This window comes from Paenibacillus sp. An7, from assembly GCF_009870785.1.
Lineage (GTDB): Bacteria > Bacillota > Bacilli > Paenibacillales > Paenibacillaceae > Paenibacillus.
Map to the genome: position 1 here is coordinate 325,736 of NZ_WTWX01000001.1, position 57,671 is coordinate 383,406.

Annotated in this window: 62 protein-coding genes (2 of these 62 running past the window's edge); 20 read left to right on the forward strand and 42 right to left on the reverse strand. The window is 41.0% G+C overall.

Features of this window, described 5'->3' with window-relative positions:
• Positions 1–666, forward strand: partial view of an electron transfer flavoprotein subunit beta/FixA family protein gene (locus GQY27_RS01380; protein WP_160031721.1) — the 3' portion only. 102 nt of this gene lie to the left of the window's left edge; only the last 666 of its 768 coding nucleotides appear in the window; its start codon lies beyond the left edge, outside the window; it ends in the stop codon at positions 664–666.
• Between the two features lie 126 nt (positions 667–792).
• The gene (locus tag GQY27_RS01385) at positions 793–1,770 is read left to right on the forward strand and encodes an electron transfer flavoprotein subunit alpha/FixB family protein (protein WP_160031722.1); all 978 of its coding nucleotides are present in this window, start codon (positions 793–795) and stop codon (positions 1,768–1,770) included.
• Positions 1,771–1,948: 178 nt separating this feature from the next.
• On the opposite strand, the gene GQY27_RS01390 is transcribed toward GQY27_RS01385, so the two are convergent.
• The 7 genes from GQY27_RS01390 to GQY27_RS01420 form a co-directional block, all read right to left on the reverse strand.
• The gene (locus tag GQY27_RS01390; RefSeq protein ID WP_160031723.1) at positions 1,949–2,578 is read right to left on the reverse strand and encodes an SGNH/GDSL hydrolase family protein; all 630 of its coding nucleotides are present in this window, start codon (positions 2,576–2,578) and stop codon (positions 1,949–1,951) included.
• Positions 2,579–2,757: 179 nt separating this feature from the next.
• Positions 2,758–3,522: an exodeoxyribonuclease III gene (locus tag GQY27_RS01395; RefSeq protein WP_160031724.1), complete on the reverse strand. Its 765-nt coding sequence runs from the start codon at positions 3,520–3,522 to the stop codon at positions 2,758–2,760.
• An 84-nt stretch (positions 3,523–3,606) separates the two neighbouring features.
• Complete coding sequence (locus GQY27_RS01400; RefSeq protein WP_160031725.1) at positions 3,607–4,074, reverse strand: hypothetical protein; 468 nt, start codon at positions 4,072–4,074, stop codon at positions 3,607–3,609.
• Between the two features lie 324 nt (positions 4,075–4,398).
• Positions 4,399–5,121, reverse strand: a complete 723-nt coding sequence (locus tag GQY27_RS01405; protein WP_160031726.1) for a YebC/PmpR family DNA-binding transcriptional regulator — start codon at positions 5,119–5,121, stop codon at positions 4,399–4,401.
• Positions 5,122–5,247: 126 nt separating this feature from the next.
• Complete coding sequence (locus GQY27_RS01410; RefSeq protein ID WP_160031727.1) at positions 5,248–6,618, reverse strand: DUF4179 domain-containing protein; 1,371 nt, start codon at positions 6,616–6,618, stop codon at positions 5,248–5,250.
• The gene (locus GQY27_RS01415; RefSeq protein WP_236570429.1) at positions 6,611–7,192 is read right to left on the reverse strand and encodes a sigma-70 family RNA polymerase sigma factor; all 582 of its coding nucleotides are present in this window, start codon (positions 7,190–7,192) and stop codon (positions 6,611–6,613) included. Before GQY27_RS01415 ends, GQY27_RS01410 begins: the two co-directional genes overlap by 8 nt.
• A 135-nt stretch (positions 7,193–7,327) precedes the next feature.
• Positions 7,328–8,701 carry a DUF4179 domain-containing protein gene (locus GQY27_RS01420; protein ID WP_160031728.1) on the reverse strand — a complete coding sequence of 458 codons (1,374 nt, stop codon included), beginning with the start codon at positions 8,699–8,701 and terminating at the stop codon, positions 7,328–7,330.
• Between the two features lie 101 nt (positions 8,702–8,802).
• On the opposite strand from GQY27_RS01420, the gene GQY27_RS01425 reads away from it, so the two are divergent.
• Positions 8,803–9,612: a DUF4184 family protein gene (locus tag GQY27_RS01425; RefSeq protein WP_160031729.1), complete on the forward strand. Its 810-nt coding sequence runs from the start codon at positions 8,803–8,805 to the stop codon at positions 9,610–9,612.
• Positions 9,613–9,727: 115 nt separating this feature from the next.
• Here the strand turns inward: GQY27_RS01425 and abnB are convergent, their stop codons facing one another.
• Both abnB and GQY27_RS01435 read right to left on the reverse strand, forming a co-directional pair.
• Positions 9,728–12,109 carry an arabinan endo-1,5-alpha-L-arabinosidase AbnB gene (gene abnB / locus GQY27_RS01430; protein ID WP_236570430.1) on the reverse strand — a complete coding sequence of 794 codons (2,382 nt, stop codon included), beginning with the start codon at positions 12,107–12,109 and terminating at the stop codon, positions 9,728–9,730.
• A gap of 315 nt (positions 12,110–12,424) precedes the next feature.
• Positions 12,425–13,669, reverse strand: a complete 1,245-nt coding sequence (locus GQY27_RS01435) for a purple acid phosphatase family protein (protein ID WP_160031730.1) — start codon at positions 13,667–13,669, stop codon at positions 12,425–12,427.
• A gap of 286 nt (positions 13,670–13,955) precedes the next feature.
• Here GQY27_RS01435 and GQY27_RS01440 point away from each other — a divergent pair, with 286 nt between their 5' ends.
• The 4 genes from GQY27_RS01440 (at position 13,956) to GQY27_RS01455 (ending at position 18,001) form a co-directional block, all read left to right on the forward strand.
• A complete protein-coding gene (locus GQY27_RS01440) occupies positions 13,956–14,369 on the forward strand; it encodes a hypothetical protein (protein WP_160031731.1) in 414 nt (137 codons plus the stop codon).
• Between the two features lie 273 nt (positions 14,370–14,642).
• A complete protein-coding gene (locus GQY27_RS01445; protein WP_160032025.1) occupies positions 14,643–15,356 on the forward strand; it encodes a polyphosphate polymerase domain-containing protein in 714 nt (237 codons plus the stop codon).
• A 1-nt stretch (position 15,357) separates the two neighbouring features.
• A complete protein-coding gene (locus tag GQY27_RS01450) occupies positions 15,358–16,086 on the forward strand; it encodes a DUF4956 domain-containing protein (RefSeq protein WP_160031732.1) in 729 nt (242 codons plus the stop codon).
• Between the two features lie 19 nt (positions 16,087–16,105).
• Positions 16,106–18,001 carry a CotH kinase family protein gene (locus GQY27_RS01455; RefSeq protein ID WP_160031733.1) on the forward strand — a complete coding sequence of 632 codons (1,896 nt, stop codon included), beginning with the start codon at positions 16,106–16,108 and terminating at the stop codon, positions 17,999–18,001.
• A gap of 136 nt (positions 18,002–18,137) precedes the next feature.
• Here GQY27_RS01455 and GQY27_RS01460 read toward each other — a convergent pair whose 3' ends face one another.
• A complete protein-coding gene (locus GQY27_RS01460; protein ID WP_160031734.1) occupies positions 18,138–18,926 on the reverse strand; it encodes a sulfite exporter TauE/SafE family protein in 789 nt (262 codons plus the stop codon).
• Positions 18,927–19,372: 446 nt separating this feature from the next.
• Here GQY27_RS01460 and GQY27_RS01465 point away from each other — a divergent pair, with 446 nt between their 5' ends.
• On the forward strand, positions 19,373–20,104 hold the full coding sequence (locus GQY27_RS01465) for a spermidine synthase (RefSeq protein WP_160031735.1): 732 nt from the start codon (positions 19,373–19,375) through the stop codon (positions 20,102–20,104).
• Positions 20,105–20,235: 131 nt separating this feature from the next.
• On the opposite strand, the gene GQY27_RS01470 is transcribed toward GQY27_RS01465, so the two are convergent.
• The 4 genes from GQY27_RS01470 to GQY27_RS01485 all read right to left on the reverse strand — a co-directional run bounded on the left by GQY27_RS01470 (position 20,236) and on the right by GQY27_RS01485 (position 25,187).
• Complete coding sequence (locus GQY27_RS01470; RefSeq protein WP_160031736.1) at positions 20,236–21,408, reverse strand: copper amine oxidase N-terminal domain-containing protein; 1,173 nt, start codon at positions 21,406–21,408, stop codon at positions 20,236–20,238.
• A gap of 244 nt (positions 21,409–21,652) precedes the next feature.
• Positions 21,653–22,117 (reverse strand): GNAT family N-acetyltransferase, encoded by a 465-nt coding sequence (locus tag GQY27_RS01475; RefSeq protein ID WP_160031737.1) that lies wholly within the window; start codon positions 22,115–22,117, stop codon positions 21,653–21,655.
• A gap of 57 nt (positions 22,118–22,174) precedes the next feature.
• Positions 22,175–22,393: a hypothetical protein gene (locus GQY27_RS01480; protein WP_236570431.1), complete on the reverse strand. Its 219-nt coding sequence runs from the start codon at positions 22,391–22,393 to the stop codon at positions 22,175–22,177.
• 133 nt (positions 22,394–22,526) lie between these two features.
• Positions 22,527–25,187, reverse strand: coding sequence for a WG repeat-containing protein (locus GQY27_RS01485; RefSeq protein ID WP_160031738.1), 2,661 nt, complete (start codon positions 25,185–25,187; stop codon positions 22,527–22,529).
• A gap of 135 nt (positions 25,188–25,322) precedes the next feature.
• Between GQY27_RS01485 and GQY27_RS01490 the strand changes: the two genes are divergently transcribed.
• Together GQY27_RS01490 and GQY27_RS01495 are read left to right on the forward strand one after the other, a co-directional pair.
• Positions 25,323–25,694, forward strand: coding sequence for a DUF948 domain-containing protein (locus GQY27_RS01490; protein WP_160031739.1), 372 nt, complete (start codon positions 25,323–25,325; stop codon positions 25,692–25,694).
• A gap of 31 nt (positions 25,695–25,725) precedes the next feature.
• Positions 25,726–25,899 (forward strand): hypothetical protein, encoded by a 174-nt coding sequence (locus GQY27_RS01495; RefSeq protein WP_160031740.1) that lies wholly within the window; start codon positions 25,726–25,728, stop codon positions 25,897–25,899.
• A gap of 70 nt (positions 25,900–25,969) precedes the next feature.
• Here the strand turns inward: GQY27_RS01495 and GQY27_RS01500 are convergent, their stop codons facing one another.
• The 3 genes from GQY27_RS01500 to GQY27_RS01510 form a co-directional block, all read right to left on the reverse strand.
• Positions 25,970–27,520, reverse strand: coding sequence for a BCCT family transporter (locus GQY27_RS01500; RefSeq protein WP_160031741.1), 1,551 nt, complete (start codon positions 27,518–27,520; stop codon positions 25,970–25,972).
• Between the two features lie 87 nt (positions 27,521–27,607).
• Entirely contained in the window at positions 27,608–27,907 is a 300-nt protein-coding gene (locus tag GQY27_RS01505; RefSeq protein WP_160031742.1) for a hypothetical protein, read from the reverse strand.
• A 142-nt stretch (positions 27,908–28,049) separates the two neighbouring features.
• Positions 28,050–28,331 carry a hypothetical protein gene (locus GQY27_RS01510; RefSeq protein WP_160031743.1) on the reverse strand — a complete coding sequence of 94 codons (282 nt, stop codon included), beginning with the start codon at positions 28,329–28,331 and terminating at the stop codon, positions 28,050–28,052.
• Positions 28,332–28,518: 187 nt separating this feature from the next.
• On the opposite strand from GQY27_RS01510, the gene GQY27_RS01515 reads away from it, so the two are divergent.
• Positions 28,519–29,376 (forward strand): SDR family oxidoreductase, encoded by an 858-nt coding sequence (locus GQY27_RS01515; RefSeq protein WP_160031744.1) that lies wholly within the window; start codon positions 28,519–28,521, stop codon positions 29,374–29,376.
• A 129-nt stretch (positions 29,377–29,505) separates the two neighbouring features.
• Here GQY27_RS01515 and ybaK read toward each other — a convergent pair whose 3' ends face one another.
• The 5 genes from ybaK to zwf form a co-directional block, all read right to left on the reverse strand.
• Positions 29,506–29,985, reverse strand: coding sequence for a Cys-tRNA(Pro) deacylase (gene ybaK, locus GQY27_RS01520; protein WP_160031745.1), 480 nt, complete (start codon positions 29,983–29,985; stop codon positions 29,506–29,508).
• Between the two features lie 275 nt (positions 29,986–30,260).
• Entirely contained in the window at positions 30,261–30,629 is a 369-nt protein-coding gene (locus tag GQY27_RS01525; RefSeq protein ID WP_236570432.1) for a hypothetical protein, read from the reverse strand.
• A gap of 107 nt (positions 30,630–30,736) precedes the next feature.
• A complete protein-coding gene (locus GQY27_RS01530) occupies positions 30,737–31,453 on the reverse strand; it encodes a 3-ketoacyl-ACP reductase (protein ID WP_160031746.1) in 717 nt (238 codons plus the stop codon).
• 207 nt (positions 31,454–31,660) lie between these two features.
• Entirely contained in the window at positions 31,661–32,329 is a 669-nt protein-coding gene (gene fsa, locus GQY27_RS01535; RefSeq protein WP_160031747.1) for a fructose-6-phosphate aldolase, read from the reverse strand.
• Between the two features lie 74 nt (positions 32,330–32,403).
• On the reverse strand, positions 32,404–33,939 hold the full coding sequence (gene zwf, locus GQY27_RS01540) for a glucose-6-phosphate dehydrogenase (RefSeq protein WP_160031748.1): 1,536 nt from the start codon (positions 33,937–33,939) through the stop codon (positions 32,404–32,406).
• Between the two features lie 128 nt (positions 33,940–34,067).
• Between zwf and GQY27_RS01545 the strand changes: the two genes are divergently transcribed.
• Positions 34,068–34,952, forward strand: coding sequence for a LysR family transcriptional regulator (locus GQY27_RS01545; protein WP_160031749.1), 885 nt, complete (start codon positions 34,068–34,070; stop codon positions 34,950–34,952).
• A gap of 106 nt (positions 34,953–35,058) precedes the next feature.
• Here GQY27_RS01545 and GQY27_RS01550 read toward each other — a convergent pair whose 3' ends face one another.
• Genes GQY27_RS01550 through GQY27_RS01565 form a run of 4 tightly spaced genes read right to left on the reverse strand, consistent with a single transcriptional unit; the run spans position 35,059 to position 37,304 of the window.
• On the reverse strand, positions 35,059–35,526 hold the full coding sequence (locus tag GQY27_RS01550) for a hypothetical protein (protein ID WP_160031750.1): 468 nt from the start codon (positions 35,524–35,526) through the stop codon (positions 35,059–35,061).
• A gap of 18 nt (positions 35,527–35,544) precedes the next feature.
• Positions 35,545–36,084 carry a TlpA family protein disulfide reductase gene (locus GQY27_RS01555; protein ID WP_160031751.1) on the reverse strand — a complete coding sequence of 180 codons (540 nt, stop codon included), beginning with the start codon at positions 36,082–36,084 and terminating at the stop codon, positions 35,545–35,547.
• 14 nt (positions 36,085–36,098) lie between these two features.
• Positions 36,099–36,632 carry a MauE/DoxX family redox-associated membrane protein gene (locus GQY27_RS01560; RefSeq protein WP_160031752.1) on the reverse strand — a complete coding sequence of 178 codons (534 nt, stop codon included), beginning with the start codon at positions 36,630–36,632 and terminating at the stop codon, positions 36,099–36,101.
• 27 nt (positions 36,633–36,659) lie between these two features.
• Positions 36,660–37,304 carry a hypothetical protein gene (locus GQY27_RS01565; RefSeq protein WP_160031753.1) on the reverse strand — a complete coding sequence of 215 codons (645 nt, stop codon included), beginning with the start codon at positions 37,302–37,304 and terminating at the stop codon, positions 36,660–36,662.
• Positions 37,305–37,620: 316 nt separating this feature from the next.
• Between GQY27_RS01565 and GQY27_RS01570 the strand changes: the two genes are divergently transcribed.
• The 3 genes from GQY27_RS01570 to GQY27_RS01580 all read left to right on the forward strand — a co-directional run bounded on the left by GQY27_RS01570 (position 37,621) and on the right by GQY27_RS01580 (position 39,181).
• Positions 37,621–38,346 (forward strand): AzlC family ABC transporter permease, encoded by a 726-nt coding sequence (locus GQY27_RS01570; protein WP_160031754.1) that lies wholly within the window; start codon positions 37,621–37,623, stop codon positions 38,344–38,346.
• Positions 38,343–38,666, forward strand: a complete 324-nt coding sequence (locus tag GQY27_RS01575) for a branched-chain amino acid transport AzlD family protein (RefSeq protein WP_160031755.1) — start codon at positions 38,343–38,345, stop codon at positions 38,664–38,666. The genes GQY27_RS01570 and GQY27_RS01575 overlap by 4 nt, the downstream gene beginning before the upstream one ends.
• A gap of 113 nt (positions 38,667–38,779) precedes the next feature.
• Positions 38,780–39,181, forward strand: a complete 402-nt coding sequence (locus tag GQY27_RS01580; RefSeq protein WP_160031756.1) for a secondary thiamine-phosphate synthase enzyme YjbQ — start codon at positions 38,780–38,782, stop codon at positions 39,179–39,181.
• Between the two features lie 96 nt (positions 39,182–39,277).
• Here GQY27_RS01580 and GQY27_RS01585 read toward each other — a convergent pair whose 3' ends face one another.
• From GQY27_RS01585 to GQY27_RS01615, 7 genes are all read right to left on the reverse strand, one after another.
• Positions 39,278–39,700, reverse strand: coding sequence for a hypothetical protein (locus tag GQY27_RS01585; RefSeq protein ID WP_160031757.1), 423 nt, complete (start codon positions 39,698–39,700; stop codon positions 39,278–39,280).
• An 81-nt stretch (positions 39,701–39,781) separates the two neighbouring features.
• Positions 39,782–40,981 carry a DUF2812 domain-containing protein gene (locus tag GQY27_RS01590; protein ID WP_160031758.1) on the reverse strand — a complete coding sequence of 400 codons (1,200 nt, stop codon included), beginning with the start codon at positions 40,979–40,981 and terminating at the stop codon, positions 39,782–39,784.
• Positions 40,962–41,270 (reverse strand): PadR family transcriptional regulator, encoded by a 309-nt coding sequence (locus GQY27_RS01595; RefSeq protein WP_160031759.1) that lies wholly within the window; start codon positions 41,268–41,270, stop codon positions 40,962–40,964. The genes GQY27_RS01590 and GQY27_RS01595 overlap by 20 nt, the downstream gene beginning before the upstream one ends.
• A gap of 190 nt (positions 41,271–41,460) precedes the next feature.
• Positions 41,461–41,901, reverse strand: a complete 441-nt coding sequence (locus GQY27_RS01600; protein WP_160031760.1) for a MarR family winged helix-turn-helix transcriptional regulator — start codon at positions 41,899–41,901, stop codon at positions 41,461–41,463.
• Positions 41,902–42,011: 110 nt separating this feature from the next.
• On the reverse strand, positions 42,012–43,043 hold the full coding sequence (locus GQY27_RS01605) for an NADH:flavin oxidoreductase/NADH oxidase (RefSeq protein WP_160031761.1): 1,032 nt from the start codon (positions 43,041–43,043) through the stop codon (positions 42,012–42,014).
• Between the two features lie 422 nt (positions 43,044–43,465).
• On the reverse strand, positions 43,466–44,755 hold the full coding sequence (gene arsB / locus GQY27_RS01610) for an arsenic transporter (RefSeq protein ID WP_160032028.1): 1,290 nt from the start codon (positions 44,753–44,755) through the stop codon (positions 43,466–43,468).
• Between the two features lie 107 nt (positions 44,756–44,862).
• Positions 44,863–45,198, reverse strand: a complete 336-nt coding sequence (locus tag GQY27_RS01615) for an ArsR/SmtB family transcription factor (RefSeq protein ID WP_328802936.1) — start codon at positions 45,196–45,198, stop codon at positions 44,863–44,865.
• 265 nt (positions 45,199–45,463) lie between these two features.
• Between GQY27_RS01615 and rocF the strand changes: the two genes are divergently transcribed.
• The gene (rocF, locus tag GQY27_RS01620) at positions 45,464–46,372 is read left to right on the forward strand and encodes an arginase (RefSeq protein WP_160031763.1); all 909 of its coding nucleotides are present in this window, start codon (positions 45,464–45,466) and stop codon (positions 46,370–46,372) included.
• 54 nt (positions 46,373–46,426) lie between these two features.
• Here rocF and GQY27_RS01625 read toward each other — a convergent pair whose 3' ends face one another.
• The 7 genes from GQY27_RS01625 to GQY27_RS01655 all read right to left on the reverse strand — a co-directional run bounded on the left by GQY27_RS01625 (position 46,427) and on the right by GQY27_RS01655 (position 52,239).
• Positions 46,427–47,296, reverse strand: coding sequence for a membrane protein insertase YidC (locus GQY27_RS01625; protein WP_160031764.1), 870 nt, complete (start codon positions 47,294–47,296; stop codon positions 46,427–46,429).
• Complete coding sequence (locus GQY27_RS01630; RefSeq protein WP_160031765.1) at positions 47,190–47,600, reverse strand: hypothetical protein; 411 nt, start codon at positions 47,598–47,600, stop codon at positions 47,190–47,192. The genes GQY27_RS01625 and GQY27_RS01630 overlap by 107 nt, the downstream gene beginning before the upstream one ends.
• 315 nt (positions 47,601–47,915) lie before the next feature.
• Positions 47,916–48,107, reverse strand: coding sequence for a hypothetical protein (locus GQY27_RS01635; RefSeq protein ID WP_160031766.1), 192 nt, complete (start codon positions 48,105–48,107; stop codon positions 47,916–47,918).
• A 175-nt stretch (positions 48,108–48,282) separates the two neighbouring features.
• A complete protein-coding gene (locus GQY27_RS01640; protein WP_160031767.1) occupies positions 48,283–49,419 on the reverse strand; it encodes a stalk domain-containing protein in 1,137 nt (378 codons plus the stop codon).
• Between the two features lie 180 nt (positions 49,420–49,599).
• A complete protein-coding gene (locus GQY27_RS01645) occupies positions 49,600–50,268 on the reverse strand; it encodes an HD domain-containing protein (RefSeq protein ID WP_160031768.1) in 669 nt (222 codons plus the stop codon).
• A gap of 466 nt (positions 50,269–50,734) precedes the next feature.
• Positions 50,735–51,223: a GyrI-like domain-containing protein gene (locus tag GQY27_RS01650; RefSeq protein WP_160031769.1), complete on the reverse strand. Its 489-nt coding sequence runs from the start codon at positions 51,221–51,223 to the stop codon at positions 50,735–50,737.
• A 176-nt stretch (positions 51,224–51,399) separates the two neighbouring features.
• On the reverse strand, positions 51,400–52,239 hold the full coding sequence (locus tag GQY27_RS01655; protein ID WP_160031770.1) for a helix-turn-helix transcriptional regulator: 840 nt from the start codon (positions 52,237–52,239) through the stop codon (positions 51,400–51,402).
• 125 nt (positions 52,240–52,364) lie between these two features.
• On the opposite strand from GQY27_RS01655, the gene GQY27_RS01660 reads away from it, so the two are divergent.
• From GQY27_RS01660 to GQY27_RS01670, 3 genes are all read left to right on the forward strand, one after another.
• Positions 52,365–53,363, forward strand: a complete 999-nt coding sequence (locus tag GQY27_RS01660) for a Gfo/Idh/MocA family protein (protein ID WP_160031771.1) — start codon at positions 52,365–52,367, stop codon at positions 53,361–53,363.
• A gap of 13 nt (positions 53,364–53,376) precedes the next feature.
• On the forward strand, positions 53,377–54,321 hold the full coding sequence (locus GQY27_RS01665; protein WP_160031772.1) for an aldo/keto reductase: 945 nt from the start codon (positions 53,377–53,379) through the stop codon (positions 54,319–54,321).
• A 124-nt stretch (positions 54,322–54,445) separates the two neighbouring features.
• Positions 54,446–55,024, forward strand: a complete 579-nt coding sequence (locus tag GQY27_RS01670) for a sugar O-acetyltransferase (protein WP_160031773.1) — start codon at positions 54,446–54,448, stop codon at positions 55,022–55,024.
• A gap of 43 nt (positions 55,025–55,067) precedes the next feature.
• On the opposite strand, the gene GQY27_RS01675 is transcribed toward GQY27_RS01670, so the two are convergent.
• Together GQY27_RS01675 and GQY27_RS01680 are read right to left on the reverse strand one after the other, a co-directional pair.
• Entirely contained in the window at positions 55,068–55,589 is a 522-nt protein-coding gene (locus GQY27_RS01675) for a glycosyl-4,4'-diaponeurosporenoate acyltransferase CrtO family protein (RefSeq protein WP_160031774.1), read from the reverse strand.
• 62 nt (positions 55,590–55,651) lie between these two features.
• A complete protein-coding gene (locus GQY27_RS01680) occupies positions 55,652–56,743 on the reverse strand; it encodes a glycosyltransferase family 2 protein (RefSeq protein WP_160031775.1) in 1,092 nt (363 codons plus the stop codon).
• 200 nt (positions 56,744–56,943) lie between these two features.
• On the opposite strand from GQY27_RS01680, the gene GQY27_RS01685 reads away from it, so the two are divergent.
• A protein-coding gene (locus GQY27_RS01685) for a phytoene desaturase family protein (RefSeq protein ID WP_160031776.1) crosses the window boundary here: on the forward strand, positions 56,944–57,671 show its start. It continues 799 nt past the right edge of the window; 728 of the gene's 1,527 nt are visible here — the first part of the coding sequence; it begins with the start codon at positions 56,944–56,946; the stop codon falls past the right edge of the window.

Consider the following 57,671-nt stretch of genomic DNA (forward strand, 5'->3'; position numbering starts at 1 on the left):
CCTTATGATGAATATGCAGTGGAGGAAGCCGTCAAGCTTCGAGATGAATTTGGCGGTAGCGTAACCCTTGTATCCCTTGGTCCCAGTCGAGCCGCAGAAGCGCTGCGTACTGCCCTTGCAATGGGTGCCGATGAGGCAGTCCTCATCTCAGATGACCGAATTCCAGATGATGAGTATGCTGTCTCCAAAGTTCTATACACCTATCTATCCAAAGAAAATCCAGACCTTGTTCTTGGCGGTAATTTCTCAGTCGATCGCGGATCAGGTCAAGTGGCGATCCGGCTTGCGAACATGCTGAGTATCCCCCATGCCGCTTCCATTACTAAACTGACGATAAACGGTACCACCGCGGAAGTACACCGTGATGCCGAAGGAGACCTTGAAATACTTACCCTCCCCTTACCAGCCCTATTCACTGCTCAACAAGGACTAAACGAACCCCGCTATCCTTCCCTGCCCGGCATTATGAAAGCGAAGAAAAAACCATTCAAAACCTATACACTTGAAGATCTCGACCTTACAGAGGATGAAGTAAAGCCAGCGACAAAACAAACCATACTCACGCTCCCTCCAGAACGAAGTGCTGGGCAAATTATAAAAGGTGAGCCTGCCGAAGCAGTATCCGAACTTGTTTCCTTACTGCGAACGAAGTCTAAAGTAATTTAACTCTTGAATGCGTTTTCAATTGTGGTGTTTTTATAACTGTATGGCAAGTAGAATGTCCTACATGCAATTTTTTTATGAACCATGATCCCTGCTGATTTATTCTATATTGTCCGGGAGGTTAAGCTTATGAGCAGAACGATATTCATTTATGCTGAAAGCCGTGAAGGTAAGTTGCGTCAAGTTGCTAAAGAGACGTTAGGTGCAGCTCAGATCATTGCGAAGGAAGGGGATACCATCTGCGCTTTTGTTGCTGGATCTCAGATTACGGAAGCGGTATCTGCGATTCTTCCTTACGGAGCAGATCAAGTTGTTGCCATGGAACATGCAGACCTTGCGCACTATAATCCCGATGCTTACTTTGCTGCAATTAAGGCTGCGCTGGATCAAATGAAACCAGATATCGTTCTTTTTGGTCATACCGCCATTGGAAAGGATCTCGCTCCGCAAGTTGCAGCCTATTTACAAGCAGGTCAGATTTCCGACGTAACCGCGATTGATCATGAAGAAGGGGAACCGATTTTCACGAGGCCTCTTTATGCAGGGAAGGCATTTGAGAAACGTGTATTTGAATCCACTCCTGCTGTCGTTACCATCCGTCCTAACAATATTAAACCTGCGGAATTAAGCGAGACTGCTGCTCCATCAAGTGTGGTAGATCTTGCTTATCCTGCTCCTTCGCTGCGTTCCGTGATTAAAGATGTCGTGAGCAAAGCTACAGGAAAAATAGATCTGACGGAAGCCAAAGTGGTGATCTCTGGGGGCCGCGGTGTCAAGAGTGAAAATGGTTTTAAACCGCTCGAAGAACTTGCCGATTTATTAGGGGGAGCTGTTGGTGCTTCCCGCGGAGCTTGTGATGCAGGATACTGTGATTACTCCCTTCAAATCGGTCAGACCGGTAAAGTCGTTACTCCTGAAATCTATATTGCCTGCGGCATAAGCGGAGCCATCCAGCATTTGGCGGGCATGAGTCAATCCAAAGTCATTATTGCCATTAACAAAGACCCAGAAGCACCGATTTTTAAAGTCGCAGATTATGGTATCGTTGGTGATTTATTTGAAGTGGTACCGCTTCTCACCGAAGAATTCCGTAAAGTGCTTGTATAATTGATTGATGTTGGGATGTTGGAAGTATGAAATCAATTGGATTGTAAAATAAAAAAACTACCTTTTGCTCTTCATCCATATGGGATGCTTGCAGGAGGTAGTTTTCTATAATCGATATTTTCTTTAATTGAGGTTTTCTTTTATCAATAATCCATTTAAGTATTGTTCTTTTCTTATATTAGGATTGAACTGCTTCGAGCCATGCTTTACTAATCAGTGCATGACCTGCCGCTGTAGGGTGTACTCCATCTTCTGCCCAGAAAGCGGGATCGAGTTGTGTACTTTTTGAAGCAAATAAACCATCTAGAGGAATATAATAGGTTTTAAATTCACGAGCTAACTCGCGAATGGCATGGATTTTTGGATCAAGGTCTGCTCTCCATTCTCTCTGCCCTGCCGGAACAGGAAGAACAAATGGTTCAATAAGGACCAGTTTTGCATTGGTTTTTTCCTTGGTTTGAACAATCAGATCGCGATATGTACGATAGAAGTCTTCGGTTGTAGTTAATTCACCTTGATCATAATAACGCCAAGTGTCATTAATGCCGATATAGATCGACACCCAGTCAGGCTGATGAGCGATACAATCCTCTTCCCATCTTCGCTCAAGATCCGTAATTCGGTTTCCGCTAATACCCCGATTTAAAAACTTCATATTTAGCTCAGGGTATTGTTTTCCGATTTCAGCTGCTGTCAGCAGCGCATACCCACTGCCCAGGCTCCACTTATTACTATAATCACGACCACAATCCGTAATACTGTCTCCTATAAAAAGAACGGTCTCTCCCTGTTGAAACGGATGGCTCACGGTATACTTCCCCTCTCCAATTGCCTGATTTATACGTTCATTTTCATTCCTTATGATAACGCTATCAGTTCAAATTGGAAATAGGTTTTCCGCAGAATTTCATAACAAAAATAAATCTTATGATAAAACACATGACATAACTAACCTAACAAAACAAAACAGAACTTTGATTATACAATTTATTTAGTTATATCTAGTTCAAGCACGATTGGACAATGATCACTTCCGAGAACCTCACTATCAATCGATGCGTCTATTAAATGGGGAGCCATTCTCTCCGATGCTAGAAAATAATCAATTCTCCAGCCGATATTCCGCTCTCGAACCTTTGCCATATAAGACCACCAGCTGTATACATCCGTCTGATCAGGATAAAAATAACGGAACGTATCTACAAATCCGGCATCCAGAAGCTTTGTCAGTTTCTCTCGTTCCTCATCTGTAAATCCAGAATTTCCTCGATTGCTCTTTGCATTCTTGATATCTATCTCCTCGTGTGCGACATTCAGGTCTCCACAAATTACCACAGGCTTTTTCTGATCCAGGCCCGTAATATACTCTCGAAATTGTTCTTCCCACTCCAGCCGCAGAGCTAGTCTCGATAGATCTCTCCGAGCATTCGGTGTATACACGTTCACCAGATAGAAAGACTCAAATTCTAAAGTGATCATTCGGCCTTCCACGTCCGGGTCTTCTTCACTCATTCCATACTGGACGGACAATGGTTTCATACGAGTAAATACCGAAGTTCCCGAATATCCTTTTTTCTCGGCGTAACTCCAGTAATCCTGATACTCTTCACCCAGCTCCAGTTCAATCTGTCCTTCTTGCAGTTTCGTCTCTTGAAGACAGAAAATATCCGCATCCATATGATGAAAATAATCCATAAACCCTTTTTTCACACAAGCTCTAAGCCCGTTTACGTTCCAAGATACCAGTTTCATGTCTCTCTCCTTGATGTCTATACTTTCTTATCATTCTAGTAAATAAAAAGACTGCAGGCAAACTAGCAAATAGCCATCTATCTCTTATAAGACAATTAACTTTAATGGGCTGTTCTGCGGTGGTGCAGATTGTTTCCATAGCTTCGTTGTTATAGCAACGATATCTTGACCTTTTTTTAATCCTGCAAATTTCTCTTTTTCATCCTTAAGTATAAGGATCTCTTGTGTATCATAGTCTCTTAACTTTACAGATATTTGGTTTTCATTCTTAATAGGAACAACATCTAGCACCAACGCCCGCATGCCCTCGATATTTTCTTTTTCATATTCTTGGTTTTCTGTCAAAAAGCTTTCTATTACAGTATCCCTTAGCGTTTCAAACTCCTTGTCATTCCATTGATCTTTTGTTTTATTTCCTCTTCCTTCGGAACCCTCTGCATTGTTAATCGGATTCACTATTAACCCTATACTAGCCTCCATATCTTGGGATGAGCATGAAGCTAAGAAAATTACAACCATAGTTAAGATCAGACTTGTAAGAACCTTTCTCATCTTTTTTCACCTCTCGCTAATATAGACGAAAAAAGCCTGAATAAAGGTTGCAGCATTCTATTATCCTTCTCCTTATTCGATTAAACAGAAATCCCTTGTGAATTTCCTTAAACAACACAAAAAACTCACTCTTGTATAGTTACATCCCATACAAAAAGTGAGTTTTAATCAGATACCATTCATAAAAACGTACATCACCATAAATATCACCAGAGCGACCTAATACATACCATCGCTGATTGATAACTAAGGTGAATCACGGATTGATACCCATAGCAGACAAAACGTGAAGAATTTAAAACGCCGAGGTTAAAGGAACTTTTCCTATTCTTCGTCGAACTCCACGTTGTGATACACCTGCTGCACATCTTCCAGATCTTCCAGCACATCGATCAGTTTCTCGAACTGAGCAAGTGCATCGCCTTCTAGAGATACGAAGGTTTGTGGAAGCATTGTAAGCTCGGCTACCGTAAACTCGGAAATGCCTGCATTTTTGAAAGCATCTTGTACAGCGTGAAATTGATCTGGTTCAGCGTACACGATAACAGAATCATCTTCTTCGATAATGTCACGTACATCAAGATCTGCTTCCATCAGCAGTTCAAGCACGTCATCCGCTGTTTTTCCTTCTACACCGATAACGGCTGTTGAATCAAACATGTAGTTTACGGAACCACTTACACCGAGGTTTCCTCCGTTTTTACTGAAAGTGGAACGTACTTCAGAAGCAGTACGATTCACGTTGTTCGTGAGGGCATCCACAATAACCATGGAACCGTTAGGTCCAAAACCTTCATAACGAAGTTCGTCAAAGTTTTCTTCGGAACCGCCTTTTGCTTTTTCCAGTGCGCGGTCGATGATCGCTTTTGGTACGTTATAAGTTTTGGCACGCTCAAGGACTACTTTCAGTGCACGGTTCGACTCAGGATCAGGTTCACCCTGGCGGGCAACTACATATATTTCACGTCCAAATTTGGCATAGATTCGGCTAGTACTAGCGTCCTTATTTGCCTTTTTCTCTTTGATGTTATTCCATTTACGACCCATAATATATCGCTCTCTTTCACTTAGAATCAGGCTCAATCCTTTCTATTATAGCTTTTATGGATTGAGTTGAAAAGTTTACACGTCACATTTCTTGTAAGGAATATATGAACGGCATAAGGCCAAATTCTATTTTATTTTTATTTTGAACTCTCCTTTCGCAAATCCTGGGTATTCCTTTACCTTGAAAGACAAAGGCTGTTTATATTCCCTTTTTGGAATAGAGAACGTCATTTCGTGGCTCTCCGTGCTAGAATTCGCCCACATTAATAACTTAGCGTCGTTCATTGGGTATTCTTTACCCGCAGCATCTGTGAATGTGTTATCTTCATTGAAAAATTGTACAAAAGGATTGAAATATGGATATTCCATCTGGTCATAAATTCCTTCTGCACTGATACTTACTTGCATTTGATCTCCTGTTTCCTCTACCTTATCTAAGACGATGTGTGGACTTGGAGAGTGTATGGTCTCTACCGTCTCTGTATTAAATGTAAATACCTGATCTCGTTTACTCATAAAGAATCCTTTTGCTTCTAAAGTCAAAGACTCCGTTTGACAAAAATAAGGACTTTCAAAAAAATAAGTTCGCTCTCCTGTTGATAAGTCGCCCTGTACGGTCTCCATTCTTCTTTTGTAATCGGTATTATCACTTAATCTTACATCAATTAAATCATTGATCTGCATTGTATTATTTGGGTCTGCTGTGACATGTACTTTTGCTTGAAGAGGCGTAATGGTTACTTGATCAATGATCACTTTTTGACCATCTACTTCCATCTGCTTATCGACTGGAATGATCTCTCTCATACCTGCAAAACGTTTTTTATCCACGGTAAATGGAATTTCATAATGATGACCAACCATATTCACTTTCAGAATTAACCGTTCCGGCATCGTCTGACCGTCTAACAATCGAAAATCAAGTTTTTCATAAGTATCAACCGCTTCCTCAATCTCTTTTGGAAGAACACTTAATTGTTGCTCGCTGATCTTTTCTCCTTTTTCATTCGTCAATTCATAAGCGGCATAATCATTCGCTTTCCCTTCCCTCACTTTTGGTCCTTTTAGGGAATAGAGTATGAGAATCCGGTCTTCATCCGCAAGTATACTTCCCACCGTAAACACGGTATCTTCCGATGTATCGGAAATTCCCACTTCTTGTAGAAAATCATGTTCCATTGCTTTTGCAAATAAGCTGTCATACCGAATGAGATCCACGAATTTATTTAAACCCGGCATGTCCCGAACTGTGGAAGCAAAGGCGGGTGACACTCTGATACTCGCAACGAATATCATAAAAACACTCATCATCGCTGCGGCTGCTACAAAAATAGTTCTCCTTTTTCTCACATCCCCCTCCGTTTTCTTTCCTTGTGTCAATCCCTTACGGATTGCAAGATCAAGTTCAAAGTCCGTTACCATCATCATCCGCTGCTCATGCAGTTGTTTACTCATCTCAAAAGTATTCTCCCAATTCTTATTTTGATGATCAGACATATTTCCTCACCTTCCTGTCCTCAGTCCATGGGCTTTCTATATCTTCCTGATCCTCTTCTTCCAACATCTCTATTTTCATTTGTCTCAGTCCCTTATGAAGCCAGGTTCGGATCGTACCTTCCGGCTTGTCCATAAGTTCAGCAATATCTGGAATGGTAAGATCACGGTAATATTTCAGTACGATGACCATCCGATATTTCGGATGCAGCTTTCTAATCCGTTTTTCCATATCTAATTTGTGATCGGAATCCACACTTTGCGGAGCAAGTACTGCATCATATCCCATATGATCCGCAGCCGTAGGTACCTCTCTACGTTTCTTCTTCTGTTCATCCATACATACGCGTATTAAGATTCGAATGACCCATGTTGTAAAATATTCGGGTTTCTTCAGTAATTTCCGTTTTGCCCATACTTTGCTCACCGTTTCTTGGACTGCGTCTAGCGCATCCTGCTGATTGAGCATATAGGAATAGGCAATGCCATATAATTTATGCTTGTCTTCACTCATTCGTTCTAGGAATGCTTCTTCATCTCCTTGTCTTGCTTTTACAGCCAGTTCAATTAAATCCACTCATTCCCTCCTCCTTTCCTTCTGTTCTTATTTCCTCTATTTGTTAATTAGACTGACGTAAAGCCCATTTGGTTTTGATCACGCCAAAAATAAAAGAGCCACCAGAACAAGCTGTGACTCTTTCCTATAAATGATCTATTTTGAATCAAGCAGAATTTTCACTTTTTCTTTCACAAAACCCGGATACTCATGGACTTCAAAAGTCAGCGGCTGCTCGTAATCTTCTTTCGGGATCGTAAAGTATAAGGTTTGTTCTTCCTTTTCACCATCACTATGCGATGATGTTTTCGAAATATCAAGTATCATAAATTCAGTTCCTGATGCATCTGTAAACGCAATATTACTGCTTAACAGCGTAAAAAATCTATATATATTTGGAATAGGTATATCAATGTCTTTGGTCAGAATTGAAATTTCAATCTCTTCATCCTTTACAATGGCTTCCGAGAGGGTTATATGTTCACTTGGAGCGAGCAGGGTTTCTTTTGTATCTGTATTAATAACTAACTTTTTATTGCTATCCGAAATGTATGCCCCCTCTGACACCAAAGACACTGGTGAGGAATCGAAGTAGCTACTGATAAATCGTTCATTTAAACCTTCCGGCCACATGAGATCTCCTGTTCCACCTCGGCTTGGATAGTGTTTCCCCTCTTCGTTCATCAGAGCTAAGGAAATCATTCCATTGATGTTTCTAGTATTCAGCGGATCTGCTGAGATTCTTACGTAAGCTACAAGCGGAGTAATAACCACTTCATGTACCGTTAATTTTTGATTCCCAATAGTAAGAGCTTGTTCAGGTTGGTATGTTTTCTTCATACCAACATAACGACTCTGATCATTTGGAATAGTCACACTAAATTTTTTATCATCGAGTTCAATGTTTAAAATTAATGTATCGGGCGTGGTTGCCCCTTTTGGAAACCATGTGATGTCTAACAAACTGGCATCTACCAGCACTTTTTCAGCTTTTTCTTTATCATAGACCGAAAGTGGAGCTGCATAACTATAGCTACTAAGATGATTTTTCTCCCCATCAAGTACTTCATACCTAAGAGAAGAATCTTTCCTACTTGGTTGATTAAGTGCAGTTATCGTGTACAAAATAACCACTTTTTTCTCATCAGCTATAAGACCATCAATGCTAAGTGAATAATCTCCGTCTGTATCTGTGATATGTACATCTTGCAACAAATCATGTTTCACCGCATTATTCAGTGTATAGTCCTTTCGTATCAGATCCAAATAGCTTAATTTACCTGATAACTTTTCTTGTAAGATCCTATCCTCTTGTGATAATCCATTCCTCTCCAGTACGAGAATGGCCAAAAGAAATACAACGGTGAACCCAGTGATATAAAACAATCGTTTTGACCATCTATTTCGAGGTTTCTTGCTGTTTCTAGGTAATTTCGCGGTATCTGATTCCGGAAGTTGACTTTTAGAAGAGTCATTCGATACTTTTTTCATGATTTGTGCTACATTCTGTTCTTCCACTTCGTCTTTCATATGTACTTCCCGCCATTTCTTTAGTTATTGCTAAACCATACACATAGTTAACGTCTAAAAAACCATAAAGTTAGCTAAATAAAAAAGAAAGAGGAACATCGATGCCACTCACCTTTGCTCATCCAGCCGCTGTACTTCCTTTCGTTCGAAACAAAACTTATCTTCATTTTCCCGCACTTGTTCTTGGGAGTATGGCACCCGACTTCGAGTATTTCCTGCGGGGTAGACCTTCCGGCGAAATTGGTCATACGATCATTGGATTCATAACGCTGAACCTTTTCCTCGTTGTCCTAACTTATCTGGCATATCGGTATATTGTATATCCTCCTATATTCAACAATCTTCCTACTTATGTGCAGGTTATTCTCACTTCTTCGTCTTCTTCTTCATGTTCACCTTCACCCCCGAAGTCAGAACATCCACGGAATCCAAGGGTGATTCGGGTCCTTGTTTTTATATATTCCGCTTGGCTCGGTATGGCAACCCATGTGATCTGGGATTCGTTTACACATCAAGGAGGGTTTATGGTCTTAAGGTGGAGTCTCTTACAAGAAACCTTATCCATTTCTACGTATGACCTTCCCGTTTATAAAATATTGCAGCATGGCAGTACTTTGTTTGGTTTAACCATTATATTTCTCGTTTCTCTAAGCCGTTTAGGGAAGCACCCGAGCGAAGTGCGGATCTCTGCGAATTCATTACATTTCAATTCAAAGAAGTGGAGGTACTGGTTATCTCTCGGGGTTCTGATGATCGTTATATTCGTGCTATGGATACTGATGGATCCGATATCTTTATCCGATTATGGAATCCTTGTCGTGCGAATGATAGACTCCGTCATTCTCGGCTTTCTGCTTTTATCACTTGTTTATCTTTTCTGGGGGCCTTCCCCATTTCAAAAGAGACAATAAAGCGAATCAATTTGGTTCAAACATAATGTAAAATTAAAAAAAGCCGTAAGATAGATGGATCTGTGAGAACCAGTCCATGCATCTTACGGCTTTTTAATGTGCTTTTGAAAATTTATTATTTTGAAATTAGACTCTGAATTTCTTCCTTGCTCAAGGCTTGATTATAGATGCTAACCTCATCTAAACTTCCGTTGAAGTAGGGATCAGCTGCAAATCTGCTTTTACCGAGGTAAGCTTCGTTAGCAAGCAAGTCTTTCGGGTTATACGTCATTTCTTTATTCGTAGCAACCGGCTGTCCATTCACGTACATCGTACCGGTATTCCCCTCAAGCGTTACGGCTACATGCGTCCATTCGTTCTGAGGAAGTTTCGCTTGCGACAGCAAACTTTGATCAACTCCGTTATGAATCGTGAATTGTAGTACACCTGTATGCTGAGATGGAGTCAGGAACATGTGTTTTCCAAGCCCATCTCCGAAATCAAAGATACGCTGCCAGTCTCCTCCACCATTCCATTTCACCCATGCAGTAAATGTGAAATCTTGAGCATCGGTAACGAGTCCTGGTACCTGCACGTAACCATCTTTTCCATTAAACTGTAGGGCAGCACCTTTTTTACCTGAAGTTAGCTGCATTGCGCCCCCTTGAAGCACTCCATTTAGTCCATTTACAGATTGATCGCTTACTTTCGTTCCTTGTACGTCGTCAAAATTATAATTTGCAATGACGGGCCCTGTAAGTTCGGGCAGAACCGTCACGTTGAACGTTTTTGTCCCTGTGACTTTTCCTTTTTCTATCTTTGCGATAAGTTGGACCGCTACTTGCCCCTTACCAGCCGCAGGTCTTTTCACTACCCCTGTATTAGAAATAACTTCTTTATTAGACGAAGTCCAGCTGATTGTGCTGTCTTCACTAGCTTTAATGGGTAACACAAGATCTTGGTATACGGCAGTCGTATCGCCGATCGATAGATCTTTTTTCACAGCAGCTACCACATCTTTATCTTTCCGTTCTTCCGCACGACTACCCCATAAAGCAATACCTTGGTTGGAAAGCGCGGTAAACGTCATAACCGTCTGTTCTTTGGATGAATCCCACTCTCTGGAGAAGACGCCTTTATACTGTGCACCATCCACATCCACAACCGCTTCCCCATTTTTCCCAAGACTCCAAGTACCCTTCACATCACCTGTAATCTTACCTTTCTTGTCAAACACCGCTTTTGACGGAGTTTTAATGACATTCGTAATCTCTTTACCATGATTGATGATTTGGTAGGTGCCTTGAACATCATTTGCATTGATATTCTTCTTAAATTCCTGATCTGTATAACGATAAGGTGCTACCACAGGCCAGCCGTCTGCATTCATATACATCTCATGTACACGGATTTCATGCCCCTCGCCTTGGTTCGGGAAACGAGTATGGAAGATTAAAAATGATTTGCCTGTCTTTTCATCATAATAAGCAGAGTTATGACCCGGAGATACATAACCTAAACCGGAACCTGATCCAGGGTCACCCATTTCTCTTGTGAACTGAAAGTTCCCCATTAGTTTCACGCCGAAAGGCTCGATGGAACGATCATCAAAGAGCGGCAGAGATGGATCTGCTTTGACCTGAGTCATATCATTGCCTTCTGCATCAAGGTAAGGACCATCGGGGTTCTTGGAACGAACAACTCTCATATTGTATCCGCCAACAGAGTCAAGTCCGCCATAAGATAAGTACATGTAATAATAATCGGTCTTCGGATGATACAAAATATAAGGTCCTTCAATACGGCTGTGATTACCGCCAATTAATTTTTCGCCATATCCTTGATCAGGCAAGATCTTACCTGTCTTTGGATCCATTTCAAGAATAAAAATTCCGCCTGAATAGGATCCGTATACCATCCACAACTTCCCATTCTTATCGTAGAACACATCAGGATCAACTACATTGGGATGCTTTGTAGCATCATAAATTGTGCCGTCTTCTGAGATCTCATCCCACATACCTGACTTCAACAGAATACCTTCGTCCTTATAAGGACCTTCGATATTGTCCGCTACAGCTACACCCAGTGCAGATCTCGGAGAGTCCCCTTTACAAGCATTGTAGTACATATAAAAACGTCCATCTTCGAGTTGAATGACATCCGCTGCCCAAAGTGTATCACTCTGTGCCCAGGCGAGAGTTTCTTTGAGTTCTTCCGTTACATTCGGAATGAGTTTATTGCCGTCTTTTACTCCCGAATCAATCAAGTTCCAACTCATTAGATCTGTAGATTTTGCGGCGGCAAGGTGGGAACCAAAAACATAAAACGTATTGTCCACTTTGATTACGGACGGATCATGAACAGATGCTTCTTGAAAAACAGGACTCGCCTGCTCATTCGCCCCCTTCGCTTCACTAACAGAAATCGCTCCTGTAGAACCAAAGACGCTAAACAAAACCGTCAAGGTTGTCGTGAGCAGTGCTGCTTTCTTACTTCGCTTGAATAATGGATACAACGTTACCCTCTCCTTTTCATGTACAAAATAGGGGAATACACAACTTCACAGGTGAAACGCTCACAGAATTGATATGCTTAATAATTATGTAAATCTATTTAGCTGTTTGTTAAATGATAGCACTCATGATGTATTCTTTCAATATAAAAATGGAAACCCTTACAAATTATATATTCTTCTTTTCACGAAGAAAATAAGTGGTGTATAGTCCGTTTATATTCATCTATTAATAAAATAAAAAACGGCTCTTTCGGAACAATCTGCAGTAATACGCAGAATCGTTATCAAAACAGCCGTTATATTCATTAGATTATACTATTCTTCATGTTCAATACTAAACACATCTAACAGTTTGCAATCCACATCATAAGCCTGGTAAGTCAGAGTCTTACCTCGAATCGTGATTCCTGCAAACATTTGTTTATTATTCTGGAAATGAATTTTGTGGTAAAATTGATCCTCTTTTTTCTCATTGAATTTAGGACCGCTTGCATTCGCAACCACATATACGGTTCCTTCGTGATTACGAATCAGATCAGACCCATCTCCCGTAATCTCTCCTTGTTGAAGCGGATAAGATCTCGAATACTCATGATTATGGCCTTGCAGAACTAAATCTACCTCATATTCATCAAAGATTTCCGCCCAGTCCTGGATTTTCTTATACATGTTTCCGCCATATACTGGACGATGCATCGCTACCAATTTCCACTCTTTATCTGTACTTGATAAATCTTCTTTGAGCCATTCTGTCTGCTGCTTGATACTTCCTTCGGTATTGAGTACAGCGATATGGGCACTGCCATAATCAAAGGAGTAGTTGGTTTCTGTTCCTCTTAATTTAGATGCACCGTTATCTGGCGTGTAGAAGTAAGAAGCAAATCGCTCAAACTTATCATCCATCACATCATTATTACCGATGACAGGCACGATCGGAATACGACTAATCCAGGAAGTGCTTTCTTCTAGAAAATAGTTCCATGCATCATCAGACCCCGAATCTTCCACAAAGTCTCCCGCATGAACGACAAACGAGGCATCGGGAAACATGGTAAACGCTTGATCCATTGTATTTTTCCAAAGTTCAAAATCACTTTGCGTCTCACCTTGCGAATCCGTAGCATAAATAAAGGAGAAATCCTCTTCTTCTGGAGCGGTTTCAAAAGTAAGTGGATCACTCCATCCTTCCTCTGATCCGTCTCCTACACGGTATTGATATACGCTTCCCGGTGTTAGCCCAGTTGCCTCTACTTTATGAACTCCGACCGTTGCCCCGTTATCCAGCACAAGTGACGTCGTTGTTCCTTCGAAATTCAAGATTTCATCCCCTTCAAAAGAGGTGTCCTTCCCTTTTACAATCTGAAGTTTTGCAGACAAGTTCGGATTATCCGTTTGCCAAGTAAACGCACGGCTAGTCGTAGAATCTTCGCTTATCGTACTTACTACGACCGGATTTTCTTTTGTATTTGAATCCCCTTTGGAGTACCACTGCATACCTAGCACAGCCGCAACAATGACTACAGCAAATATGATAATCCACATTGTATCCTTTCGGTTCATCTCCTTCCTCCATTCCATAACGTAACTTAAAGTCTGAGATAGTAACTGCAGCTGTTTGCTAAGATACACCCGAATGAAACTAGAAGTCAAACGAACATTTACCTAATTCATTACGTAGTTTTATGGGTACGATGTAAAATTGATCCGTTTTTAAGGTTCCGTTCAAATTCAGTTCACACAAGTTTATTATACTTTCATTTATTTCGTTTCGTTTGAAGCGGCAATTCACCTTGAAGAAGGGATCTGCCGAAAGTCTTATACTATAAAGATTAGGTGGTGCTCTTCTGTGAAAAACAAATACTCTATTCTCCATTTATACTTTTGTTCCATCTGTCTGATTCTGGTCCTTAGTCTATACGGCAGTTCGTCCTCTTCATTTGCTACTGCAGCGGCTGTTACCACTCCTACTACTGAGAATGCAAACACCCCTGAACAGACCATGCCGTCTGTCAATCCAGATGGTGCGGAGGAAAGCCGGGTACCCGGCCAAGATCGAGGATTTGGCGGAGGATTTCCTGGAGGGGGTGTTGAAAGAGGCATGGGATTTCCACCAGGTGGTGGAGGAGAGGATTTTCCTTCCTTTAATCAACAAAAGATACAACAAGGATCAATGACCGATTTCATATCCTCTGTAGTATCGATCATCTTCCTTCTATTAGCCTCCGCATTTGTACATCTGTATAAACGGAAACGTCTTTAATCTTCATAATCAAGAAAATTGTGAGACTGTCTACCCTTGTGGTCGGCCGTCTTTTTTTATGCACTCCATTTGACAATCATTAACATTGTTCATTCTTTTTGTAATGAGAATGTAAAATTCATCTATTTTTAAGGTTCAGTTCAAATACAGTTCACACAGTCCAAGTAAGATGGGTCTCAAGCCGAAAACAATCAGATGCAAGTTAGCTGCGTAACTTGTGGAATCTACCCTAGAAAGAGAGGTGTAATTATGCTCACCCCAGCTCATGTGCAGCTGAGTAAACCTGTAAAGTACCGCAATGAACTTAAGTTTCTTATCAATCAGCATCAGTATACGATTCTGCGGCAAAGACTTAGAAACATTGTAAAGTACGATGAGAATGTAGGAGATACCGGAGAGTATCACATTCGAAGTTTGTACTTTGATGATATGGACAACCGTGCTCTTCACGAAAAACTGGGTGGTGTTCGGGACCGGGCTAAATACCGGATTCGAATCTACAATGTGGAAGACAAGGTCATTCATTTTGAGAAGAAAGTAAAAAAAGGGGATCTCATCGCAAAACAAAAAGTATCCCTGACAAGAGAAATGTATGAATCCATTATCGCTGGTGATTACGAAGTACTGAATGTTCCCGAAAAACCGCTGATGTACGAAATTTATCATGAAATGCGGGATCGGATGTTACGTCCAAAAGTCATTGTTGATTATGTGAGAGAGCCCTTTGTTTGTCACCATGGCAATGTGAGGATTACGTTTGATAAGGACCTTCGAACCGGCCTGCACTCTCTTGATATGTTCAACAAAGATTTACATCCTGTAAGGGCAATCGATGAAAATCTGATGATTCTGGAAGTGAAATTTGATGAGTACATTCCGGAATACATACGGATTGCATTACAGCTTGAAGGATTAAACCGGCAATCGGCTTCAAAGTATGTGATTTGCCGTAAATTTCTAAAGTCTAACACTTGGGAGGATTATTAAGATGTCAGCAACAGTTTCTACGACGGCAGCAGCGACACAAGCTACTACCGACACTACGAATTTTACAGATATTATTAAAAAATCGGTGATGGAAAACTTCACATCCGATATTCGTATTTCTGAAATTATCATCAGTTTAGCGGTCGCTTTTCTGATTGGTCTCTTTATTTTCACACTTTATAAACGTGTATTTAGTGGAGTGCTTTACTCTAAAAGCTTTAATGTTTCCCTGATTGGGATGACGATGGTAACTGCAATGGTCATCATTGCGATCAACTCTAACCTCGTATTGTCTCTTGGTATGGTTGGTGCGCTGTCCATTGTTCGTTTTAGAACACCGATTAAAGACCCGACAGATCTGATTTTCTTGTTCTGGGCAGCGGCAGCAGGGATTGTCTCTGGTGCAGGATTCTATACACTTGCAGCTCTCGGTTCCGCTATTATCGGTCTTATTCTCTTCTTCTTTATTAAGAGAACATCTCTTGATACTCCTTACCTTCTCGTTGTTAATTGCAACAGCGATGCTACGGAAAAACAAATTCACGAACAACTAGTCGGCATCGTAAAACGCTACAACGTTAAACAAAAAACCGTTACTGCAGGCAACATTGAAGTCACCTTCGAAGTTCGTTTGAAGGACAGCGAAGGCAGCTTTGTTAACCAGCTTACTGGAATTCAAGGTGTTAAGAATGCGGTGCTTATCAGCTATAACGGTGACTATGTATCCTAAAGATAAGGTGGTGCTCTAGATGAAGAACAAAATGACCCGTCTTCTTCTATGCTTCTGCTCCATCTGTCTGATTCTGGCCGGCTGCCAATTTGGCAGCTCGACCTCTTCCACGGATTCATCAGAAACCGCTGTATCCAAGAAAACACAGAAAATAGAAGAAACCATTTTTCCAAAAGACAAAGTGGTCGATGTAAAAATAACGATTGATAAAGATGAATTTCAAGATATGCTGGACAACGCCAGTGCGGAAGAATATAAGCCCGCCATTGTAGAATACAACGGTGTTAAACTTGAAAATGTCGGTATTCGCACGAAGGGGAATTTAAGTCTTCGCTCTGTTGTTCAAATGGAAGACTCCAATCGCTACAGCTTCAAGCTTTCCTTTGATGAATATGTGAATCAGACACTCGAAGGTATTAGCAAAATCAACTTAAACAATAACTATAGTGATGCAACCAGCATGCGGGAGTTTTTGACCTATGAATTAGCAGATTTAATGGGTCTTCCTACTCCTGAATATTCTTTCGTTAATATCTATATTAATGATGAACTATGGGGATTTTATCTTGCTGTTGAGCAGATCGATGAATCCTATTTGGAGAGGAACTTCGGGACCTCCTATGGCTCACTATACAAAGGTGTAATGACCGGTAAAGGCAGCGATTTAACTTGGCTCGGTGATGATCCGGATCTGTATACGGGTCTTGAAGTGAAGTCTGAAAAATCAGATGGTGATGCACTGATCGCCATGCTTAATGAACTCAATAATGGTTCAGACTACGAGAAATATATCGATATAGAGGATGCATTAGGATATATTGCCCTGAACGTTCTGACGAACAACACGGATAGTTATCTTGGGTCTAATAAACAAAACTATTATCTGTATGAAGAAGATGGAGTCTTCTCTATACTTCCTTGGGACTACAATATGGCTTTTGGGGGCTTAGGTAGAAATAGTCTGTATATCGATGAGCCAACGCAAGGAGCTCTGGAAGAACGTCCGCTCATTGCAAAATTGCTTGCTGTGGATGAGTATAAGGAGCAGTATCATCAGATCCTCTCCGAAGCGATCAACGGATATCTTGCTAATGATACCTTTACTGCACGAGTGCAAGAAGTTAAGTCAATGATTGCGGAATATGTAAAATCAGATCCGAATGCTTTTTATACCTATGATGAATTTGAAAAAGGAGTTACGAGCTTGATCTCCACCAATGCATCACAAGTCACAGATATTTCTGAACAGCTTGATGGTACCTCTCCTTCTTCTGGCGACGGCTCCGGTAGTGGATTCGACATGGGTGGAATCATGGGAGGAAGAGGCGGTGCCGGTGGCGCTGCTCCTGGTGGTAATACTGGAGATGCAGCTGGCGCTCCTGGTGACGCTGCTACCGGTGGTAATACTGGTGGTGCAACTGCTGATGATGAAACAGCAGCGGATGGTGCTTCTTTTAGCAAACAGAATGCGAATGTGCAAACAGCACCTGATACCGCAAACAACGTTGTTCAGAATGCAACCGAAAATGGGGCTACAACGGAACAATCTAATACAGCAAACCAGCCGCCTGCTGGAGAAATTCCATCAGACAAAACTACCCAAAATGGTGGGCAGAGTAATACAACGACTCCTACTGATGGAGCTCAGCCAGACGCAGAAGTTGAAGAAGGGAATGGCATCACACCTCCTGATGGCTTCGGCGGCGGCATGGGTGAAGCACCAGATGGTTTTGGCGGCGGTATGGAACGTCCTGAAGGAGGCATGATGGGAGGTGGTGGATTCCCTGGTGCGGATGGAGCTAAGCAAAATATGCAGCAAGGTACTACACAAGACTTAATTCGGGTTGCCGTATCTCTAATCATTGTCATACTCGCTTGTCTTTTCGTCACTTTCTACAAACGTAAACGACTCTAGTAGTAAAAATGTCAAATTACATTACGGTTTTTAACGTGAAATGATACCTTGAAAAAGAAATGACAACAACTCCAAAAAAGACTGTTCACCTTTCCTTTCGGTTTCGGTGAGCAGTCTTTTTTTAATGTAACGATTATTATAAAACAGACGACCATACCTTTACCGCCGTTATGGTAATCAAAAGGACAAGGGCATATCTTAAATACTTTACGTCCATTTTTGAACCTACCAAAGAGCCGACAGGCGAACCAGCGATACTCCCAATAACCGTGAAAAGGATCGGAAGAATCGGAATATCTCCCCCGCTTATTTTACCGATCACACCGCCAATTGCCGAGACAAAGACAATCGATAAAGAAGTCGCAATCGTAATTCGGACCGGTATTCGAAGCACTTTCATCATAATCGGAATAAGGATAAATCCTCCTCCAGCTCCAACAATACCAGAAACTACACCGACAACAAAAGCAAGCGAACTTGCCAGAAATCGGTGGAATGTAATCTCTTCTACCTTTTGTATCTCTTCTTTGCCTCTTGCAGGGAATAACATAAGAATTACAGCAAGTACCGCAAGGATTCCATAGATGATGTTAATCGTTTGCTCCTCGAAGCGCGCAGACCACAATCCTCCCAGCAGGCTTCCTATTAATATACTGGTGCCCATCCAAGCAGCTAAAGAGTAATGGATTAAGCTCGTTTTTGTTTTTCGAGATTGCAGTCCATACCCAACGATTCCAGAAAGCGATGAGAAAAACACCTGGAATATACTAATAGCAGCTACTTCATGGGCTGTAAATTCACCCATCCCGAGAAGCGGCGGGATAAATAAAAGAAGCGGATAATTGATAATGGCACCGCCAATTCCCAGCAAACCTGAAAAAAACGAACCGATGAATCCGAGCAGGATCATAAGCAGTATAAACATAAGATGTTCCCTCCTCTCGCTCACAACACAATCAATTAATTTACTCAACACACATGACTATACAAACTTGAAAAGGCAAGTTATAATAATCCCAACTAAATAAATAGGAATAAAGGTGATACCTATGACCGGTTTGAACCGTCTTTTTCGCCAGCATTGCCCCAAATGCAAGCAACCTTTATCCAGTAAGCTAACCATACTGCATGTAACCAAATCCTGTGGAGAGTGCGAATATAAAGAAGAATTTTATCCTGCTCTAGGAATAAGAGTTACGTACGAAGAACCTTCTACTTATTCAGCGGACTCCAACAAAAATAAGCGAGAATAAACTTGATCTATACTTCCTTTGCTATTCCATCCTCCATTATGACATAAAACTGTATTTTCTTGTACAGAAGTTGGTATAGTGAGATAAGAAGATGGCTATAGATAAAGGAGTTTTAGACATGACACAGTACTTACACCAAGAAACGGAACCTAGACCCATTTACGTCTATGATACTTCTGAGGTATACGGAGAAAAAGGCAGATTTCGTGTGCTTGAATTCGGCAATGATGCAATTCAGGGAATCCTTGATCTAAATCAGCCGGAGCGAATCTTGTTTGAATATCCAAGAGCGATTCTGCATTTAATGGAAATGAACAATCCCTCTTACGAAGATGTATTTTTGATTGGGCATGGAATCGGTACGTTATCCTCTGCTTTGCGTGACAAATATGTAGTCATTTCAGAAATTGACCAGAAAGTATCCGACTTGAGTAAAAAATACTTCGGCTACGAGGGTCCCCCCGTTCTCATTGAGGATGGATATACATTACTAAAACAGATGACGAGTGGCCGTTTTGATTATATCGTTGTGGATGCTTTCCATGAAGGCGGCGTTCCTGAGCAACTGACAACGATAGATTTTTTTGAAACGGCTTGCGATAAACTAACTGAAGATGGAACCCTTCTGATGAACATTATTGGAAGAGGACCTCAGGATCCTTACGTACAGTCCTTTTACCGATCTCTTTCCTCTCTTTTTCCTGTAGTTGATCTTTTTTCTCTATATGCAGGAGGCTTAGGAAGATCGAAGAATATGATTATCGTTGCTGGTTATCATCCTTTGCGGTATCAGCAAAAATCGATGGCTCATTTTCGTAAAATAAAATCACCTCAAATATCTGCTCGATAGAGATATAGTAAGGGATATAACTACCCTGCGAGTATACAAGCAAACAAACCGCCGTGTTTTATCACGCCGGTTTGTTTTTTTGTTCTAATGTGACAAAAAGCATTAATCGCAAAGAGATGAACATTCTCTTATTAGATCTGACTTAAATCAAGAGTATACGTATTTACCATGTTGTTCGATTTATTCTTATAATGAAAAGTCATCACGCCATCAATGATACTGTTAAAAAAGATAATATGATCCCTCTCTATTTCATTATTTCGATCAGATCCTGCCTGTTCTAAATACTCTCTTTCCCTTTCAGGAAGCGTGAGAAGTTCATGAACGTATGCCGCTTTTTCAGACTGTACATTATAAACAATAAGATGCTGCGAGGCATACTCTCGTAAGATCAGCATGCGCTGATTATAATGCTCCACCATGTAGATTTCATCTTTTTGCATAATGTCTGTTAGGTTATATAAGGCAATTACTGTACCATTCTTATCTAAGAATCTTGCCTGCTTCCCGTTGGTGAGCAGCACATTTCCATGTGACTTATGAAGTGTTGTATCCTCGTAATATCCTTGGAATGAGAAGCTGTCTTCATCAAGGACTTTTCCATTTTTAACGAGTACTTGTCCCGTGTATCTAGCGGTACCTGCCATGCCAAAGCTCTCTTCCATCCGTAAATAATACGTACCTGCTGCGATCTTTTCCACTTCAAACTCCCTCAATGTTTTAAACTTCTTACTGACCTGCCCGATCTTTGTTCCTATCTGATTACTTTTAGCCTGGAATAACTCTCCTGTAGTCAGTTTGATCCAATAGGTCATTTGATCCGCAGTCCCCTTCGCATAGGTTCTAGGGATGAGAATCGTCTTTTTCGTACGATCCCAAGTCACTTTCTGTTTGACTGAAGAGGCAACAAACTGCAGCGGAACGTAAATTTTGCCTTTTTCCATTTGAAGAGGTACATCAAGCAGCACTTTTTTCTTATCTACGTACGCTGTTTTGCTTCCATGTGTCAGTTTAATTTCCTTATTCACACCATACAGAACAGCCGACTTTGTCTTCTGGTTCCAGGCAACGTTCAGACTTAGATAATCACTAATCTCCCGAATAGGCAGCAAAATCCGACCTTGCTGTATAATGATCGGGTCCTCAAGCTTGGTATATTGATCTCCTGTCTCTACTCCTGCCTCTACATAAACTTTTGAACTCTTCGCATCAGCAACGTTTACTTGTGAGAAAGCTATTCCTGCCATCAGCATACTGGTGAACAGCAATACGATCTTCCCAATCCTCTTCTTCCGTATAGACATACGATTCCTCCTGTTAGCGGGTTATGTAATCGATTCTTATATACTAATTACAATAAATTAAGGTAAATTAAACATTTTTTCACATCTAATTATTCTTTTAACTCTCTTCACCCATACACTTGTGCGAAGAAAACATGCGGTATTAGGTTGAAAAAACGCAAAAAGCCTGATTTCTCAGGCTTACTTTTGTTTTCTCAGTCTTTCATTTTAATGTTTGTGTCGTACTTCTTTTATCTTTATTTCGTCAACTCATTGTCAGTTGCTTCGTCATAAACACACTGTATGGATCTTCTACGTAATCGGCAAAAGGATCACAATACTCGAACCCTAATTTTATGTACAAATTTATTGCCGGCTTAAAGCTATCTAACGTGCCTGTCTCCAGGCTGACCTGATGGTATCCTCTTCTTTGCGCTTCTTCTAACATATGTTCAAGGATTCGCCTCGCGACTCCCTTTCGGGTATGCAGGGAAGCAGTGCGCATCGATTTAATCTCTCCATGCGAGGGATCAAGTTCTTTCAATGCCCCGCAGCCAAGCAGTTCCTTACCTTCCCATGCCGTCCAAAAGGTAATCTCTGGTTCCTTCAATCGCTCCAAATCCAGCGCATGCATACTCTCTTCCGGAGACTGTGACAGCATTTCCTTATAATGTTCCTCAATTAAATTAGTGATCTCTGGTCCGGTTAGATCATCGATTCTTATGTCCATGGTGTTTCGCTCCTGTTCCTGTTGTTATCCTCCAAGTTATCCCTGTAGTAAGCTATTTTATATAAATTTAAGATTCATGATACCTATATACCAATAAATGATAAACAGAAGAGGTGCAATCACTACAAGAACAAGTCCTCCAAACATCAATTTCACATATCTTGTTCTGTCCATTCCTACTCGTAGTTCCCATATCGCTAGCGTAATATAATACAAGCCCAGCATCACCAGCATAAGAGGTACAATAATTAACATTAACAAAATACCAGCAACCATAATATCCCCTCCTTTTGTTAAAACACTATTTGTCTATCATAGGTTTAACGCCTGAATTCATATAAAGCTAAAATGAAGTAAAAAGAAAGCTCTCCTGCTAGTCAGGAAAGCTTTTAACTAACGTCTTATTTTATCAAATCTGGAACGATTTCCAAAACTCGCCCTCTTTATAGATCAGTTCCTTGATCTCATCAAAAGGAATCGTAAATGTAGGAAAACCGGCAGCATAGGGTCCAATTTCATAAGGAGCGAAATATAGATGAAGAGCATTGTCAGATACATAAAACGGCTGATTGGGTTTGATCCCTTGGTAACTCTCGGAAAATACATAGGAATATGCTGGATCGTCTGTAATGATCTTTCGAATCCGTTTACTCAGTACTTTTACGTAATCTGCACCTGCTTTAAACAAATCTCTCAACATAAATATACGGCCCGTGACTAGATGAATCAGCGCGTGTATTTTTGTTGGTAAGCCATGGGCCGCTCCTATGGTATAGTGGTAACCGTTTAGTTCAATGACAACAAGATCTTTTTTATAATAAATAACATCATAATCCCCTGTGAAAGTCTCTTCTTTCTCCTCAATTAGAGGAACCTTCTTTACTTCAGCCAGCTGCTTCATTCGGATATTCACTCTTTGTTCGCTAATTGCATCAGGCATACCTTCTATTACAGGATAATAAACAAGGTAATTTGGGTTTGGCTTATATTTCGCTTCCTTAACTCGGTATGTTCCATTCAGTGAAATCACTTTATTCGGCTCCCAGATAACATTTCCCGTACGGTTCACGTAGAAAAGTCTTTGATCAATGAGCGCCTGGATCACATCGTCTTCTTTAACAGTTAATGTACCGCTGCCTTCTATCCGTGGATACCCTGGAACCGGAGTTCCACTAACATCTATAAAATAGGTCTGTTCCTGATCATTCACTGAAGCAAGACCATCTATAAACTCGGATACATCAGAGAATAAAAAATCAGTCAGCAGTGTACCTGTTCGATCGGCTATGGCGTAAAGCGGTAAACTAAGCGGATGTTTTGCATCTAGGGTTCTTCCAACAGCCCAGCGATCTTCTCCTAGATCACGAATATCCTGATATTCCGCAGGAATGATATACACCCCTTGTTTATCGATCACTCCATAGCCTGGCTTATAAACATCTGACGTGTTTACGATAGCCTGCCCCTGATGAAATGCGGTCGCCCCTGTAAAAGAAGGTGGAATCATCGCAGTTCCTCTCTCATCCATATATCCATATGTTCCACTTGCTGTCTCTTTAAATACAAGGAATCCATCACTATAGTTTCCTACATAATAATAGGGGTATGTAGCCAGTCTCTCTCCCATTTCGTTAATTAACGCATACTCATAATCCTTGATTTTCACAACCGCTTTCTGCTGATCGTAGTCGCTTGCTTCTTCATATTGTGCTGGAATGACTACTTTCCCCTCGGAATCAAGGTATCCATACTGTATAACACTACTTCCTGTATTGCTATTTGTGGTCTCCATAGAATATACAGACCGATTCCCAGCCAGATTAGAGATAAAAGGATAGGTTTGCTCTGTAACCATCTCTCCCTCTTCGTTCAGCATAGCAAAATAATATTCATCCACAGTTACAATCGCACGTTGCTCTACGAAAGGGGCGATCGATGTATACACAGGTTCTACTAGATACTCGCCTGAGTGCTTTGTCAACCCATATTTCCTTTTTTGAGCCACCACAGCAAGTCCATTTTTCTGAAAATCCCTTGCTTCACTGTATTGTAGAGGAATTACCGTTTCACCCTCTGCATTTATATATCCCCACTTCGTACCTTCAGTTGTTTTCTCCGCCATGTGAAATAGGGATGTTCCTCGTTTAGTTATAGCAGATGTCGCCGTTTGTTCTATGAACTGTTTCTGTTCTTCCACGATTTGTTTTTCCACAATTCGTTTTTTCATCATTTGTTCTTCCATCACTTGTTTATCCATTATTTGTTCTTCTATAATCTGTTCTTCCGTAGTTTGCCCGCCCATATGTTTATAAATATTTTCAATCTTTGATTGCAGCTGCTGAATCTCTTTACGAGTAGGATATGGATTTTGGAACAACAGATTCTTATGAATCGATTGCAGCGCAGCAGGCAGCATTCCCGCACGGTACTGGGCATCCGCGAGGTAATACCAGTACAATGGATAATTCGGATGTTCTTCCGTTTTTCGCTCGTAATACTGAACTACATTCACCAAATAATAAGGATAGACATCCCATGCGGGTACGAACTTTCCTTCTCTGAAGCCGATTACCTCAACACGATAAGCCTCCCCTGTATCATGTATCCAAAGGGCAATATCACTCGTCTGATTTCCACCGGATATTCCAGGGATGTTTATGATTTCAATGGAACTATAATATAAATCTTCTGGCGCTGCATCGATGAATTCTCCATCTTCCCATTTATAGATCGACAGTTTAGAGTGAACGGCTCCGATCTGCCAGCCAATTAGTAAACTCTTCCTATCATGATATAAGATGGGCTCACTTATCATCAGCGTAAGACCATACCCGTGTCCTTTTATTCTCGCAGCGACCTTCCATTCCTGATCAGTAAAAATAAGCACCATCAGATATAACTCTTCATTTGCCTTGTAAACGACAGAAATCTCAGGAATTTCATCTCCTGTTAGATCCCCTATATAAATGGCCTGACGAGGCAATGGTCCTTCTATGTTTATAACCGTAGCAGTACTAGGCAGATGGGACAAAACAAGCTGAGTTAGCTGGGCTTCATGATGAGTAGACATAAATGGAGGCCTCCTTTTTACAACAGTATCCATCCTCATCGTATTGTTGAAAAAAGATAAATATACCGTTCTTTCCTTTAAATTTGGAATAACCTAATGTGGACGACATATATTTACGTGAAGGAGGGCTTGAAGATGATTATATCGATCAGTGTTGCTGCAAGTGCTATTGCTTTTATTGTTTTAGTCTATTATCTAGTCCGAGTTCTGATGAAAGGGATGAGCACACTTAGTGAAACGAACAGAACATTATCCGAAGTCAGAAATGCAATTCATGGGCTGACACAGGAATCAACCAAACTCATACAAAAGGCGAACGTCATCACCTCTGATGTAAAGGGTAAAATCCGTTCCGTTGAGCCCATCTTTAACTCTGCCGGGGATGTAGGGGAAGCCATTCACAGCGTGACGAAGACGGTGAAGCAAGCTTCAGAGGCGATTGGTGATGTCATTCACCCGGCAGCAGAACAAGATACGAAGAAGCCAGTAAAAATTAAATTCAAGTAGAATTTTAAACGGTGAAGAAATGGGGTGAATCATGCCAACCATCCTGGTTCAACTCGCTTATCTTGTTATTTTCATTTGGTCGGTTGTAATGATTGTGCAAGACATTCAGCTTTCCCGAAAATCCTTGCTTACTATTTTACTGCATATTGCCGTAGCCATCGTGTCGCTTAATTGGTTCTTGCAATCGATCGGATATCGATTATAAACACGTTAATATAAATAAGAGGAACCCCGAATATGAAATCGAGGTTCCTCTTATTTATATTAATTTGCACTTACATCCGTGTTTTATTAGCCTCTTCTTTTATCTTCTGATAACGTCTGAGATCAGCTTTCTTGACCGGAAGCGGTTCTTTTCTGATCAGTTTTGTCATTGCTGCAATAAGCAGTAACAATAATACCGTAAATGGTAAAGCAGCGATTAAGGAAGCGGTCTGCAGAGCTTCAAGCCCGCCTGAGTATAACAGCACTCCGGCAATGGCAGCCATTAGAGTACCCCACACAAGTTTACCAATACTTGACGGATTCAGACTGCCACCGCTGGTCATACTTGCAAGAATATAGGTTGCAGAGTCCGCTGAAGTCACTAAGAATGTAAGAATGAGCAGAATCGCTAATACTGACATAATTCCGGCAAACGGCAGTTGATCAAACATTTGGAACAAAGCCACTGAGACATCTTCATTTACAGCTGCAGCGATTCCTGTATTTTCATGAAGATCAAACCATAACGCCGTACCGCCGAATGCGGCAATCCATAAACATGAAATCAACGTCGGAATAATCGTAACACCCACGATAAATTCCCTGATTGTTCTTCCTTTCGATACCCTTGCTATAAAAGCGCCAACGTAAGGTGACCAAGCAATTGCCCATGCCCAGTAAAAAATAGTCCATTCTCCTACCCAAGTTCCTTCGGAATAAGGTTGAAGCCGCAAACTATACTGAACAAAATTCGTTATGTAATCCCCGATCGCTAATGTAAATGACTCGAGAATAAAGACAGTTGGACCCATTGTAAAAACAAATAACAAAAATGCTATCGCAATAATAAGATTAAAATTACTCAAGATACGGATCCCTTTATCGAGCCCTGTCATCGTAGAGATCATATAACATACGAAAATAATGAATAACATCAACAGTTGAATCATGGTGTTGTTTCCTATGCCGGAAACCTGTTCCAGCCCTCCACTCATTTGAAGAACACCAAGCCCGATGGAAGTGGCTACCCCCATCACGGTTGCAATGACAGCTAAAACATCAATTGCATTTTTAACGGTTGTATTCTTTCCTGTCACAGGTTCTAATGCGGTGGATACAAGGCCATCCCTTTTTTTTCGAAATTGAAGAAAAGCAATAACAAGACCGACTAACGCAAATACAGCCCATTGACTTATTCCCCAATGAAAGAAGGAATATCCCATTGCGACACGCGCCGCTTCCGTTGTTCCTGCTTCCACACCCGCAAACGGCGTGTTAAAAAAGTGGCTCATCGGCTCAGCTACTCCCCAGAATACGAGTCCTACGCCAAATCCAGCGGAGAATAACATACCTAACCACGTAAAAAACGAGTAATCAGGTTTCTCTTTTTCTCCTCCAAGACGAATCGCACCATACTTACTGGCCGCTAGCCACATCAGAAATACGATGATCACGACCAGTGACAACAAATAAAACCAACCAAAATTTTCTTTAGAAAAGTTAAATAAATAATTTGCGGTATTTCCGAAAGCGTCAGGCATGATAGCCCCAGCTAAAGCAATAATCGCAACAATTATTGCAGAAATGGAAAACACCTTATTCTTAAATAATTTGCCAACCACAGACTCACCTCTACCATTTTAGTAAAAAATCTATATAGAATAGTTATTTACACCAAAATGATAAATCTTAATCAGGAAATAAACGTATTATTCCAATAGTAAAGAATACCATAAGAAAAGAAGGATACATAAAATAGGCACTACAACACCGATCGCCATGGCAATATAGGGGGTCGGGGACTTCATATATTGTATAAATTCACTTTTTTCGCTTGTCAGAAAAACTTGTTGTTGGATTCCATTTACAATCTTTTTGCTGTCTGCTGGACTCAGCTCAGAGATATGCGTCCACATTCCCATATATTCCTGTTTACTTTTTTCTAATAACTCATCAGCCGAGGGTCCTTCTTTTGTATGGTCGGCCTCTGAACGTATGATATCTGACATGGAATCGCCGCCTTTTCAATAAAATTTACTAATACTATAGAAACACGAAAAAACTAAAAAAGTTTGAACACTATATTATTTGAATACAATCTTAATAGATACTTAAAATTATAGATGACCTGACAGTACCCTACGTCCTTTTCTAGATGAATTGTTTTACTGCTAAGATAAAAGACCTGGGGTTCTCTCTTAGTGTGTAAGGATACACACCTTGCTGCGTATGTATATATAACATCCCATGACCATTGCCCATGGAGCGGTAGGATAAATCAAATACTTTTTCGATTGGAAACTCCCGATAGGCAGATACAATTTTATCCGGATATAACTTTAGAAGCCGCTGATGTTCGATGATCTCCATGTTCAAGGAATGGATTTTCCGCTCCATTTTATAATAAGGCTGTATCGCTATTGGGTTGCTCATTCTCCATGTTCCTTTCCCTGAATATTTTATCGTAACTATTCTCTTAGTACGGTACCCTATCCTTCATCATATGAACCTCTATATGCTGCCGGAACCGGCTTTACATGATAGTCTGTAGATAGATTGCAGCCCTTATACCTTACCCCATGTTACAAGGTTAGATTAATCCTCAAAGGAGTGACTTATTATGCATCCTTTCTCACCTGATCTATTAAAAGACAAAGTCATCATTGTTACCGGCGGTGGAACCGGTCTCGGACTTGCCATGAGCGAAATGTTTGCTGACCTAGGCGCAAAACTCGCTTGGTGCGGAAGGAGATCCGAAGTGCTCGAACAATCAGCTTATAAATTTGCAGCTAAAGGAGTTGAAGTATTCTACCAAAGCTGTGATGTACGAGATGCAGTACAAGTAGCGTCTTTTGTGGAAGCGGTTACTGCTCATTTCGGTCAGATTGATATCCTTGTTAATAATGCTGCCGGAAACTTTATTAGTCCTACGGAGAAGTTATCTCCGCGGGCCGTAGATGCCGTTTTAAATATTGTGTTACATGGTACCTTTTACATGACACTGGAGGTCGGGAAAAGATGGATTGAGCGTAAAGAAACCGGAACCATGCTGAATATCGTAACTACTTATGCATCTAGCGGCAGCGGGTCGGGGTATGTTGTTCCTTCTGCTGCAGCCAAAGCGGGGGTACTTGCGCTTACACGTTCACTTGCAGTCGAATGGGCTCCTTACGGTATTCGCCAAGTTGCTATTGCGCCGGGTCCATTTCCAACCGAGGGAGCTGGTTCCAGATTAACTCCGACTCCGGGTCTCGAACAAAAATTAATCGACAGAGTACCTTTAAAACGTGCCGGAAACAAAGAAGAACTCGGTGCGCTTGCTGCTTTTCTTATTTCTGATTACGCAGGTTATATTAACGGGGAAGTCGTCACTATTGACGGCGGGGAGTGGCTTCAGGGCGCGGGACAATTTAACGGGCTAATAGAACTCACCGAAGAGGAATGGAATGCACTCTCTAAATCAACTCGAAAAGGATAAGAAAAAGATGCCTTCTCTGATAACGAGATAGGCATCTCTTTATGACTGAAAAAAACATGCTTTCATCTGTGTAAAGTTGTCCATTAAATGATTCGGAACCTACACGAATCGTTCCAAGCAAGTTCGAGCTTACTTACATAATGGAGCTAATGTCGCATCGGTTACTTCTACGAGCTGGTTTGTCGCGATTTCCAGCTGGAATCCTACTTTTCCTGCACTAATTATCATTTTTTCAAGATCTTTGGCTTGCTCATCAATAAACACAGGATAACGCTTCTTCATTCCAATCGGAGAACATCCCCCGCGAATATAACCTGTCACTTCTAGCAGATCTTTGACAGCAATAAGTTCAATTTTCTTTTCTTTTGCCCCTTTCGCTGCTTTTTTCAGATCTAATTCACACTGCACAGGAATGACAAATACAAAATACCCTTTCGTATTACTTCCTTGCGCCACTAAGGTTTTATAGACGTGTTCTGGAGACCTTCCTACTTTGCGCGCCACAGATAGACCATCAATGTCTCCATCGTCCACGGAATAAGTCAGCATGTCATAGGAAATCTTCTGTTTATCCAACATTCGCATCGCATTTGTCTTTTCTTGCTTCATTTTATATCCTGCCTTTCTTGATTGGTAATGACGTTAATTCTATTCTAATCATCGCTTGTATGTATGAAAAGTACAGTTCTCTAAGCAGGCCTGTGAAAACTCCTGGAAGTGAATCAATTTCATAACTCATTAAAACGATGAATTTGTAACTATATATAGACAAATAGAACCATTTTGATCTATATATACCCCTGATTAAAGCAACTAAAGGTATTATGAAATTGATTCAAGTAAATAATATAAAAAGAGCCGCAGTCTGCGGCTCTCCTTATCAACTACCATAATAAACTGATTGTTAGCAAGTTAAATAAAGCTAAGGGAAGGATCACATTGGGATTGGGTCCGTGCCCGGGAGGACCCCACCCAGGTCCTGGGCCGTGACCATGGCCGTGGCCATGACCTCCCCCACCCGGTCCATATCCGCCTGGATAAAATCCACGCTGATCTTCCACTTGCAAAAATACATAATGATCATCGACATTTACTACGATACCCTCAATTGATTCTCCATCTATGGTAAGTACTTTTACCTTGTGATTAACCAATTGCTTGCAAGTATGTTTTGCATGCTCTTTATGTTTTTTCAAGTGGTCTGCGAGCTGATGCTCACATTGATACATTAATTGATGTCCGCGATATGCCACTTTCTATTCCTCCTTTATGAATCATCCTGCTCACAATGTATGCAGTAGGCTCAGAAAGGGTGTTTGCCTATAGAAAGAGGTTACATTCGATCCATCATTTTTTTGTTCTAAGGATTTGTGGACCACATACCAGCCGATTTAATAAAGATTCTAGAATTCAGTTTCAACTGAGATACCATATATTCAGCCAAGTCTTCAGGCTGCATTACTTTATCTGGATTGCCATCAGTCAGGTTCAGATCTACTGCCATATCTGTGGCTACGGTGCTTGGTGTAAGCGCAGTTACACGAATATTGTGTTTTCTAACTTCCAGCATCAAAGATTCAGTTAATGCTAGAACTCCTGCTTTCGAAGCACTGTATGCACTTGTTACAGGTGCTCCTTTTTGGCCTGCTGTAGAAGAAATATTAATAATATCGCCTGATTTACGCTCGATCATTTGCGGTAGAACTGCTCTGGTTGTATAGTAAACACCCATCAAGTTCACTTGAATAATCTGTTCCCAATCCTTCGGATCAAGTTCCATAAAATTACCGAACTTCGAGATACCCGCATTATTAATCAGGATATCAATAGGTCCGAGTTCTTGACTGACATGCTCTACAGCTTTTGTAATGGATTCTAGATCGGATACATCTGCGGTTGCAATTGACACTTTGACACCGTAGGGCTCTAGTTCCTCTGCCACTTTTTCCAAATGGTTTTTATTTCGTGCAATGAGACCTACGTGAATGCCTTCTTTTGCAAATTCAATCGCGGTTGCTCGTCCAATGCCTCGTCCTGCACCCGTAATTAGGGCGACTTTCCCTGTAAGGTTTTGCATTTTCTTCACTCCTTTTAATAAACTTTTACACTCATATTATACTTTTATAATCTCATATTTTCCAAACTTTACATGACAGGTATGCCATTAATTATGCAGTCAGATGTTTAGATAAGCCAAGAATCACTATTCGGTATATAAAACGGTATATAAAAAACAGCAGCCCCCGCTTGAGAGCTGCCATCAAATATCTAAACCTAGATTCGATTATACTTGAACTGTTTTTTTCCAATCTGCTGCAAATTTCTCGATTCCTTGATCCGTTAACGGATGTTTAGACAATTGTTCAATAACAGAGAAAGGAATAGTAGCTATATGTGCACCTGCCATTGCAACGCGTGTTACGTGGTCTGGATGGCGAACGGATGCGGCAATAATTTGTGCATCCAAATTATGAGTTTTGAACAATTCAGCAATTTTGGCTACAAGCAATACGCCATCTTCTGAGATATCATCCAAGCGACCCAAGAATGGGGATACATAGGTTGCACCCGCACGTGCTGCTAAAAGTGCCTGATTGACTGTGAAAATCAAGGTTACATTGGTTTTTACACCTTTTTTAGTCAGATAACGGCATGCTTCTAAACCAGCAAGTGTCATTGGCAGTTTAATCGTAATATTTTTATCATTATTATTGATCTTGATTAGTTCATTCGCTTGTGCAATCATTTCTTCCGCTGTTTCTGCATCAGGTGTTACTTCAGCCGATACGGATTCAACTTCCGGTACTTCACGTAAGATTTCCTCGATACGATCTTCAAATTTCACACCTTCTTTAGCAACCAAAGAGGGATTTGTCGTAACTCCAGACAACACTCCAATTTTGTAAGCCTTTTTGATGTCTTCCAGATTAGCTGTGTCAATAAAGAATTTCATCGATATTACCTCCGTTTATTGGGTATGATTTAGTAGGCTTCAAATTTATCGTAAACGTGTTGTATACGTTCCTTCTATTGAAGCACAGGGCTTTTTGTTACAAGACTAAGATCTTCTTCTATGGTTTCGGTTCTCTTTTCCTCTTCTTGATCGAACCACCAGTGATATCCATCCTGCGCAAGCAATTCATCCGAAGCAGAAGGTCCGTTAGTTCCCGCAGCATATATATGAAGAGGTACAAGATTTTCATTGTAAGCTTCTAAAATTGGCTCGACCCACTGCCATGACAACTCCACTTCTTCCCAATGTGCAAAGAATGTAGAGTCCCCGTTCAGCGCATCGCCGATTAGATTCTCATAAGCTTCCGGTAAGTTCGCTTGGCTCTCGTGGAAATCGATATACATCGGTTTGATCTTCTCTTTATTCAGAGGATCTCTTGTATTCAGATGCAGCGAAATTCTTTCGTCTGGACTGATTTCAAAAACAAGCAAGTTCGGCTTTTTGTTCTCGTCTTGTGTTCCGCCGGACTTCTTCAATGGCTCTTTGAATTCGATCACAATACGTGTCGATTTCTCTTTCATTCGTTTACCGGTACGGATATAGAAAGGAACCCCGCGCCAGAAATAGTCATCAATTTTCAGTTTCGCCGCGATAAAAGTATCATTACTGGAGTCTTCTGGGATATTCGGTTCCGAAGTATATCCTACAACTGGATTCCCATCAATCACTCCTGCCCCATACTGTCCACGGATCACAGAGGATTTGACATCTTCTTTATGCAGCTGTTCCAAAGAATTCATGACGATTTTCTTTTTCTCCCGAACATCATCATTTGTTGTATTATTCGGAGAGTGAGTCGTCAGCATCATGAGCAATTGCAACATATGATTCTGGAACATATCCCTAACTGCTCCCGCTTGATCATAATAGCCAGCTCTCTCTTCCACACCTACGGTTTCATTGGACGTGATTTGAATATTCGCTATATAGCGATTGTCCCACAAGGCTTTAAAGACTGGGTTGTTGTTTTGCAGAACTTCCAGTTTCTGAACCATTGGTTTGCCAAGATAGTGATCAATACGGAAAATTTCTTCTTCCCTAAAAGCAATGGACAAACTTTCATTTAACTCTCGTGCAGACTGCAAGTCATGTCCAAACGGTTTCTCGATCACCAAGCGCTTCCATCCACTTGTTTTTCCAAGTCCGCTTTCCTGAATATTAGCAGCAATGGTTCCAAAAAATTGAGGTCCTACAGACAAATAGAACATCCGGTTCGACTTCGTCTCCAATTTTTGTTCCTGTTGTTCAATTTCTTGCAGTAATGTTTTGTAATCTTCTTTATGACCAACATCAAGAACACGATAGCGGAAAACTTCTATAAATTTTTGAAGATTTTCTTGATCTATCACTTTGCGCCGGGAGAACATCCGTAAAGATTTCTCAACATTGGCCTGAAAATCAGGATCGGAAAGTTCTCTTCTCCCAAGACCGAATACAGAGAACGATTTGGGTAATTTTTGATCAATAAATAAATTATATAAAGCAGGGTAAATTTTCCTTTTTGCTAAATCCCCTGTGGCTCCAAACAATACAAATGTAATAGCCTCCATGATTTCTCTCCTCTCCGTTGATGCCTGTTAGTTAGACCTTTTAGTTAAATCTGGTATTTCAATCTTTAATCCACTATAATACAAATCACACCTATACAGGTAATTAATATATTTCACAGGAGCTATAGATGACGTCTATGATCAATCACGAACTATACAAAGTATTTTATTGGGCAGCAAAAACAGGAAGCCTCTCTAACGCAGCTAAAGTGCTGTTTATTACTCAGCCAAGTGTCAGTCACGCGATCAAACAACTGGAAGAAAGCCTGGGTGTCACCTTGTTTTACCGAACTTCCAAAGGGGTCTCTTTAACCCAAGAAGGAGCAACATTATATTCCTATATAGAACAGTCTCATATTCTGATTTCACTGGCTGAAGAAAAAATGACGGCACTTAAAAAACTAGATAGCGGTGAGCTGCGAATCGGCGGAAGCGATTCCTTGTTCAAACATTACATGCTTCCTTATCTAGAGAGCTACCACCAGAAATATCCGGGTATTAAGCTTCACCTTAATCACGGGACGACTCCTGAAACCATTGCTTTCTTAAAGGAAGGTAAGATTGATCTAGGTGTCGTTCGGATGCCGATTGTTGATCCACAAATTGAGGTCATTGGTGGAGTTCACCTGCAGGACTGCTTTGTGGCGGGAGCTCGTTATGCTGAACTTAAGGATCGGGTACTAACACTCGAACACCTGCTTGAGTATCCAATCATTTTATTTTCACGCAACAGCCGGGCACGAATGGCAATTACAGAGCTTTTTCAGACCTACGGACATCAAATCAAACCTGAAATCGAGGTAGGCAGTGTAGATTTGTTAATTGAACTTGCACGAAAAGGTCTTGGCATCTCTTATGTAACGAAAGAGTTCATTTCGAAAGAACTTGAAGAAGGCTCTCTATTTGAAATTCAACTCGATATCCAAATGCCTCCCTCTCAAGTGGGTCTTATGACTATGCGTAATATGCCGCTGTCCACGGCAGCCAGCAAATTTATAGAACTCGTAAATTAATCCTATTAAATAATTGAGCATTTTTAGGAAAAGTAAAAAGCATTCATCACCTGAGCTGTCAGGTACGAATGCTCTTTTTTATGATATTGAAATTGATTCACCTAAATCAATATAAGTTCGTAGACTTACAACCGCAAATGACATATTGGCCTGTAATTTCAGCACCTTTATAACACCATCTATTCCCGCTATTAGGCTGAACGTACTGACTCACACAATCCATACATTTCGCTCTTACCCCTACCGGATCACTCGTATACCACCAGCCGGATGGATGAGGACATAAACCTCTGCACCCATTTAATGCATTGTTCGTTGTGCAAGTAACATACGTGGAAGGGCAAGAGCCGTCCGCTCCGCATCCCGTGCAAAATTGTCCATGTGGCGGAGAACAAGCTCCTTGTAAAAAAGAGATTCTAGCCACATCTTCTCTTGGGTTAATTAGAATCTTGGCGAGCATGAGAGCAATCTGTTCAGAAATTCGGTTCAACCAGGTCTTACGCGTCCATTTTCGAGTAATGCGGCTGATCGAGTCTTGGGTTTGTTCGTCTTTATTAACAGGTTTACGCCACATCAGAATTCCCCCTTACAACTAGGAAACCTTTGCTGATTTAATATAACTTTCTAGTTGTTCCCGGCTGTTGACGAGTCCTTTATGTCTGATGACGCCCTGCGAATCGATTGCATAAGCATAAGGAGTCACTTGAACATCCAGCTGATGAGCAAATTCGGAACTTACTAGAACGACTTCATTCTCATACTCCATTTGATGAGCATAATCCTCGGCCAGTTCTGCTGATGAGAATAACATAAGAACCGGCTGCACCTCATACTCTTTTGCGATCAGCTGAAAATCAGGCAGAATTTCGGCACATTCCCTACACGTTGGTGAGCCAAATAACATCAGAGCGGGGCTTCCCTTCAGTTCCTCTGTTGACCACAGCCTGCCATCTAGATGAGGGGTTGTGGCTGCCGGAAGCCTCTCGCCAACAGGAATACCGGACTGATTTACTCCTCGCGCGGTCCCCATAATCATGATGCCGAGTTGTCTGAACAAGATCAGATTGAGAATCACTAACGGAACAACGAGCAGCCATAAAATCGCATAGGACACCCAAAAGAACGTAGACATGAGAAAAACACCTTCTACTTCGTTATTTTTTCAACATAGATAGCGGCTATAGCGCGGTAAGCGCGAATCGCATAGATTGCATCCGGCACTCCAACCACACAAACGAGTGCAACTATCATACATAGAACTTCCATCATGAGACCTTCCAGTGATAAAGATAATGGTAGTTCCTTCGTCTGCAACCAGCGGCTTATGAATATAAGGAGAGAGATGACAGCTAGAATCCCATTACCAGCGGCAAGTCGGTAGCTTAGTTTAGATGCAATCTGTGAACCAAAACACCCGCAATCGATCCTTCCATTACGCTGTAAATAATAGAGAACGCCGATCCCTTGAATAAGATAAAGAATAGACAAACTAAGTAATCCCATAGCGGTTGATATTGTAAAAAGGATCGTAACCGAGATAAACTGCATTACGATTAATAATAGATGGATCTGGGAATTACCTGGGAAATGATGCGGATCACGGAAGATCTTACTCCATATATAGCTGACTATAGAAAAGAGCATGGGAAGTGTTAGTAAAATAGCTGTAAGATCATACATGATCATCAGGTCTCCTTCGATCTTGGACTAGTTCATGAAGATAAGAATAATGGAACCTATAAGAAGTATGTAAGAAGCGAATAGCCGCATGGCTGTAAGCGCTGTGTGTCTGAACACCCTTTTCTTAAGCATCTGATAGACGAAAGACCTGATAAAAGGAAGACTGAACACCATCCCTCGAACCAATCCAAAACAAAAACCCGCCGTTACACTTAGCCACCAGGGTGCAGAAAATAAAGAGATGAGCACATAGCAATGGAATAATACGCCTGCCTGCAAAGTAATAAAGCCCATACCCAGAATATTTCCCCATAGCGCTGCTGTGCGGTATCCTGCATCTTTAATCCAGACAGACGGTACGATAAAGTTACCGGAAGGTAACAGCCCTGCTTTGTTCCACAGTTCAAGTCCAATAAAAAGAAGGAAAATAAGGATAATAACAGGCTTATAATACAAGTCCAGTTGAGCTCCTTTCAGTAAAAAGTTTGCTCCGCCAATTATTAATCCGGTTAACAAACCGCCAAGTGTACAGAAAAAAATATAGACTACTGCATACTTCATTTTGCTCACCTTTGTACTCTCAAGGCTTCCCAGCACATTGAGTCCACATGTCGTATCCACACTTGATATTGCTGCCGCCACAGCAAAAACAAATAATAAGAAGGTCAACAACTTTGCATCTCCCCTTATTTCATATGGTTAATTACTTCCCTTACTCATCGTATGAGTTGTAGAATGAAATTAGCCTTAAATCAGAAAAAAACAAAGCAAAGAAGAAACAAAAGGTCTCTTCGTATGCTTTGTTTTGGAATTGTTTTTAAAAATGTGATCTACGGTATATTCGGCATTCTTGGTCAATTCCTCCTGTTCCATTCTCAAAACAAAAAGAGCTATCTTTTCTTTCCCATTGATTGACAATCAGCTGAACCCTTTACTATAGTAGTCTGATATAAAAAAGCACTTTATTACTTGAAAGGAAGAAATCTTCATGAGTTTACCTCTGCTTAAGCAAGCCCGAACAGCTGACGAGGATTCGTTTGTACAGGGTGTAAAAGACTGTGTCCCCACTTTGCTGGGATATATGAGCATCGGATTCGCTTTTGGAATCGTAGGCATCTCCTCTGATCTAAGCATTCTTGAAGTCGCCTTATTATCTATCCTTGTCTATGCGGGATCAGCACAGTTCATTATCTGCGCGCTCCTTGTGACAAGTACGCCCGCTTCAGCGATCATATTGACTACTTTTATCGTTAATTTAAGGCACTTTCTACTGAGTCTAACCGTTGCACCTTATTTGACCCGTTACTCGCTTCCACAAAACATTGGTTTTGGAGCATTATTAACGGATGAAACATTTGGTGTGGCTGCAAGCCGGATTGCCGGACAGGGTGAACTTAATAATCGGTGGATGAACGGTTTAAATATTACCGCGTACCTATGCTGGATCGCTGCTTGTACGCTAGGAGCCCTTTCAGGTCAGTGGATATCTAATCCTGAAGCGCTCGGGCTTGATTTTGCTCTTGTCGCTATGTTTGCGGCTTTATTAGTATTACAGTTACAATCCACTCCAAAAAACAAACTGACGCACCGCTTGTCCCTGGTTCTATATATGATCATTTCAATGATTATTCTCTCTTTCCTGCTTCCTTCTCATATCGCCGTACTCATTTCAACCATTGTTGTGGCAACCATTGGGGTGGTGACAGATCGATGACGATAAGTATGAATATGATTTGGCTGATTGTGGGATGTATGATCGTTACCTTGCTTCCACGCATCATTCCTTTTATCTTTGTGCGTAGTGTTCAGATGCCTGAGGTCGTCCTAAAATGGCTTTCTTATATCCCGGTATGCATTCTGACAGCGCTTGTTACCGAAAGTATGCTGCAAGATACGGGCAGCCTGCTTCGTTTTAACTGGCATGTAGTAATTGTCCTCATTCCATCCGTCATTACTGCTATATGGACAAAAAGTCTCTCTCTCACCGTCATTATTGGTGTTGCCTGCATGGCTTTACTTCGTTTCATAATGTAATACATAATCTATAGAATCAATTTCACAACTTTTTGCTTCATTATTAAAGAAACCGTTATATTTACGTTAACGATGTGTAATGTATAAATAATATTTCGTTCAGGAGGTAAGACATGTTGCACAAAATTGAACTAAATACATCCAAAAGAGATGAAATGAGAGATATTACTCGGGAAGTGCAGTCTTATGTACGTAAAAGTGGGATTGCAGATGGCTTAGCCGTCATCTACACCTCGCATACAACTGCTGGGATTACCATTAATGAAAATGCTGATCCCGATGTGAAGCATGATGTACTTATGAGACTGGATGAAGTTTATCCTTGGAATCATCCAAAATATCGGCACGCGGAAGGCAATACAGCCTCCCATCTGAAGGCAATAACGACAGGAACATCTCAGACGGTTATTATACAGAATGGGGAACTACTGCTTGGAAGATGGCAAGGGATCTATTTTTGTGAATTTGATGGACCGCGTAACCGGGATTGTTATATTAAGATCATGGAAGGTTAACGTTGTTACATACGAAAGGCAGTGAGGTGACCTCACTGCCTTTCTCTTTTTCTCGAAAAGAATCAATACGATTCTAACCTGACCTGATAACAAACATTAATCCGAATAAAGTTGTCCATTAAATGTCTCCGGTCCTACACGTATCGTACCGAGTAGATTCGAGATGACATAAGCAGAATAGGTCAACTGCGGAGTGATGGGTGGATTAAAATCTGTTGCAGTAAAGTTAATAATCTGTGGAGCTAATAAGCTGAGGTCAAATGTGGAAGTTGCAGAATATACGATGGGGTCTGTCGGTGCTGTCCCTCTCACAATTCTTATCGTAATACCTGCTAAAGCAAGCGGAACCTGTACAGAAATCGTCCCACTGAATACCACACGTGGATTGGCTCCTACACCAGCTGTTAACAGTCCAATTTGGCCAAACAATTGCGGGGTATTAAGCAGAAGAATAGGGATGGATATCGAGTTTGATGTTGAAGCATTCTGGGATGTTCTTGAATCTATAAATTGGCTCATACGTTCTCTACCTCCTATTTCTTGAGATAGATTATCATATGCTTGGCCCCGCAATTTGGAATAAGCGGTTTAACTAATTATCTAGGTTGATCGAATGCGTCTATAATACAACCAAGTTCTAATAGTGAAAGAGCCTAGAATTAAAACAATCAAAACACTGAGCAGTGACTGAAAAATTTGTGATGAATCAAAATTTTGAATGTTTCCCCATAAATTATATGATCCTATTCTCATTGAATATAAGGTTACAACTGGTATAAATATGAAAGAGTAGGTAAGTGCGACCCGTTTAGCATGTTTTAATTGATGAAATTTATCACTGTAGAGTTGCGGCGGCTTCTCATCCCTTGCATATTCATGACTCCATAAGGTCCATTGCTGAAGATGGAGAGAAGTATAATAAATCAGCTTCCAACCCGCCTCTTTGTGAAAGGTATAGTAATCTTCATTAACATAGTTTTGATAATCTGCACAATAACTTACTTTACGGGGAGTCCCCTTTTTAAAATAAAAAGTACTTCCTGTTTTCCCCACATAATATAAATGGAGCCCATCTTCCTCCAATGTCTCCAGCCATTTTTCAAGTTTATCCGGCGCATAAGTCCAAGTATACCTTCGCTTTACTACGATTTGCCCTGAGCATCTTAGCCGCTTTATTTCATCCCTACTCGGTCTTTCTTCCTCTTGTCTGCTCTCTTGTGAATAATTATTCTCTAGTGAACGATTGCTTTCACCAAGCAACCTCTTATTTGCCCCCTTTATCTTGGTAATAGAGTAAAACGAAAGTGCCCATAGTATGATTCCTATTCCTGCGAAGAGGAAGGTGATCATCCAAAGAGGGCTTTCCGCAAAACCAAACTGAACGTTGGAGGATAAAACCAACCCTATTAGCAAGTAGAACAAAACTATTACTGTTAAATAAATAAAGATACTCCCAAACAGAAACATGATTTTTCTATTATGTTTGATTATGTTTTCACGTACAGGATAGCTTTCAATCTCAGTTGAAGGTTTATCATTAGCCGCTACATACCAGTTTCCACTCTGCAAAATCATGGCCCATCCATTACGTGTTAAGAAACTGGACAATGACTTCTGTTTCATTTTATCGAACCCTATCTTGTATAACCTTTTTCTCTGTTCCCCTTGCCGAAATATAAAATATCGAGTGAACCGATTGATTTCTACTAATTCATGACCTTTCTCCGACATCGATGAAAGCCATTCCTCTGTTTTCTGCACATCATAACTCCAAAAAGGTTTATATACTTTTATTTTCACTAAAAAACCTCCTGTATCTCAGCGCGTTATCATGTAACTCTTCAAGTCTGCTGATCTCAGCTGTGATTAGCGTCCTGCCTAAATCAGTCACTTCATAAACCGTCTTTCTTTCCTCATCGGCAAACACCGTTATAATGCCATCTTTCTGCATTTTGGTTAACGTTCCATATACCGTGCCCGAACCTAAGCGAATTCTTGAACTCGATATGTCTTCTACATGTTTTACAATTCCATATCCATGTCTTGGCTCTGCTAAGGAGAGCAGAATATAAAATGCCGTCTCTGACATAGGCAGATACTTTTTTAGTATTTTTTCGATAGCCAGACTGCTTTCCTCCTTTTACTAATACCCATGCAGCTAAAAATAAAATGAATATGTCATACCGTGATTGTATCACAGCGTGACACACTTATGGATATTATTTACAAAAAAGGCTGCTGATTGTAATCAATCAACAGCCTTTTCGGTAGTAACCTATTCACTTGAATTTACGCTTGGACTGAAGAAGCTTAACGATAAGCTCTTCCATCTCCTTATCTGGCAATGCGTCGGCAAGTGCTTTTTGAAACGTAAGTGTAGCCTTATTCACTTTTTCTTGACCAATCTCTGTCAGCGCCGTATATACACTTCTCCGATCTTCTATACAAGCATGCCGTGCAAGCGCCCCGCATCCTTTGTTCTCGAAGCGTGCTACGAGTCGCGACATAGCCGACTGGCTGAGTCCCACCATGGATTCAAGCTGCTGCAATCGCAACTTCTTCATGGGTGCTTCCGATAGGAACAAAAGCATATAATATTCATTCAGCGATAAATCGTGCTTTTCTTGTAACTGTTGTTCAAGTGTATTCTCGATATTCGTTATCATTTGAGTTAGCGACTGCCAGTTCGAGATCAAGTCATTCATAAGATTTGATTCCATATTGTAATTTCCCTTCAGGATAATAAATGTACCCATGTAACGACAAAACAATCAATAACTGTAGTATAACAAACATTAAGAATGAACACGAGTTACAATACATTCTCTGCTTATTTCAATCGGAATCCCATTTTGTACTGCTCAGGAAGTTCTATTTCTTTTCTTAACTGCTCTGCCGCATTTAAAGTCCAGTAGGGGTTCTTAAGCATAGCCCGGCCAACAGCAACAAGATCTGCATCTTCGTTACCAATAACCGCATTCGCAAGTGCAGCATCATCTAGTCTACCTACAGCAATGACAGGGATATCCACATTTTGTTTGATCGCTCTTGCTAAAGGAACCTGATATGCAACATGCGTGCCCGGACGTCCTGCTGCTGTAATCTGGCCTTCTCCCCCCGCACTTACATGGATCATATCTACTCCAGCTTCTTTATAAGCTTTGCTGAACTCGATACTATCTTCAATACGATAGCCGCCTTCAACAAATTCGGTTCCTGAAATACGCATGATCAGCGGCATACTCTCCGGCATTTCACTTTTCACTGCACGAATGACTTCAACCGCAAATTGATTACGATCCTGTCCGTATTCATCCGTTCTTTTATTCGTAATCGGTGATTGGAACTGATGAATAAGGTACCCATGCGCTCCATGAAGTTCAATTGTGTCAAATCCAGCCTGCACAGCACGGCGTGCCGCAAGACGGAATTTCTCTACCATTGCTTTGACTTCTTCTGTTGTTAGTTCTCTTGGTGTCTTCCAGCCCTCATCAAAAGCGATAGGTGAAGGAGCGACAGGTGGATTTGCATCCTCCGCTTTACGTCCTGCATGAGCAATTTGAATGCCGATTTTTGAACCATAGTGATGAACATCTTCTACAATTTTAGCGAGTGGCGCAATCTGTTCGTCGGACCATAGTCCAAGGTCATAATCACTTATTCGTCCATCCGGCTCCACATCTGTCATCTCAACGATAATCAGACCCGTACCTCCAATTGCACGGCTAACATAGTGAGTATGATGCCAATCGTTTGCTACTCCATCTTTTTTGGTAACTGAATATTGACACATCGGGGGCATAACCACCCGGTTTTTAAGATCTAATCCTTTGATCTGATACGAACTAAATAAATCTAACATATATACTCTCTCCTTTTTTACATTTCAGGTATGAAGCATTGCGTTCCAACAAACACCTTACATTTAAATTAATTAATGTATGCACATGCATGAATATTACTACATCCTTTTTTCAAAGTCAATAATGACGAATCTAACCCCTATGTGAATCAATTTCATAACTCATTAAAACGAAAAATTTGTAACTATATATAGACAAATAGAACCATTTTGATCTATATATACCCCTGATTAAAGCAACTAAAGGTATTATGAAATTGATTCATGTTAATAAACAAATTCATTACGTAATGAATCATCATGGAATAAAAAAAGAGCTATCAAATGTCCCTGAGCAGGTACCATTTAATAGCTCTCATTACACTCAATCTTTTACATTCTAAAACAATGCGACTTGTTCTGCGGAACAAGTAAGTAGAATTTTAATAAATTAACAACCAAAGATATAAACCAAGCAGTGTGATAAATAAAGTAGGAATCGTGATGAGAATACCAGTCTTAAAGTAGGTTCCCCACGAGATACGGATTCCTTTTGCAGAGAGAACATGCAGCCATAACAGTGTCGCAAGAGAGCCAATCGGTGTTATCTTTGGACCGAGATCGGATCCAATGACATTCGCATAGATCAATGCCTCTTTTATCGTTCCCGTTACTTCGGCTGCATCGATGGCAAGTGCACCAATCATAATTGTAGGCAGATTGTTCATAACAGAAGAAAGAATGGCAGCAATAAAGCCCATTCCCATCGTCGCTGCAAAGAGTCCATTCTGCACAATAACCTCTATCACCTGTGCCAAGATATCGGTTAATCCGGCATTCTTAAGTCCATAAACAACGACATACATTCCTACGGAGAAGAACACGATGTTCCAAGGTGCACCTTTAACGACTTCTTTTACGGGAACGACTTCGCTTTTCCTAGCTGCAATTAAGAATACCATAGCAATAAGAATGGCTATAAAGGAGACCGGTATACCGATAAACTCGCTCGTGAAATAGCCGATTAATAGAAATGCAAGAACAATCCATGAAATTCGGAATAATCTTACATCTGCTATGGCTTCAGAAGGATTTCGGAGATGAGTAGAGTCATAATGCTTTGGAATGCTTTTACGGAAAAATAGATAGAGAACACCGATACTTGCAGCTAATGAGAACAGATTAGGAATAATCATTCTTCCTGCATATTCAGCAAAGCCTATTCCAAAATAGTCTGCAGACACAATGTTAACAAGGTTGCTCACTACAAGCGGAAGTGAAGTCGTATCCGCAATAAATCCACTCGCAATAATAAATGGAAAGATCTTCTTCTCATCAAAATGTAAAGCACGAACCATAGCAAGAACGATGGGCGTCAAAATAAGTGCTGCCCCGTCGTTAGCAAAAAAAGCTGCCACCATCGCGCCAAGCAAACTGATGTAAATAAACATGCGAACGCCATTACCATTAGCGGCTCTTGCCATGTGTAAAGCAGCCCATTCAAAGAAACCGATCCGGTCGAGTATTAACGAAATTAGAATGATCGCAATAAACGCCAGTGTCGCATTCCATACGATCTGAGTCACATCCCACACATCATGTAAATCAACCACTCCAGCGAGCAAAGCAATAACAGCTCCCCCGCAGGCAGACCAGCCAATCGATAGATTTCGAGGCTGCCATATGACCAAAATCAGCGTTACAATAAAAATAATTAAAGGTATAAATACCAAGTTCACCTTACGCCCCCCGCTACAAATTCTTGTTGTCTAAATTTCAACGAATTAGCTCTATGAGATCATTATTATATAGGAATATGATTATATATTACAGAAAATTTTTATTCTTTTGGGTCACATTCGGATCGTTGTTCGCTGATGCCTTTCACGCGGAGTAAAGCACTTCCACTGGGAAGTTGTTCAAGTACTGCAGAAATATAAGGCTTATCCTCAATAAATAGAGAGTAATAAATCCATTGCCCGCGCCTTTCCTCTCTTACGATGCCGAGAGATTTCAACTTCCTGAGATGCTGACTTATCGCTGGCTGGGACATTTCAAAAATATCAACGAATTCACATACACACCATTCCCGCTCTTGTAGGAGTAATAACATTAGCAATCTTGTTTTATCACCAAGCAACTTTAGACGATCAGCAGCTAAATTTAGTTCTTCTATATTCATATTTCCATTCCCTCCTTACCCTATTAGAATGAGAATCCGAAAATACTAGATTTGCAATTATGACTAATCATATACAAACCTTTAGCACATGACAACTACATAAGGAATGGAATGCCCTACTGCAAAATACATTGAAAAGAAGTGAACGTGTTAATCAAAATCTGAATAAGTTATTTAAAAAAAGAAAGACAGCCTTTACGTTACTTCTTCGGGATCTTAAAAAGGAATTTATTCAAGTCTTGAGGAGGTTGGCAAGGTTATGAAAAATCCAAATACCCCTGTATCTATTTTGACTGTCCCCTTTGATCTTGGAGCGAGTCAGCGAGGAACAAAACTAGGACCAGAAGCCATTTTGAAGGCTGGGCTTGTAAACAAACTTCATTCTCTCCAAATGAGACACACGATCCAAGAAGTTCACTTCCCCCCTTTTATAGAAGAAAGTAATTCAAGTTCCCCACGATTAAACCACCTGAACGAGAATATAGGGGTCCATTCCAAACTTGCTGACGAGGTATACCGTATATCTAAAAATGGAGCTTTCCCCCTTATCCTTGGCGGAGATCACAGTATTGCGATTGGAACGATCAGCGGACTTAGAAAACACCATCAGAGTCTAGGAATCATCTGGATGGATGCACATTCAGATTTAAACACGCCGCTCACTACTCCTTCTGGTAATATTCATGGCATGTCTTTAGCGGTCAATCTAGGAATGGGAGATCCAGAGCTTACATCCATTGGTGGCATAAAATCGTCCATCGACCCCAAAAATGTCGTTATCGTAGGAGCAAGATCAATCGATCGTGGAGAGCGAGAATTCATCCGTAGAGAAGGCATTACTTGCTTTACGATGCATGATATTGACAAACTTGGTATGGCGCATGTCATGCAAGAAGCCATTCGTATTACCTCGTCTGGAACAGATGGTGTCCATCTTTCTTTTGATATTGACAGTATAGATCCGCAGATTGCTCCGGCGACAGGTACACCGGTCCCTGGAGGGCTTAGTTACCGGGAAGTCCACCTTGCTATGGAAATGCTCTACGAATCCAGCATTCTTACTTCAGCTGAAATCGTAGAGAACAATCCTCTTTTTGACGATCATGAGCGTTCTTCCGAGCTCCTTGTCGGTCTTATTGGATCACTTCTTGGTGAACGTATACTCTAGACATAAAGAAGAACAGCGTTCCCCATCGGGAAGCTGTCCTTTTTATTGTTTATATTATGCGGGATTGGGGTCTTTTGTTTTCTTCGACTTTGAACCAGGAAGTGATATTGCTTCCGTATTCCCTATTCCTTGATCTACCGGATACATTTTACGGAACAAAAGTGTCTGGAAAATAAGGAATGTACCGCCTGCCATCCAGTACAGCGGGATTGCTGCAGGTGCAGTCACTGAGAAGAATGCCATCATAATCGGTGAAATGTAGCCCATTATGGCCATTTGTTTCTTCTGTTCTGCTGGCATTCCTTGCATAGATATCCGAGATTGAAGCAAGTAAATGGCAGCTACAATGAGTGCCAAGATCATATCTGGTTCCCCAAGTTTAAACCATAAAAACGAGTGACTGCTCATATCCGGCATAAGCCGAATCGCAGTATACACTCCCGAAAGGATCGGCAGTTGAATTAATATAGGCAGACAGCCAATATTAAGCGGGTTAAACTGATGCTTTTTATAAAGTTCCATCATTTCTTGCTGCATTTTTTGCTGACTGGCTGTATCTTTCTTGTTCTCATAGCTTTTTTTCAGCGCATCGAGTTCAGGCTGCATTGCCTTCATCACAAGTTTCATTTTCTGCTGTGATTTCGATTGGCGCATCATGAGCGGAAATAATAACAGCCGAACGATGAGTGTCAGCGCAATAATGGCCAGTCCATAACTGCCGTTAAACCATCCCGCCAAATGCTGTGTGATATAAGAAATCGGAAAAACAATATAGTGATTAAAAAACCCTGGTGTTGTACTGCTGATTTCACTCACATTAGAGCTGCAACCCGAAAGTAAAAACACCGCTAGTAAACTTGCTAGTATAGCGTAAATCCGCACCGTCCGTTTTTGAATAGGAAAGAATCCTTTTGTCTTTGTCATGTATATCCTCCTCGTTATTGTGTTTTGCATCGTTCAATAACGAGGAGTGGTACTTATCAGAATCATCATCAGGCGATATTTTATATCTTCGAAGGAGCAAAATGACGGATGTTACAAAAATATCGGCATCCGTCGGCATCGGTTCTGGAACATATTCAGGCCACACGGCTTCGCCTTGCACACCAAGTCTACGAAGTTCACCTGAAAGATGTAACAATGAAATACAAGTAACAGTAAAAATCAGACCGATCGATACTAAATAGGGAATAAAATCATGAAGTTCTTGAAGCTCAAACCATAACAAAAGGATTCACCTCCTTTACCTACTATTATTATATCCTTTTTACAGATGAATAATGGTATCAATTTCATCAATTTTATAACAATAGACATATAAATATTTTGTGAAAACCAAAAAAGCAGACACCCCTCTGCTTTGACCCTCAGGAGTTCTCTGCTTTTTACGATTGTATTCATTTTTATAATGTGAATCTCTATCTCTCTACAATCACTATTGGGCTTACTCTATTCCTGGTATGACCTCTATTTTTTAATTATACCGGAATGGTCTTTCTACAGTAGGTTCTCCATGTCTATACAATTGGTTTCTCCCTTAACTTTACATGTGTACCATACGTAGGAATTGTTGTGTTTCTCCTGCCCCATCATTTACTTCTGCATCAAACATTCCTTGGTCAGCCCAGCAAGCTCTGCACTCCTCTTCTGTAGTACAAAATGTTGCATCTTCACAAGTATAACAGTACATGAGTAAATTCCGGGTTACTTGGTCATTTTCGATTGTTGCTTTCATTTCTCTCATCTCCTTGTTTTATCTCTTGAATTCAATTTAACATGAGAAACAGGAATTGTTTGTGATTATTTTCACATTATTAAAAATATCACTGTGTTTTTTGGATTTATAAGTGAGACCTCCCGTTACGGATGCATAACAGAAGGTCTTTTCACTATTTAGCAGCTTATATACTCTACTGAATCTTCATTGTATGATCAGAAGCTTCTCCCGTCATGGGTCCGATATGAAAAGTAAGGGTATCCCCTTTACGTTCGGTAAACCTAATTTGATCTCCAAAAAAAGGAACATCGTTGATCTCCGCATATTCCTGATCTGCTTTACCAAGCAATGTTTTGTAAAGTAAAGTCCGCTCACCCGTAGCACGATTAATATAGGTTAGCAATCCTTTTTTATTCGGACGAATAAGAATATACTCTTTGTCAACCGCTTCTACGAAGTATGTATCATCTTCGCTGCCCAGTTTTTTCAAATTGTATGTTTGAGAAATTTTCCCTGTACCATCTTCAAGTATACGTAATGTATCTCCATCCGTAAGAATAATTTCCTTCTTATTTACAGAAAGAACTGCATTTTCTTCGAAACGATTGAAATACTTCACATAGCTCTGTCTAATGACAGCACCATTCTTAATGACAACCGTAAAAGTCTGCTTATTCAGCATGGGCTCTCCATAATAATCAGAGATATTCAAAATAACGAGACCTTTCGCTGTTTTCGTAAATTGATACACGGGCTGACTATATATTTCTTTTTTAAAATCATAGAGTTGGTTTTTCTTCCCCTTTGCATTGGTTGTAAAAAGTTTGCCCTCCTGGCTAATCTCGTATCGCAATCCACCATAAACGCTGGAATCATTCCCCGAATAGATACCCGTAGCGGACAACTTTTTAGCCAAGCGGTCATATGTCAGTCCTTCTCCCTGCAGTGCGGATACAAGAAAAGAAGCGGGCAAATATATCTCTTGTCCATTCTTAAAAGGAGCTGCTGACATCGTAATTCCCTTGCCATTAACTACTGCCTGCTTACTGTTTAGTCTAACAGCTACATTCATGGTGGGACTGAGGACCGTAACTCTTTTCCCTGATTGATCTAATGCAGCGGATAATGAAAGATCCTTACTGATCTGCAGAAGCGGCAAATAAGATACCCCTTGCTTGATTACTGCTTTTCCTTCAATAAAACTCCCTGAATCTAATACTAGTTCGTAGGAAGGACTTGAAGCAGCTGCTCCTTGTACGGGCTGGGATGTGAATAATAGACTTGCTGCAATAACAGCTGTCCCTATCTTAAGAACTTGTGATCTCTTCATCTCCCCTTCTCTCCCTTCATTCTCTGTACTGTATTCATGCATAATACATATAACGTTGTTACATGAATTTTGTTTCAGAGGTTGGGAAAATAAAATAGACTATGCATCTTGTGAATTAAATGCGTAGTCTATTCTTAGGGGCATGATAAGCAATTATGTTAGTCAAATAATTTTCTGTTTTTAAACGTTACCTTCCCATTCCTTAAAGAATTGATTTAGGTATTGTTCCATAAACTCATGTCTTTTTTCAGCAAGTTCAATTCCATGTTTTGTGTTCATTAAATCCTTGAGCTTTAGAAGTTTCTCATAGAAATGGTTAATTGCTGTATTTTTGCCTGTACGATACTGTTCTTGTGTCATGTCTTCTCTCGGTTTTATGTCAGGATCATAGATTAAATGTCCTTTCGAACCGGCATATACAAAAGCTCTAGCCACAGAAATTGCACCAATTGCATCCAGCCGATCAGCGTCTTGAACAACCTTGCCTTCAAGCGTACGCATAGGCGGATTATGCCCGCCATTATAAGACATATTCCCAATAATCTCGAGTACATGCGAGCAATCTTCATCAGATACGTGATGTTCTTTAAGCCATGTGTCTACCTTATCCATCCCCGCTTCTTTGGAAGGATTCAGTTTCTCGTCTGCGATATCGTGCAAATAAGCAGCCAGTTTGCAGATATATAGATTCGCTCCTTCTGCGATCGCGATTTTCTCTGCTGTCTGAACAACACGGTAGATGTGCCAATAGTCGTGCCCTGTACCTTCTCCGCTAAGTTCTTTCTTTACATATGCTTCCGCTGCTTCAAGCAGAGCTTCTTCTTGTTGTGTAATTACCTTTTGATTCATATCCTATCTCCTGCTCTATACAATTATATACAACGATTTGACTGAAGGCTGCGCTGATAAATGCTTAAATATCGCTTGTTGCGCTTTATATTCGGCCATATGTAACGAAGACCCTGATTTCAATCAACCCAAGAATAATATAACATTTTGCAGGCGGTATTTGCTTGTTTATGAATCCATAGTTCTAGAGTGTTCATGACTACAGCTAGAAACAGCATAAAGACATAAACTAGAGAACGGCGGTGAAGCGTAATGAAATCACACTTTATTTAGCGGAAGAACATAACGAATTGGAACACTTATTGCATCAGTTGCTGCAGGGTCACCTGGTCTATCTATGTAACTGTAAGTACTTATATTTACTTATATGGTGAGTCTTATTCTTCAATAGAAACAAAGAGGCGGAATAATAACAAAGCTGCGTTTCTTACCTAACGGCATCTGAGTTCAATCAGCAGCTAGATTATTACTTAACGGAGATATAAATATCGACTTGACCATTCATGGGATCGACTGAACGCAGGTCATATAACTCAAAATCAAACTGAAATGCCCGCTCGTTATATTTAGACCATTCCCATATCTCCTGCCATGTCTCAACAACAACTTCTTGTACCGGACCTATACGGGTCGTAAACACCACATATTTGGACTCAGGAACTACCCATTCTTCTAAACCGGAAGGGACAGCGTGTCCTTCTACAATCTCTGTTCCAAGCGCGATTGTATAGCCACCGGTCTCATCTGATTCATACTTCGTATATAAGGCAATAATTGATGAATTTGTTTTGTTTGGTATACGTTCTAGTACATTGTTCGCATAAAAATTAGACCAAAGGGAAGGAATAACCCCTTCTCCCTTGAATTCAGCTTGGTTGTTGGTCTTGGCTGCCATACCCAAGAAACGAAATTCACGATGACGGATGACCTCTCTCTTACTCAGTAGACTTAACATAAATAGTAGCGCCTCCTAGATTACGGACTGATAGGAAATTTACAGCTCAACAATTCGACTTTCTCATTATAGAACAAATGTTCGCATAATACAAACATCAAATTTTTGTTCTTACTCTCTTCCCGCATCCCTGAACACTTCCTTTATCTAATTTATTCTATTCAGGTAAATCCATTTTATTTTCCAAATAATCTCCGATATTCGGTTGGCGTCATCCCTTCATGTTCAAGAAACCGACGATTAAAATAACTGGCGCTTGGATATCCTGTTTCGGAAGCGATCTGACCGATTGTTCGTTCTGTATGTTCCAGCAATGCTTGCTTCGCCATTTGAATACGGCACTGCGTTATAAAATCCATCGGCGTCATTTGCATCGCTTTTTTAAATAATTTACAAAAATAATGAACACTAACCCCTGCTTCTTCCGCCCAATCTTCCAAAATAAACGGACTTGCCGCTTCTTTTTGAATTTTAGGAAGCAGTTTCGTAATTCGGTCCGTAGAACGTCCGGTTCTGCTCTTCGTATGCGCTTCTGCTTGGTGGACAAACTCCGTAATTACGGCATAGGTTAGTGTAGACAGAGTAGTCGGGTTCAGCATTTTATGATTCTCCGCTTCGGTAAGCAGGTGAAGATGCGCTTTCTTCCATCCTTCCGGCTGACGGAGCGTCCAGATGCGGTGATCCTGAAACCCGCGTCCAAGCATATAGTCCGTTAAACTGCTGCTTCCATAAAAATGTACCCATCTAATATCCCAAGGTTCACTTGTACTACTGTAGTACCTCTGTTCCTGTAAAGGAAAGTACAAAAAGGCGTCACCTGCTTCGAGTTCGTATACAGCCCCCTCCATCTCCACATAACCTTTGCCAGCTGCTACAAAATGGATGTTAAAATTGTTTAGGGCCCCTTTTCCACGGGTTACCGAATGTTTCGGGGTATTGCTAAACATGCCGACAGACTCAGGGTAACAAAAAAATTGCTGATCCGTTATCGTAACTAAGTGACTTTGGCGTTCCATCGCTGGTCTCCCTTATAAAGACAATATTGTGTTAATAAACTGCAAAATATTATCATTTTAAATTTGAATAGAATTCAATACAATGACAATATCATGATAATAATATATCAGAAGGTGGTATAAACATGAATCAAACGTTACGTTGGGGCATTCTTGGAACAGCCAGTATTGCGAAAAGATCGGTAATTCCAGGGATTCGCGGATCCATCCGAAATGAAGTTGTTGCCATAGCAAGCCGTAATCAAGAAAAAGCAGATGAGGCCGCAAAAGAGTTACATATCGAAAACGCTTTTGGAAGTTATGAAGCATTACTCGCCAGTGACGATATTGATGCAGTATATATTCCGCTGCCGAATCATCTCCATCTTGAGTGGACTTTACGTGCGGCAGAAGCCGGTAAACATATTTTATGCGAAAAGCCGATTGCACTGAATGCAGCAGAAGCTGAGAAAATGGTGGATGCATGTCAGAAAGCTGGTGTTCATCTTGCTGAAGCATTCATGTATCGCCATCATCCTAGGTATCAAATGATTCAAGATGCTATTTCTTCTGGAGAGATTGGAGAGCTGCGCGGAATTCATGCGAACTTTACTTTTAATAGTGCCGCGAGCACCGAAAATATTCGCTATCATAAAGATTGGGGCGGCGGTTCGCTCTACGATGTCGGCTGTTATCCGATCAGCGTAGCAAGACTTCTCATCGGTCAAGAACCGGAAGCGGTAACCGCACAAGCATTGTTCTCAGAGAAGCATGGCGGAGTAGACATGATGACCTCAGGTTTTATTGAATTCCCGAATTCCATTTCTCTTATCTTTGACTGTGGAATGTGGGCTGCCTTCCGGAATGAAATGGAAGTACTTGGCACAGATGGGGTAATTAAAGTCCCTTCTGCTTTTGCGAGTGATAAAGACACCGATTCATCCTTCTCAATTACAGGAAAACTCGGTAATCGAGTGGTAGAAGTCCCACGCGTGAATCATTATTCCTTAATGGCTGATGATTTTGCTGATGTTGTGCTGGATGGAAGCAAGCCTAAGTTTGATCCACAAGATGCTGTTCTTAACATGAAAGTGTTGGAATCTGCCCTGCGCTCAGCCGAGCAACGGAAACGAATTGAACTATAGGGAGGAACCGTCCATGGAAAAAATAACGATCAAAGGTTCTCGCAAACCTGTCTCACGGCTCATTAAAGGAACGGATTATTTTCGTCATGACAACTATGATCAGGTCGTAACCAACCTTAATGCGTTCCTTGCGATTGGCGGAAATACCATTGACACTGCTCATATTTATTGCGGAGGACAAAGTGAAGAAGTTATCGGCCGGTATCTGAAAGAAATGAATAATCGTGACGAGATCGTTATTTTTACCAAAGGAGCTCATCCGGATCGTACGGGAGCAAGAGTTCATAAAGCAGCAATCGACCACGACCTGTCTGTAAGTCTAGAACGGCTTGGAACAGATCATATTGAACTATACGGTCTTCACCGGGATGATGCATCTATTCCTGTTGAACATATTATTGAAGCGCTCAATGAACATATTGATGCCGGGCGGATCGGGGCTATTGGCGCGTCAAATTGGACGTGGGAACGAATTCAGGAAGCAAATCACTATGCGGAAATAAACGGGCTGCAAGGCTTTACCTTCAGCAGTCCTAATCTTAGTCTAGCCAAAGCCAAAGAACCTTTCTGGCACGGCTGTGTCTCCGTTGATGAAGAGACAAGTAGGTTCCATGAACAAACCCAAATTCCTGTACTCTCTTGGTCTTCCCAAGCACGGGGGTTTTTCACAGGGCGGTATACGCCTGAAATCACAGATAACGAAGATTTGGTGCGTGTATTCTACAATGACGATAACTGGGAACGACTTCACAGAGCCGAGGAGATGGCTAAGAAAAAAGGAGTCACCGCCATCCAGATTGCTCTTGCCTATGTACTGAATCAAGCTTATCCAACCTGTGCCCTGATCGGTGCTCAGAATCCAGCAGAACTCGAGTCCTGCCAAAAAGGTGCTGAGATACAGCTTACACGAGAGGAAGTAGAGTGGCTTGATCTCTCCGCGAACTCTATTATTCAATAAACTTGTCATTCATTAAACTCGTCATTCATTGCTTCTCATGACTGAGTACACTAAACTGAACAATAATTGATATGAAACTGACATTTTTCTACGCATAGCAGCAATCGTTAAAGGAGAACTTTCGATGAAGACAGAAAAAGAAAAAATGCTCGCAGGGGAACTGTACTTAGCATGGGACGCTGAATTGACACAAGATCGTGAGCAGGCAAGACGTCTTACAAGAATCTATAATCAATCGACTGAAAATGACCCGGAACATCGGGCCGAGATCATGAGAAAACTACTTGGCACTGTTGGTGAACATTTCTATGTTGAACCCACATTCCGCTGTGACTACGGCTATAATATTCATGTAGGTGATCATTTCTATGCTAACTTCGACTGTGTCATTCTTGATGTATGCGAGGTAAACATAGGCAAATATTGTTTGCTTGGTCCAGGAGTTCATATTTACACAGCAACGCATCCCCTTGATCCTGTATCAAGATGTGACCGCGCTGAAGAATATGGCGCCCCCGTTACGATTGGAGACAAAGTATGGATTGGAGGACGCGCCATCATTAACCCGGGCGTTACGATTGGCAACAACGTAGTTGTGGCTTCAGGTTCAGTTGTAACCAAAGATGTACCGGATAACGTGGTTGTTGGCGGAAATCCAGCACGAATCTTGAAGAAAATTGAGGTAAGTCAAGACGCGATCTAGCATCTTTATTTTACCTAGAATAAAATAAAACGAAGAAGATCCTTCAATCCATTGAAGGGTCTTCTTCCATCTTACCTAGATAAGCAGGGATCGCTTCTCCTCTTCGCTGCAAGATTCGAACAATACGTGCCCGGTTGTAACGTAAGGACAGAATGCAGGGTACATTAGCGGCTAATGCATACACCACCATCCCCCATGCCACAGCCGGCATATTCCATAAGAAGAACAACGGTACCGGCAAAATGGATACATAATGGCACCACTCTCCTCTATAGGCCTCTCTTTGGTATATGTGAAGGTATGCGGTATCACTTTGCTCGATCCGCTGCTTCCTAAAATTCTGTCCTATCCATCCCGCTCCATCGGGCAATCTTTTTTTCCATCGTCTAATGTGCAGAACACGATCATAGAATGAAAGTTCATTGCTAGAAGCCGTTAAACTCAGCCCATCAAACCACCGTTCCGGTAGAACAGTGAACACATAGGAAATGCTAAGATGAAGAATAAACCATGCCGCAATATCAGCCACTATAGTTATCGGTCCTGACCACTCCCATATTTGCACCTATCTGCTCCTCCCCCGTATGAATCGTTTTTCAGTTAAAGCTGTACACTGCAATTCAAACACTACAGTTCAATCTCCCGATCTTTCCAATTCACTTTCTTCTTCACAAACGTCATCAACATAGATCGAATAAACAACATGAGAAAAAACAGCAGCGGCAATGGATAGCAACTCCACACCCACCAGCGAAAATTCCCTACTCTTCTGAGTAACACGGCTATCTCTAAAGCATAGAGACCATAGATAACCATTCCAATCAAAATATCCTCCGTAAAAAAGCGGTCTATTAAAAGAAGGAAGGAAGAAATCATACCCATGATCCAGACGATTACTGGCAGGAGCCGACGTAACCGGGTAGCAGCTGCCCCGGATGCCATACTTTTACTCCACCCTCGCCATAAAGAGCTCCAGCCCGCAGGATACATTCGAAAATACAAGACCGATATTCCTATATAATTTCGCACTTGATACCCTAATCTCGCAAAACATTTCCCAAGTGTATGATGATCGAGGATTTCCCCTTTCACAAGCTCGTGGCCGCCGCTTTCCTTATACGCATCTCTGCTGCAGACAATACAAGGACCAAACGCGCCTGTGCCATCTTTCCCACTGCCGATGGATGCAGGGATAATGACATTAAAAAAAGCGGACCACTGTTCATATGGACGCATCATCTGATGATAAGGCTGAACAGACAAGATCCCCTCTGTATAACGAGAAAGCAAGATTTCGATTCCATTGGGACTCAAAGTGATATCTGCATCCAGAAATATAAAAATATCGCCTTTCGCCACTTTCGCCCCTTTGGCACATGCATGGTTTTTACCAAGCCAGTCCTGCGGCAGCTCGCCTGGGTCCACTATCGTTGCTCCAAATGAGGTCGCTATTTCTGCTGTTCGATCTACAGAGCCGTCATCTACAACGATAACTTCAGCAGGCAGAACGGTTTGTTCCTGTATTGAACGTAGTAACGAAGTAAGATTGCCCTCCTCGTTCCGAGCAGGAATAATAATACTCACAGAAGGGAGCTGATCGACTTTTCTCTTCTCCCCCCTATCACTTTGATTATGTTTTGTTTGCTGAATCAAAGGCTTCATCCCACTTAACATGAGTAAGCCGGAAATCCATCCTGCAATAATCCATACATAGGTCACTTATAAGACCTCTTTTCTTTTAAGGAGTTGTGAACTTGGTTTAATCTCGTAAAAAAACGGAAAAGATGAATTTAAAAATATATACTAGCAACATTATGAACCTGAGCTGATGTCATTTATACAATTAACATGCATTTACAGCCTTGTGCATTAATATTAATGAACCAGTTACATGGTGATATAGAAAGGGTGTAATCCTGATGAGTAAAAAAGCAGTTGTCATTGGCGGCGGTCTTGGCGGTCTATCCTGTGCCATGCGTCTAGCTGCAGACGGATATGAAGTAGAGGTTCTTGAGAAGAATGAACGAGCCGGCGGAAAGCTTAATATCCGTTCTGGGAAAGGCTATTCTTTTGACACCGGGCCTTCCATTCTAACCATGCCTTGGGTTCTTGAACAATTGTTCCAGAGTACAGGGAGAAGACTAGAAGACTATATGAAGCTTGTTCGCGTTGAACCACAATGGAGGACTTTTTTCGAAGATGGTGTATCTATTGATGTCACAAGTGACCTCCCGCAGATGCTGTCTAATATTGAGGGTGTTTCTGAAGAAGATGCAAAAGGGTTTTTAAAATATTTACAGTACTGCCAGAAGCTTTATGATCTCAATCGAAGCAGCATTTACAGTAAGAGTATATCTGGTCTCGATGAGCTTCGCGGCATGCATACAGTAAAAGAATTGCTTGCAATGGATCCGCTTCGTACGATGTCTCAGAGTACATCAAAATACGTAAAAGATAAACATTTGCGTCAATTGTTCGACTTTTTCATTATGTATATCGGCTCCTCTCCCTATCATGCGCCCGCCGTACTTTCCCAGCTTGTGTATGTACAGCTTGGTCTTGGAATCTACTATGTTGAGGGCGGAATGTATAATATCGCAAGAGGAATGCTGCGCGTTCTTGAAGAACAAGGTGTTCCCGTAAGAAC

Excerpts from the sequence above, each read along its gene's own strand:
- GQY27_RS01385 (WP_160031722.1), top strand. The coding sequence starts at position 793 with ATGAGCAGAACGATATTCATTTATGCTGAAAGCCGTGAAGGTAAGTTG.
- GQY27_RS01395 (WP_160031724.1), bottom strand. The coding sequence starts at position 3,522 with ATGAAACTGGTATCTTGGAACGTAAACGGGCTTAGAGCTTGTGTGAAA.
- GQY27_RS01400 (WP_160031725.1), bottom strand. The coding sequence starts at position 4,074 with ATGAGAAAGGTTCTTACAAGTCTGATCTTAACTATGGTTGTAATTTTC.
- GQY27_RS01405 (WP_160031726.1), bottom strand. The coding sequence starts at position 5,121 with ATGGGTCGTAAATGGAATAACATCAAAGAGAAAAAGGCAAATAAGGAC.
- GQY27_RS01410 (WP_160031727.1), bottom strand. The coding sequence starts at position 6,618 with ATGTCTGATCATCAAAATAAGAATTGGGAGAATACTTTTGAGATGAGT.
- GQY27_RS01420 (WP_160031728.1), bottom strand. The coding sequence starts at position 8,701 with ATGAAAGACGAAGTGGAAGAACAGAATGTAGCACAAATCATGAAAAAA.
- GQY27_RS01425 (WP_160031729.1), top strand. The coding sequence starts at position 8,803 with ATGCCACTCACCTTTGCTCATCCAGCCGCTGTACTTCCTTTCGTTCGA.
- GQY27_RS01435 (WP_160031730.1), bottom strand. The coding sequence starts at position 13,669 with ATGAACCGAAAGGATACAATGTGGATTATCATATTTGCTGTAGTCATT.
- GQY27_RS01450 (WP_160031732.1), top strand. The coding sequence starts at position 15,358 with ATGTCAGCAACAGTTTCTACGACGGCAGCAGCGACACAAGCTACTACC.
- GQY27_RS01455 (WP_160031733.1), top strand. The coding sequence starts at position 16,106 with ATGAAGAACAAAATGACCCGTCTTCTTCTATGCTTCTGCTCCATCTGT.
- GQY27_RS01460 (WP_160031734.1), bottom strand. The coding sequence starts at position 18,926 with ATGTTTATACTGCTTATGATCCTGCTCGGATTCATCGGTTCGTTTTTT.
- GQY27_RS01465 (WP_160031735.1), top strand. The coding sequence starts at position 19,373 with ATGACACAGTACTTACACCAAGAAACGGAACCTAGACCCATTTACGTC.
- GQY27_RS01470 (WP_160031736.1), bottom strand. The coding sequence starts at position 21,408 with ATGTCTATACGGAAGAAGAGGATTGGGAAGATCGTATTGCTGTTCACC.
- GQY27_RS01475 (WP_160031737.1), bottom strand. The coding sequence starts at position 22,117 with ATGGACATAAGAATCGATGATCTAACCGGACCAGAGATCACTAATTTA.
- GQY27_RS01480 (WP_236570431.1), bottom strand. The coding sequence starts at position 22,393 with ATGGTTGCTGGTATTTTGTTAATGTTAATTATTGTACCTCTTATGCTG.
- GQY27_RS01485 (WP_160031738.1), bottom strand. The coding sequence starts at position 25,187 with ATGTCTACTCATCATGAAGCCCAGCTAACTCAGCTTGTTTTGTCCCAT.
- GQY27_RS01490 (WP_160031739.1), top strand. The coding sequence starts at position 25,323 with ATGATTATATCGATCAGTGTTGCTGCAAGTGCTATTGCTTTTATTGTT.
- GQY27_RS01495 (WP_160031740.1), top strand. The coding sequence starts at position 25,726 with ATGCCAACCATCCTGGTTCAACTCGCTTATCTTGTTATTTTCATTTGG.
- GQY27_RS01505 (WP_160031742.1), bottom strand. The coding sequence starts at position 27,907 with ATGTCAGATATCATACGTTCAGAGGCCGACCATACAAAAGAAGGACCC.
- GQY27_RS01510 (WP_160031743.1), bottom strand. The coding sequence starts at position 28,331 with ATGAGCAACCCAATAGCGATACAGCCTTATTATAAAATGGAGCGGAAA.
- GQY27_RS01515 (WP_160031744.1), top strand. The coding sequence starts at position 28,519 with ATGCATCCTTTCTCACCTGATCTATTAAAAGACAAAGTCATCATTGTT.
- ybaK (WP_160031745.1), bottom strand. The coding sequence starts at position 29,985 with ATGAAGCAAGAAAAGACAAATGCGATGCGAATGTTGGATAAACAGAAG.
- GQY27_RS01530 (WP_160031746.1), bottom strand. The coding sequence starts at position 31,453 with ATGCAAAACCTTACAGGGAAAGTCGCCCTAATTACGGGTGCAGGACGA.
- fsa (WP_160031747.1), bottom strand. The coding sequence starts at position 32,329 with ATGAAATTCTTTATTGACACAGCTAATCTGGAAGACATCAAAAAGGCT.
- zwf (WP_160031748.1), bottom strand. The coding sequence starts at position 33,939 with ATGGAGGCTATTACATTTGTATTGTTTGGAGCCACAGGGGATTTAGCA.
- GQY27_RS01545 (WP_160031749.1), top strand. The coding sequence starts at position 34,068 with ATGACGTCTATGATCAATCACGAACTATACAAAGTATTTTATTGGGCA.
- GQY27_RS01550 (WP_160031750.1), bottom strand. The coding sequence starts at position 35,526 with ATGTGGCGTAAACCTGTTAATAAAGACGAACAAACCCAAGACTCGATC.
- GQY27_RS01555 (WP_160031751.1), bottom strand. The coding sequence starts at position 36,084 with ATGTCTACGTTCTTTTGGGTGTCCTATGCGATTTTATGGCTGCTCGTT.
- GQY27_RS01560 (WP_160031752.1), bottom strand. The coding sequence starts at position 36,632 with ATGTATGATCTTACAGCTATTTTACTAACACTTCCCATGCTCTTTTCT.
- GQY27_RS01570 (WP_160031754.1), top strand. The coding sequence starts at position 37,621 with ATGAGTTTACCTCTGCTTAAGCAAGCCCGAACAGCTGACGAGGATTCG.
- GQY27_RS01575 (WP_160031755.1), top strand. The coding sequence starts at position 38,343 with ATGACGATAAGTATGAATATGATTTGGCTGATTGTGGGATGTATGATC.
- GQY27_RS01580 (WP_160031756.1), top strand. The coding sequence starts at position 38,780 with ATGTTGCACAAAATTGAACTAAATACATCCAAAAGAGATGAAATGAGA.
- GQY27_RS01585 (WP_160031757.1), bottom strand. The coding sequence starts at position 39,700 with ATGAGCCAATTTATAGATTCAAGAACATCCCAGAATGCTTCAACATCA.
- GQY27_RS01595 (WP_160031759.1), bottom strand. The coding sequence starts at position 41,270 with ATGTCAGAGACGGCATTTTATATTCTGCTCTCCTTAGCAGAGCCAAGA.
- GQY27_RS01600 (WP_160031760.1), bottom strand. The coding sequence starts at position 41,901 with ATGGAATCAAATCTTATGAATGACTTGATCTCGAACTGGCAGTCGCTA.
- GQY27_RS01605 (WP_160031761.1), bottom strand. The coding sequence starts at position 43,043 with ATGTTAGATTTATTTAGTTCGTATCAGATCAAAGGATTAGATCTTAAA.
- rocF (WP_160031763.1), top strand. The coding sequence starts at position 45,464 with ATGAAAAATCCAAATACCCCTGTATCTATTTTGACTGTCCCCTTTGAT.
- GQY27_RS01625 (WP_160031764.1), bottom strand. The coding sequence starts at position 47,296 with ATGACAAAGACAAAAGGATTCTTTCCTATTCAAAAACGGACGGTGCGG.
- GQY27_RS01635 (WP_160031766.1), bottom strand. The coding sequence starts at position 48,107 with ATGAAAGCAACAATCGAAAATGACCAAGTAACCCGGAATTTACTCATG.
- GQY27_RS01640 (WP_160031767.1), bottom strand. The coding sequence starts at position 49,419 with ATGAAGAGATCACAAGTTCTTAAGATAGGGACAGCTGTTATTGCAGCA.
- GQY27_RS01645 (WP_160031768.1), bottom strand. The coding sequence starts at position 50,268 with ATGAATCAAAAGGTAATTACACAACAAGAAGAAGCTCTGCTTGAAGCA.
- GQY27_RS01650 (WP_160031769.1), bottom strand. The coding sequence starts at position 51,223 with ATGTTAAGTCTACTGAGTAAGAGAGAGGTCATCCGTCATCGTGAATTT.
- GQY27_RS01655 (WP_160031770.1), bottom strand. The coding sequence starts at position 52,239 with ATGGAACGCCAAAGTCACTTAGTTACGATAACGGATCAGCAATTTTTT.
- GQY27_RS01660 (WP_160031771.1), top strand. The coding sequence starts at position 52,365 with ATGAATCAAACGTTACGTTGGGGCATTCTTGGAACAGCCAGTATTGCG.
- GQY27_RS01665 (WP_160031772.1), top strand. The coding sequence starts at position 53,377 with ATGGAAAAAATAACGATCAAAGGTTCTCGCAAACCTGTCTCACGGCTC.
- GQY27_RS01670 (WP_160031773.1), top strand. The coding sequence starts at position 54,446 with ATGAAGACAGAAAAAGAAAAAATGCTCGCAGGGGAACTGTACTTAGCA.